The 55,400-nt window shown below is 71.6% G+C and carries 53 protein-coding genes and 5 pseudogenes; 32 read left to right on the top strand and 26 right to left on the bottom strand.

The genetic code is table 11. The features are described from left to right. Positions 1-51: 51 nt before the first annotated feature. Together ACFVUY_RS26705 and ACFVUY_RS26700 are read right to left on the bottom strand one after the other, a co-directional pair. On the bottom strand, positions 52-801 hold the full coding sequence (locus ACFVUY_RS26705) for an anti-sigma factor domain-containing protein (protein WP_387694628.1): 750 nt from the start codon (positions 799-801) through the stop codon (positions 52-54). Further along, entirely contained in the window at positions 798-1,382 is a 585-nt protein-coding gene (locus tag ACFVUY_RS26700; RefSeq protein ID WP_387694629.1) for a sigma-70 family RNA polymerase sigma factor, read from the bottom strand. Before ACFVUY_RS26700 ends, ACFVUY_RS26705 begins: the two co-directional genes overlap by 4 nt. A 341-nt stretch (positions 1,383-1,723) precedes the next feature. Between ACFVUY_RS26700 and ACFVUY_RS26695 the strand changes: the two genes are divergently transcribed. The 7 genes from ACFVUY_RS26695 (at position 1,724) to ACFVUY_RS26665 (ending at position 9,225) form a co-directional block, all read left to right on the top strand. Beyond that, positions 1,724-3,361, top strand: a complete 1,638-nt coding sequence (locus ACFVUY_RS26695; RefSeq protein ID WP_387733947.1) for a molybdopterin-dependent oxidoreductase — start codon at positions 1,724-1,726, stop codon at positions 3,359-3,361. A 113-nt stretch (positions 3,362-3,474) separates the two neighbouring features. Further along, positions 3,475-4,134, top strand: a complete 660-nt coding sequence (locus ACFVUY_RS26690) for a fasciclin domain-containing protein (RefSeq protein WP_387733945.1) — start codon at positions 3,475-3,477, stop codon at positions 4,132-4,134. A gap of 168 nt (positions 4,135-4,302) precedes the next feature. Then, positions 4,303-5,379 (top strand): tRNA (adenosine(37)-N6)-threonylcarbamoyltransferase complex transferase subunit TsaD, encoded by a 1,077-nt coding sequence (tsaD, locus tag ACFVUY_RS26685; RefSeq protein WP_387733943.1) that lies wholly within the window; start codon positions 4,303-4,305, stop codon positions 5,377-5,379. Between the two features lie 136 nt (positions 5,380-5,515). After that, positions 5,516-6,115, top strand: coding sequence for a class I SAM-dependent methyltransferase (locus ACFVUY_RS26680; protein WP_387694633.1), 600 nt, complete (start codon positions 5,516-5,518; stop codon positions 6,113-6,115). A 185-nt stretch (positions 6,116-6,300) separates the two neighbouring features. Continuing rightward, positions 6,301-6,942, top strand: coding sequence for a nucleotidyltransferase domain-containing protein (locus ACFVUY_RS26675; protein WP_387733941.1), 642 nt, complete (start codon positions 6,301-6,303; stop codon positions 6,940-6,942). Positions 6,943-7,175: 233 nt separating this feature from the next. Then, complete coding sequence (locus ACFVUY_RS26670) at positions 7,176-8,381, top strand: S8 family serine peptidase (protein ID WP_387733939.1); 1,206 nt, start codon at positions 7,176-7,178, stop codon at positions 8,379-8,381. A gap of 103 nt (positions 8,382-8,484) precedes the next feature. After that, complete coding sequence (locus ACFVUY_RS26665; protein ID WP_387733936.1) at positions 8,485-9,225, top strand: hypothetical protein; 741 nt, start codon at positions 8,485-8,487, stop codon at positions 9,223-9,225. 48 nt (positions 9,226-9,273) lie between these two features. Here the strand turns inward: ACFVUY_RS26665 and ACFVUY_RS26660 are convergent, their stop codons facing one another. Next, positions 9,274-10,035, bottom strand: coding sequence for a serine hydrolase (locus ACFVUY_RS26660; protein ID WP_387733934.1), 762 nt, complete (start codon positions 10,033-10,035; stop codon positions 9,274-9,276). Between ACFVUY_RS26660 and ACFVUY_RS26655 the strand changes: the two genes are divergently transcribed. Continuing rightward, on the top strand, positions 10,016-10,342 hold the full coding sequence (locus ACFVUY_RS26655) for a hypothetical protein (RefSeq protein WP_387733932.1): 327 nt from the start codon (positions 10,016-10,018) through the stop codon (positions 10,340-10,342). The two genes, ACFVUY_RS26660 and ACFVUY_RS26655, sit on opposite strands and share 20 nt — an antisense overlap. Positions 10,343-10,565: 223 nt before the next feature. Continuing rightward, entirely contained in the window at positions 10,566-11,384 is an 819-nt protein-coding gene (locus ACFVUY_RS26650; RefSeq protein ID WP_387733930.1) for a proline hydroxylase, read from the top strand. A 126-nt stretch (positions 11,385-11,510) separates the two neighbouring features. Here the strand turns inward: ACFVUY_RS26650 and ACFVUY_RS26645 are convergent, their stop codons facing one another. After that, positions 11,511-13,724, bottom strand: coding sequence for a glycoside hydrolase domain-containing protein (locus ACFVUY_RS26645; RefSeq protein ID WP_387733928.1), 2,214 nt, complete (start codon positions 13,722-13,724; stop codon positions 11,511-11,513). Positions 13,725-14,181: 457 nt separating this feature from the next. Continuing rightward, on the bottom strand, positions 14,182-14,901 hold the full coding sequence (locus ACFVUY_RS26640) for a TetR/AcrR family transcriptional regulator (protein WP_387733925.1): 720 nt from the start codon (positions 14,899-14,901) through the stop codon (positions 14,182-14,184). A 147-nt stretch (positions 14,902-15,048) separates the two neighbouring features. On the opposite strand from ACFVUY_RS26640, the gene ACFVUY_RS26635 reads away from it, so the two are divergent. The 3 genes from ACFVUY_RS26635 (at position 15,049) to ACFVUY_RS26625 (ending at position 18,059) form a co-directional block, all read left to right on the top strand. Further along, on the top strand, positions 15,049-15,969 hold the full coding sequence (locus tag ACFVUY_RS26635; protein WP_387733922.1) for an NAD-dependent epimerase/dehydratase family protein: 921 nt from the start codon (positions 15,049-15,051) through the stop codon (positions 15,967-15,969). A gap of 138 nt (positions 15,970-16,107) precedes the next feature. Then, the gene (locus tag ACFVUY_RS26630; protein WP_387733920.1) at positions 16,108-17,064 is read left to right on the top strand and encodes a hypothetical protein; all 957 of its coding nucleotides are present in this window, start codon (positions 16,108-16,110) and stop codon (positions 17,062-17,064) included. A 239-nt stretch (positions 17,065-17,303) separates the two neighbouring features. Then, on the top strand, positions 17,304-18,059 hold the full coding sequence (locus tag ACFVUY_RS26625) for a hypothetical protein (RefSeq protein ID WP_387733918.1): 756 nt from the start codon (positions 17,304-17,306) through the stop codon (positions 18,057-18,059). 47 nt (positions 18,060-18,106) lie between these two features. Here ACFVUY_RS26625 and ACFVUY_RS26620 read toward each other — a convergent pair. The 5 genes and pseudogenes from ACFVUY_RS26620 to ACFVUY_RS26600 form a co-directional block, all read right to left on the bottom strand. Beyond that, a pseudogene (locus ACFVUY_RS26620) lies at positions 18,107-18,923 on the bottom strand (IS5 family transposase). A gap of 143 nt (positions 18,924-19,066) precedes the next feature. Continuing rightward, positions 19,067-20,653 (bottom strand): carboxylesterase/lipase family protein, encoded by a 1,587-nt coding sequence (locus ACFVUY_RS26615; protein WP_387733916.1) that lies wholly within the window; start codon positions 20,651-20,653, stop codon positions 19,067-19,069. A 236-nt stretch (positions 20,654-20,889) separates the two neighbouring features. Beyond that, positions 20,890-21,207, bottom strand: coding sequence for a hypothetical protein (locus tag ACFVUY_RS26610; protein WP_387733913.1), 318 nt, complete (start codon positions 21,205-21,207; stop codon positions 20,890-20,892). A gap of 36 nt (positions 21,208-21,243) precedes the next feature. Further along, complete coding sequence (locus ACFVUY_RS26605; protein WP_387733911.1) at positions 21,244-21,573, bottom strand: hypothetical protein; 330 nt, start codon at positions 21,571-21,573, stop codon at positions 21,244-21,246. Positions 21,574-21,871: 298 nt separating this feature from the next. Continuing rightward, positions 21,872-22,921: a HEAT repeat domain-containing protein gene (locus ACFVUY_RS26600; RefSeq protein WP_387733909.1), complete on the bottom strand. Its 1,050-nt coding sequence runs from the start codon at positions 22,919-22,921 to the stop codon at positions 21,872-21,874. Between ACFVUY_RS26600 and ACFVUY_RS26595 the strand changes: the two genes are divergently transcribed. After that, positions 22,905-23,555, top strand: coding sequence for a TetR/AcrR family transcriptional regulator C-terminal domain-containing protein (locus ACFVUY_RS26595; RefSeq protein ID WP_387733907.1), 651 nt, complete (start codon positions 22,905-22,907; stop codon positions 23,553-23,555). The genes ACFVUY_RS26600 and ACFVUY_RS26595 overlap by 17 nt on opposite strands. Positions 23,556-23,592: 37 nt before the next feature. Here the strand turns inward: ACFVUY_RS26595 and ACFVUY_RS26590 are convergent, their stop codons facing one another. Continuing rightward, positions 23,593-24,558 (bottom strand): NAD(P)-dependent alcohol dehydrogenase, encoded by a 966-nt coding sequence (locus ACFVUY_RS26590; RefSeq protein WP_387733905.1) that lies wholly within the window; start codon positions 24,556-24,558, stop codon positions 23,593-23,595. A gap of 100 nt (positions 24,559-24,658) precedes the next feature. Here ACFVUY_RS26590 and ACFVUY_RS26585 point away from each other — a divergent pair, with 100 nt between their 5' ends. The 5 genes from ACFVUY_RS26585 to ACFVUY_RS26565 all read left to right on the top strand — a co-directional run bounded on the left by ACFVUY_RS26585 (position 24,659) and on the right by ACFVUY_RS26565 (position 28,655). Further along, entirely contained in the window at positions 24,659-25,339 is a 681-nt protein-coding gene (locus tag ACFVUY_RS26585; RefSeq protein ID WP_387733903.1) for a TetR/AcrR family transcriptional regulator, read from the top strand. A gap of 51 nt (positions 25,340-25,390) precedes the next feature. After that, positions 25,391-25,867, top strand: a complete 477-nt coding sequence (locus ACFVUY_RS26580; protein ID WP_387733901.1) for a hypothetical protein — start codon at positions 25,391-25,393, stop codon at positions 25,865-25,867. 199 nt (positions 25,868-26,066) lie between these two features. Further along, the gene (locus ACFVUY_RS26575) at positions 26,067-27,134 is read left to right on the top strand and encodes a protein kinase family protein (RefSeq protein WP_387733899.1); all 1,068 of its coding nucleotides are present in this window, start codon (positions 26,067-26,069) and stop codon (positions 27,132-27,134) included. 499 nt (positions 27,135-27,633) lie between these two features. Next, a complete protein-coding gene (locus ACFVUY_RS26570; RefSeq protein ID WP_387694652.1) occupies positions 27,634-28,434 on the top strand; it encodes a hypothetical protein in 801 nt (266 codons plus the stop codon). Continuing rightward, positions 28,431-28,655 (top strand): hypothetical protein, encoded by a 225-nt coding sequence (locus ACFVUY_RS26565; protein ID WP_380631129.1) that lies wholly within the window; start codon positions 28,431-28,433, stop codon positions 28,653-28,655. The genes ACFVUY_RS26570 and ACFVUY_RS26565 overlap by 4 nt, the downstream gene beginning before the upstream one ends. A gap of 161 nt (positions 28,656-28,816) precedes the next feature. On the opposite strand, the gene ACFVUY_RS26560 is transcribed toward ACFVUY_RS26565, so the two are convergent. From ACFVUY_RS26560 to ACFVUY_RS26535, 6 genes are all read right to left on the bottom strand, one after another. Further along, positions 28,817-29,659, bottom strand: a complete 843-nt coding sequence (locus tag ACFVUY_RS26560) for a hypothetical protein (RefSeq protein WP_387733897.1) — start codon at positions 29,657-29,659, stop codon at positions 28,817-28,819. A gap of 280 nt (positions 29,660-29,939) precedes the next feature. Then, complete coding sequence (locus ACFVUY_RS26555) at positions 29,940-30,842, bottom strand: S41 family peptidase (protein WP_387733895.1); 903 nt, start codon at positions 30,840-30,842, stop codon at positions 29,940-29,942. A gap of 276 nt (positions 30,843-31,118) precedes the next feature. After that, positions 31,119-31,616 carry a phosphoribosyltransferase gene (locus ACFVUY_RS26550; protein WP_359904705.1) on the bottom strand — a complete coding sequence of 166 codons (498 nt, stop codon included), beginning with the start codon at positions 31,614-31,616 and terminating at the stop codon, positions 31,119-31,121. A 163-nt stretch (positions 31,617-31,779) separates the two neighbouring features. Further along, the gene (locus ACFVUY_RS26545) at positions 31,780-34,236 is read right to left on the bottom strand and encodes an FtsX-like permease family protein (protein ID WP_387733893.1); all 2,457 of its coding nucleotides are present in this window, start codon (positions 34,234-34,236) and stop codon (positions 31,780-31,782) included. Next, on the bottom strand, positions 34,230-35,018 hold the full coding sequence (locus ACFVUY_RS26540; RefSeq protein ID WP_387733892.1) for an ABC transporter ATP-binding protein: 789 nt from the start codon (positions 35,016-35,018) through the stop codon (positions 34,230-34,232). Before ACFVUY_RS26540 ends, ACFVUY_RS26545 begins: the two co-directional genes overlap by 7 nt. 192 nt (positions 35,019-35,210) lie before the next feature. Continuing rightward, positions 35,211-36,143, bottom strand: a complete 933-nt coding sequence (locus tag ACFVUY_RS26535) for a LysR family transcriptional regulator (protein WP_387733890.1) — start codon at positions 36,141-36,143, stop codon at positions 35,211-35,213. 98 nt (positions 36,144-36,241) lie between these two features. Here ACFVUY_RS26535 and ACFVUY_RS26530 point away from each other — a divergent pair, with 98 nt between their 5' ends. After that, the gene (locus tag ACFVUY_RS26530; protein ID WP_387733887.1) at positions 36,242-36,733 is read left to right on the top strand and encodes a GNAT family N-acetyltransferase; all 492 of its coding nucleotides are present in this window, start codon (positions 36,242-36,244) and stop codon (positions 36,731-36,733) included. A gap of 44 nt (positions 36,734-36,777) precedes the next feature. Further along, positions 36,778-36,954, top strand: a complete 177-nt coding sequence (locus ACFVUY_RS26525; RefSeq protein WP_359904696.1) for a hypothetical protein — start codon at positions 36,778-36,780, stop codon at positions 36,952-36,954. 313 nt (positions 36,955-37,267) lie between these two features. On the opposite strand, the gene ACFVUY_RS26520 is transcribed toward ACFVUY_RS26525, so the two are convergent. Next, positions 37,268-37,729: a spore-associated protein A gene (locus ACFVUY_RS26520; RefSeq protein ID WP_387694662.1), complete on the bottom strand. Its 462-nt coding sequence runs from the start codon at positions 37,727-37,729 to the stop codon at positions 37,268-37,270. A 607-nt stretch (positions 37,730-38,336) separates the two neighbouring features. Here ACFVUY_RS26520 and ACFVUY_RS26515 point away from each other — a divergent pair. Further along, a pseudogene (locus ACFVUY_RS26515) lies at positions 38,337-39,209 on the top strand (IS5 family transposase). Between the two features lie 119 nt (positions 39,210-39,328). Here the strand turns inward: ACFVUY_RS26515 and tpg are convergent. Next, positions 39,329-39,811, bottom strand: coding sequence for a telomere-protecting terminal protein Tpg (tpg, locus tag ACFVUY_RS26510; RefSeq protein WP_387733885.1), 483 nt, complete (start codon positions 39,809-39,811; stop codon positions 39,329-39,331). A 414-nt stretch (positions 39,812-40,225) separates the two neighbouring features. On the opposite strand from tpg, the gene ACFVUY_RS26505 reads away from it, so the two are divergent. After that, the gene (locus ACFVUY_RS26505) at positions 40,226-40,771 is read left to right on the top strand and encodes an SMI1/KNR4 family protein (protein WP_387733883.1); all 546 of its coding nucleotides are present in this window, start codon (positions 40,226-40,228) and stop codon (positions 40,769-40,771) included. Positions 40,772-41,069: 298 nt separating this feature from the next. Here the strand turns inward: ACFVUY_RS26505 and ACFVUY_RS26500 are convergent. From ACFVUY_RS26500 to ACFVUY_RS26490, 3 genes and pseudogenes are all read right to left on the bottom strand, one after another. Then, a pseudogene (locus ACFVUY_RS26500) lies at positions 41,070-41,273 on the bottom strand (helix-turn-helix domain-containing protein); the annotation flags it as partial. A gap of 124 nt (positions 41,274-41,397) precedes the next feature. Further along, complete coding sequence (locus ACFVUY_RS26495; RefSeq protein ID WP_387733880.1) at positions 41,398-42,810, bottom strand: DJ-1/PfpI family protein; 1,413 nt, start codon at positions 42,808-42,810, stop codon at positions 41,398-41,400. Between the two features lie 174 nt (positions 42,811-42,984). After that, entirely contained in the window at positions 42,985-43,965 is a 981-nt protein-coding gene (locus tag ACFVUY_RS26490; RefSeq protein WP_387733877.1) for a GlxA family transcriptional regulator, read from the bottom strand. Positions 43,966-44,165: 200 nt separating this feature from the next. On the opposite strand from ACFVUY_RS26490, the gene ACFVUY_RS26485 reads away from it, so the two are divergent. From ACFVUY_RS26485 to ACFVUY_RS26475, 3 genes and pseudogenes are all read left to right on the top strand, one after another. After that, complete coding sequence (locus ACFVUY_RS26485; protein WP_387733875.1) at positions 44,166-44,570, top strand: DUF6896 domain-containing protein; 405 nt, start codon at positions 44,166-44,168, stop codon at positions 44,568-44,570. A 52-nt stretch (positions 44,571-44,622) separates the two neighbouring features. Beyond that, positions 44,623-44,717: pseudogene (locus ACFVUY_RS26480) on the top strand (IS5/IS1182 family transposase); the annotation flags it as partial. Positions 44,718-44,949: 232 nt separating this feature from the next. Further along, complete coding sequence (locus ACFVUY_RS26475) at positions 44,950-45,150, top strand: hypothetical protein (protein ID WP_387692105.1); 201 nt, start codon at positions 44,950-44,952, stop codon at positions 45,148-45,150. A gap of 148 nt (positions 45,151-45,298) precedes the next feature. Here ACFVUY_RS26475 and ACFVUY_RS26470 read toward each other — a convergent pair whose 3' ends face one another. Beyond that, the gene (locus ACFVUY_RS26470; protein ID WP_387734033.1) at positions 45,299-45,484 is read right to left on the bottom strand and encodes a hypothetical protein; all 186 of its coding nucleotides are present in this window, start codon (positions 45,482-45,484) and stop codon (positions 45,299-45,301) included. 44 nt (positions 45,485-45,528) lie between these two features. Between ACFVUY_RS26470 and ACFVUY_RS26465 the strand changes: the two are divergent. Continuing rightward, a pseudogene (locus ACFVUY_RS26465) lies at positions 45,529-45,663 on the top strand (type II toxin-antitoxin system RelE/ParE family toxin); the annotation flags it as partial. A 328-nt stretch (positions 45,664-45,991) separates the two neighbouring features. Here ACFVUY_RS26465 and ACFVUY_RS26460 read toward each other — a convergent pair. Further along, the gene (locus ACFVUY_RS26460; protein ID WP_387733873.1) at positions 45,992-46,705 is read right to left on the bottom strand and encodes a hypothetical protein; all 714 of its coding nucleotides are present in this window, start codon (positions 46,703-46,705) and stop codon (positions 45,992-45,994) included. Positions 46,706-47,570: 865 nt separating this feature from the next. Here ACFVUY_RS26460 and ACFVUY_RS26455 point away from each other — a divergent pair. Next, complete coding sequence (locus ACFVUY_RS26455; RefSeq protein WP_387733871.1) at positions 47,571-48,308, top strand: hypothetical protein; 738 nt, start codon at positions 47,571-47,573, stop codon at positions 48,306-48,308. Here the strand turns inward: ACFVUY_RS26455 and ACFVUY_RS26450 are convergent. Continuing rightward, positions 48,305-48,973: a response regulator gene (locus ACFVUY_RS26450; protein ID WP_387734029.1), complete on the bottom strand. Its 669-nt coding sequence runs from the start codon at positions 48,971-48,973 to the stop codon at positions 48,305-48,307. The genes ACFVUY_RS26455 and ACFVUY_RS26450 overlap by 4 nt on opposite strands. A 33-nt stretch (positions 48,974-49,006) precedes the next feature. Then, positions 49,007-50,017 carry a sensor histidine kinase gene (locus ACFVUY_RS26445; RefSeq protein WP_387733869.1) on the bottom strand — a complete coding sequence of 337 codons (1,011 nt, stop codon included), beginning with the start codon at positions 50,015-50,017 and terminating at the stop codon, positions 49,007-49,009. 321 nt (positions 50,018-50,338) lie between these two features. Here ACFVUY_RS26445 and ACFVUY_RS26440 point away from each other — a divergent pair, with 321 nt between their 5' ends. The 5 genes from ACFVUY_RS26440 (at position 50,339) to dacB (ending at position 55,097) form a co-directional block, all read left to right on the top strand. Further along, entirely contained in the window at positions 50,339-51,064 is a 726-nt protein-coding gene (locus ACFVUY_RS26440) for an ABC transporter ATP-binding protein (protein ID WP_387733867.1), read from the top strand. After that, the gene (locus ACFVUY_RS26435) at positions 51,061-52,107 is read left to right on the top strand and encodes an FtsX-like permease family protein (protein WP_387733865.1); all 1,047 of its coding nucleotides are present in this window, start codon (positions 51,061-51,063) and stop codon (positions 52,105-52,107) included. Before ACFVUY_RS26440 ends, ACFVUY_RS26435 begins: the two co-directional genes overlap by 4 nt. Continuing rightward, on the top strand, positions 51,989-52,402 hold the full coding sequence (locus tag ACFVUY_RS26430; protein WP_387733863.1) for a hypothetical protein: 414 nt from the start codon (positions 51,989-51,991) through the stop codon (positions 52,400-52,402). Before ACFVUY_RS26435 ends, ACFVUY_RS26430 begins: the two co-directional genes overlap by 119 nt. A 26-nt stretch (positions 52,403-52,428) precedes the next feature. Then, positions 52,429-53,223 carry a DUF4097 family beta strand repeat-containing protein gene (locus ACFVUY_RS26425; protein ID WP_387733861.1) on the top strand — a complete coding sequence of 265 codons (795 nt, stop codon included), beginning with the start codon at positions 52,429-52,431 and terminating at the stop codon, positions 53,221-53,223. A 227-nt stretch (positions 53,224-53,450) separates the two neighbouring features. Further along, on the top strand, positions 53,451-55,097 hold the full coding sequence (gene dacB, locus ACFVUY_RS26420) for a D-alanyl-D-alanine carboxypeptidase/D-alanyl-D-alanine-endopeptidase (RefSeq protein WP_387733859.1): 1,647 nt from the start codon (positions 53,451-53,453) through the stop codon (positions 55,095-55,097). Positions 55,098-55,400: the final 303 nt, after the last annotated feature.

Here is a 55,400-nt window from a genome sequence, read left to right as displayed (position 1 = left end):
GGCGAGGCACCCGGACCGGACAGTCCGGAGCCCGCGGGACCGCACGCCTTCTCAGGTGAGCGACAGGAGCATGACCGGTACCCCACTGGGGTGCGTCGAACCCCCGGCGGGCTCCACGGTGACGCCGACACCCGTCGCCCCGCCCAGTGGCCCGGACAGCACCAGCCCGCCGTCCCCACGGGACAGCAGCCCGGCCGATCGCATCGTTCCGGAGTCGTTGAACCACAGTTGGTACGTGGTGCCCTCGGCCGGGGTGGGCATGCCGGAAGCGAGGAAGGCGGCCTGACCGCGGTCGTGCGACCACACCACCGTCCCCACGCCGGTTCCGCCCGACGCGGTTCCGGTGGCCGTGCGGGCGTCGGGCGCCGTCAGCAGACCCGTCAGCCGGTCCGCCTGCTGCTGGACAGCGGCCGCCCGGGCACGCGCGTCGCCGGCCTGCCGGTACTGCTGGACGGCGAGGCCACCGGAGCCGACCGCGACGGCGAGGCAGGCGGCCAGCGCGAACTTCGTCCACCCGCCCGCCCTCCGGCCGGACCGGAGGCCCGCGCCGGGCACAGCGGCGGTCCGGGGCGCCTCCTGCCGCACGCCGGGCAGCGCGGCGATCACCCGGGCTTTGAGGGCCTCGGGCGGCACGACGGCCTGCGCGGCCCCGAGCCTGGCCAGGGTCGCGGCGAACTCGGCCACCTCCTGGGCGCAGGCCGGGCAGTCGGCCATGTGGCCTTCGAACTCCGCGCTTTCGGCGGGGGAGAGGGCGTGGACGGCGTAGGCGCCGGTCAGGGTGTGCAGGTCGGCGGCGGTCATGCTCCCACCCCCAGGCAGTCGCGCAGACGGATCAGTCCGTCGCGCACACGGGTCTTGATCGTGCCCAGCGGTGCGCCGACCACCTCGGCGACCTGGGGGTAGGTGTAACCGCGGTAGTACGCCAGTGTCAACGATTCCCGCTGCAGTTCGGTGAGCGTCCTCATGCAGCGCCTGACCTGCTCGCGCTCCAGTCTGCCCTCGACCTGTTCGGCGACTTCGTCGAACGCCGGGGTGTGGGAGGCTGCCGCGACGCGCTGGTCGCGGTCGGAGGCGGCCTGCGCCGAGCGGACCCGGTCCACCGCGCGCCGGTGCGCGATGGTCAGCACCCACGGCATCACCTCACCGCGCTCGGCCCGATAGCGGGCGGCGGTGCGCCACACCTCCAGCAACACCTCCTGGGCGACCTCCTCGGACTGCGCGGGATCGCGCAGAACCCTGCGCACCAGCCCCAGCACCGGACCGGCCACCACGTCGTACAGCCGGGAGAACGCGTCCTGGTCCCCGCGCGCGACGCGGGCGAGGAGTTCCGTCAGGTCCGGTACCGGCCGTCCGGGACCGGACAGGTGGACGACGGCGCTCATCCGTCCGTTCCTTCGCACTGGGCGGGCTTCGAGCCCGATCGGCGGACGGCAGACATCGAGGGCCTCCTCATGGTCCCGGCGGGACGGCGGTGCGGTCTCGGCCGGGCGGACGGTGCGGAACTCACATCCGCCCTTCGGAGCGGGCCCGCGCCCGGATTGGCCGCACCGCCTGCCGGTACGCCCGGTCACCGGCTCCGGAGGACACGCGGATCCTGCGGACCGGCCCTCGGAGCCGGGCCGTGCCTGCTGCGCCCACCGTCAATGCCGGCTGCCGCCCCACCCGTCCGGGTGAGTCCGGCGCGGCGACCCATCCGCGGCCCCGGGCGCCTCGAACCCTCGGCGTGAGCAAGAATCCATCCGACGCTTCCGGGCTCCTCCGCGGCCGCCCCGACCGCCTCCGCCGCGTCGGCGTCGCAGCGGCGACCGGGTTGGCGGCCGCCTCGGCCGCACTCGGTGCGGGAGACCTGGCCGCCGCCTTCACCGGGCCCGACACCGCGCCGGTCGTCGCGGTGGGCTCCGCGGCCGTCGACCTGTCGCCGACCCCGCTCAAGGAATACGCCGTCCGCACCTTCGGCGTGTACGACAAGACGGTGCTGCTCGGCGGAATCCACCTGACGGCGGCCCTGCTCGCCGCCGGTGCCGGATGGCTGTCCGCTCGCCGCCCGAAGACCGCAGCGGGCATCTTCGCGGCCTTCGGCGTGCTGGGTGCCCGGGCCGCGCTCTCCCGGCCGGGAGCGGGCACGGCGGACGTCGTACCGGCCCTCGTGGCAGGCGTCGTCGGCGCGGCCACCGTCCTCGCCCTCGCACGCATGACGAGGTCGGCCGCACAGCCGGTGAACACGGTCCTCACGATCCGACGTCCCACCGACGAGAGCGCCCGCCCGGAGCGGCGCACCGGGCCCGAAGGCACCACCCGCCGGGCCGTTCTCGCCGTCACCGGCGGGACGATCGCCGTCGGCGCGGTTGCGGTCACGGGAGGCAGGATCCTGACCGACCGCCTCTTCGACGTCGGCGCCGTCCGCGCGTCCGTTCGCATCCCGCCCGCCGTGGAACCGCTGCCGCCCCTGCCGCCCCCAGTCCGTCCGAAGGTCGCGGGCCTGTCCCCGTTCGTCACCTCGAACACGGATTTCTACCGGGTGGACACCGCGCTCGCGCTCCCCCGTATCGACCCGCGGCGCTGGGCCCTGCGCATCCGGGGCATGGTCGACCACCCGCTGTTGCTGACCTTCGACGACCTGCTGCACGAACCCCTGGAGGAAATGGACCACACGCTGTCCTGCGTCTCCAACGAGGTGGGCGGCCCCTACGTCGGCACCACCCGCTGGCTCGGCGCTTCCCTCCCCGCCCTGCTGCGCCGTGCCGGCGTGCACCGCGGCGCGGACCAGCTGGTCGGCCGCTCACAGGACGGCATGACCATCGGCACGCCGCTGGAGCCGGTGCTCGACGGACGGCGCGCGCTGCTGGCGGTCGCGATGAACGGCGAGGCCCTGCCCGTCGCCCACGGTTTCCCCTGCCGCAGCGTCGTCCCCGGCTTCTACGGCTACGCCTCCGCCACCAAATGGCTCGTCGACCTGGACGTCACCACCTTCGCCGCATTCGATCCGTACTGGGTGCGCCGGGGCTGGGACCGCACCGGTGCGGTGCGCACCGCCTCGCGCATCGACGTCCCGGCCCCGTTCGCCCGCGTACCCGCCGGGGACGTCACGGTCGCCGGTACCGCGTGGGCGACCCACCGCGGCATCGCCGCCGTCGAGGTCCGGATCGACGGCGGTGCCTGGCAGCAGGCGATGCTCGCCGCCGACGCCGGAACGGACCTGTGGCGGCAGTGGACCCACACCTGGCCCGGGGCCGCGCCCGGCACCCACCGGATCGAGGTCCGGGCGACCGATGCGACCGGCGCCGTCCAGACCGGGGACCGGGCCGCCCCCTACCCGTCCGGCGCCACCGGCTGGCACAGCACCGTCGTCACCGTCACCTGAGAGCCCCGGCCGACCCGCCCGGCCTCCACCGGGCCACCTTCACGTACCCGGCACTGTCCGGGGCGGTCCGCCCGAGGGGCCGACCGCTGCACCCGCACAAGGAGATCACTGCAATGAACGTCACCACCCGCCGCCGCAACACCGTCACCGCCGTCCTCGCCGCGACCGCGCTCGCCTTCGGCCTCGGGGCCTGCGGCAGCGGCTCCGGGTCGCCCTCCGCCTCCGTCTCCCCGTCGAAGGCCCCCGCCGCCGCGCCGGCGGCCGGTACCACCGCGTCGGCAGCCGGTGCCGCCATGAGCGACCGGCCGTTCGGCACCGCCTGTGCGGCCGTGCCCAAGGACGGTGCCGGCTCTTTCACGGGCATGGCCAAGGACCCGGTCGCCACCGCCGCCTCCAACAACCCGCTGCTGTCCACCCTGGTGACCGCCGTCAAGCAGGCGGGCCTCGTCGACACCCTCAACTCCGCGCAGAACCTCACCGTCTTCGCGCCCACCAACGACGCCTTCGACAAGATTCCCAAGGCCACCCTGGACGCCGCCCTCGCCGACAAGGAGACGCTGACCAGGATCCTCACCCACCACGTCGTCCCCCAGCGCCTCGCCCCCACCGCCCTCGCCGGAGGCCACAAGACCCTGGAAACCCACGACCTCACCGTCACCGGCGCCGCCCCCGACTTCACCGTCGACGGCGACGCCAAGGTCCTGTGCGGAAACGTCCAGACCGCCAACGCCACCGTCTACATCGTCGACACCGTCCTGATGCCCGCCTCCTGACGTACCGTTCGCGTCCCGCCGGCGGCCCGCCCGATCACGGGCCGCCGACGGACCCGGTGGACCTCCTGCGGGGCGGACCGGGGAAACCGGACCTGCCGGACCAGCACCCCCGGCCTTATTGCACAATGGTTGCAGTTGCACAGCGATCAGCAATAAGGGGTGCGCGTGATGCCGGACTCGCCGGTGGTGCTGGGGATCGAATCCTCGTGCGACGAGACCGGCGCCGGTCTCGTCCGCGACGGGGTCCTGCTCGGGCAGGCGGTCGCGTCGAGCATGGACGAGCACGCCCGCTACGGCGGGGTCGTGCCGGAGATCGCCGCCCGCGCCCACGTCCACGCGATGGCCCCCGTGGTCCGCGAGGCCCTCGACCGGGCCGGACTCACCCTCGCCGACGTCGGCGCCGTCGCCGTCACCGCCGGCCCCGGCCTGTCCGGCCCGCTCCAGGTCGGGGTCGCGGCGGCCAAGAGCTACGCCTTCTCGCTCGGCGTCCCCCTCTACGGCGTCCACCACCTCGCCGGACACGTCGCCGCCGCCGCCCTGGACGGCGAACCACTGCCGAACCCGTGCGTCGTGCTGATCGTCTCCGGCGGGCACACCTCCCTGCTGCTGGTGCGCGACCTCGCCCGCGACCCGATCGTCCACCTCGGCGACACCCTCGACGATGCCGCCGGCGAGTGCTTCGACAAGGTCGCCCGGATCCTCGGCCTGCCCTACCCCGGCGGGCCCGCCATCGACCGCGCCGCCCGCGACGGCGACCCGAACGCGGTACGCCTCCCCCGCCCGCTCAGCGGACCCAACGACCCCCCGTACGCGTTCTCCTTCTCCGGCCTCAAGACCGCCGCCGCCCGCTGGGTCGAGGCCCGACGGGCGGCCGGCACCGAGCCGCACGTCCCGGACGCGGCCGCGGCGCTCCAGGAGGCCATCGCCGACACCCTCACCCGCAAGGCCGTCCGGGCCTGCACCGACCACGGGATCGACACCCTCGTCGTGGTCGGCGGGGTCGCCGCCAACTCCCGCATCCGCGCCCTGACCGAACAGCGGTGCGCCGCGGCCGGGATCACCCTGCGGGTGCCGCCGCTGCGCCTGTGCACCGACAACGGCGCGATGATCGCGGCCATCGGCGACCTCCTGGTCCGTTCGGGCGCCGCCCCCTCCCCGATGAACCTCTCGATCGACCCGTCCGCCCCCTTGGAGTACGCGGCACTCTCCCCGCTCGCCCCGGCGGCCCCGGCCCGGGCCGCGTAACGGCCGTCCCGGTGCGGCGGCCGCACCGCGCCAGGGCCCACGGGTGGGCGTTCAGTGGCCATGACCGGTGCCGGCGGTCTCGCCTTAGGATGCGGGAATGGACAGGACCACGCTGCCGCACGGAGAGCTCATACCGATGACGACGAGGCGAACCCGCTGGCAGGAGGCGGGGCAGAGCGGGAACTTCGGCAAGCGATTCGCCGAACTCATCTCCGCGGGCGAGGACGTCGACGGTGAGGCCCGGCTCGCCGACACCCTCCTGCCGCGCGGTGCCCGAGTGCTCGACGCCGGCGCCGGCATGGGGCGGGTGGCCGCCGCGCTCCTGCAGCGGGGGCACGACGTGGTCGCGATCGAGCCCGACGAGGCCCTGGTCCGGCAGGCTCGGGAGACCTACCCCGGGCTGCCGATCGAGGAACGCGACATCCTCGACCTCGGCCCCGACGACGGCCCGTTCGACCTGGTCGTCTGCGTGGGCAACGTCATCGTCTTCCTCGCCGAGGGCACGGAACGCAGGGCACTGGGCGCGATGCGCGACGTGCTCGGCGAGAACGGCCGGATCCTGGTCGGCTTCCACCTCCAGGACCCGCCGCCGCACGCCCGGACCTACACGGTGGCGGAGTTCGAAGCGGACCTGACCGCCGCCGGACTGCGCGTCGACCTTCGGGCAGGCACCTACCAGCTGCACCCCGCGAACGACGCCTACGGCGTCTGGATCCTGAGCCGCGCCCAGAGTTGACCCCGCCTCCAGAGCCGGCGCTCTGTCGACGAACACCCTTCCGTGGAGCGGCGCGGCGCGGGGAGTTTTCGGAGCGCCGGCCCCTGGGCCCAGCGGCCCGCGTCAGCGACGTACGGCCCCAGGACCCGCCGGCCTCCTGCGTCGAACCCGGCCGGGGCCTTCGAGCCCGCTGATAGATTCCTGCGGTGAGCGAGCAACTGCCCGGCGGCGGCATCGAGCTGTCACCCGAGGAGATCGAAGCCCTCGACGCCAGGTGGTCGTCCTGCTGGACCCCGAGTGAGGTCGCGCAGCGCTTGGCCGGGATCGGCACACCCTGGTACGTCGCCGCGGGCTGGGCACTGGACCTGTTCCGCGGCAGGCGGACGCGCGCTCATGGAGACATCGAGATCGCGATTCCGGCCGCGGCCTTCCCCGAGGTCCGCTCCCGCTTCCCCGGGTACGTCTTCGACGCGGCAGGCAGTGGCCGGATCTGGGAGGACGCCGCACCGGAGGTGCTGGCCGCCGTGCACCAGACCTGGCTCCGCGATCCGGTCACCGGAAACTACCTGCTCGACGTGTTCCGCGAACCGCACGACGGCGACACGTGGATCTGCCGACGCGATGAGACGATCCGGCTTCCCTACCCCGACATCATCCTCCGCACCCGGGACGGCATCCCGTACCTGGCACCCGAACTGGTCCTGCTGTTCAAGGCCAAACATGTCCGCCGAAAGGACCAATCGGACTTCGACGCGACCGTCCCGCACATGACCCCGGCTCAGCGCGGGACCCTGACCGGGCTGCTCGCCCGCGTACACCCCGGGCATCCCTGGATCGCGGCCCTGTAGCCGGCCCTCCACCGGTGGGCTCGCGTGTCAACGGTCGCCGCACCGGTCGGCGGAGGCTTCGGCCCCGCCAACTGATCGCCCGCTGCCCGGCCTCGGCGCCCCGCCCCCGTACGGGTTGTCCACTCCCCGCCCCCGGCAGGTCGGCACGAGTGCGGCCACCGTACCGGCGATGATCCGGGTGCCCCGGGCCGCTGGGCCCGCGCCGGCGATCCCGACCGATCGGAGCCCGACCCGTGCACCTGTCCCTCCGCCGGGCGCCGGTGGCCCTGCTGCTGGCCCTCACGCCCGTCGTCGCCCCCGCACCCGCCGCCGCGCACACCGCCCAACCACCCACCGCCGCCGTGGCCGTGGCCCACTCCACCAGGGCCGTGCCCGGGCAGTACATCGTCACCCTCAAGCACGGCCGCGACCCCGGTGAGCTCCTGCGGGCCCTGGGCATCACCCCCAGGTTCACCTACACCGATGTCCTGAACGGCTTCACCGCCACCCTCGACCCGCTCCTGCTGCGGGCCGTGCGGACCAACCCCGCGGTAGCGGCGGTGGAGGAGAACGCCACGATCCACGTTCCCGCTCCCACCGACGACCTGGACCGCCCCGGTCCCGCCACCCGGGCACCGGCCGCCACCTGGGGCCTGGACCGCATCGACCAGCGGAAGCTGCCGCTGGACGGCCGGTTCACCACCCGGGGCCACGGCGCCGGCGCGACCGCCTACATCCTCGACACCGGCATCGACTACACCCACCCGGAATTCGAGGGCCGTGCCGTCCCCGGCTTCGACGCCGTCGGCGACGGCCGGAACGGGCTCGACTGCCAGGGCCACGGCACCCACGTCGCCGGCACCGTCGCCGGCCGTACCTACGGCGTCGCGCCGCAGGCCGACCTCGTCTCGGTCCGCATCGTGGACTGCACCGGCAACGGCGACACCGCCCAGATGATCGCGGGCCTCGACTGGGTCGCCCACCACGCCCAACGCCCCGCCGTCCTCAACGCCTCCGTCGGCGAGGAGCGCTCCCAGGCCCTCAACAACGCCACCACCGCACTCTCCGACCTGGACATCCTGCCCGTCGTCGCCGCCGGCAACGACGCCGTCGACGCCTGCACCGTCTCGCCCGCCTCCGCGGACTGGGTCGTCACCGTCGCCGCCACCAACCGGCAGGACCAGGAGAGCGGCTTCTCCAACTGGGGCCCCTGCGTCACCCTCCACGCCCCCGGCCAGGACATCCAATCCGCCAAGCTGGGCGGCGGCAGCACCACCCAGAGCGGCACCTCCATGGCCGCGCCCCACGTCACCGGCGCTGCTGCCCTCTACGTCGCGGAACACCCGGACGCGTATTCCACCGAGACCGCCGACTTCCTCGTACGCTCCGCCACCGGCGACGTCCTGACCGACGTGCACGAGGACACCCCCAACCTCCTCCTCTTCACCGACGGCCTGTAACCCCGCCCGGTCGGGCACCGTGGCACTCCGCCTGCGGCTTCGACTTCGGCTTCGGCCGACACCGCGTCCGCGCGGCGTCCCGGTCGTCCAGGCCCTCGCCCACGTGACCACCGGCCGCTCCCACGCGGCCGTCGACCTCCTGACCCGCCTGGGCGGGCAGGTGGAGCGCATCGGCCAACCGGTCACCGCCGCCTCACCCGTCGACCCCGTCCTCGAAGACCGCCTGTCCCGCGTCCCCGACAGCGAACTTCCCCGCCTGCTGCCGGGCCGCGGCTGCTGGTACGTCAACAACCTCGACCTGGAACGAGCCGACGCCGGCTTCCTGCGCGCCTGGCACACCACCGCACGACCGCCGATCGTCTACCACCACCGCGACGTCCGCGACCGCGTCATCGAGCAGATCCGCCTGCTCTCCCGACCGGCCGGCCACGTCGGCTCGATGCCCGAACACCTCGTCTACCGCGACATCCTCGGCGCCCTGCCCACCATGGACGCCAGGATCACCCTCGCCCTGACCGACCCGGGCTTTCCCGGCATGCGCGAAGCCCACCGCTGCCAGTGGCTGCTGCGCCACCCCGCCGTCTGCGTGCTCACCCACGAGGAGCTCGCCGGACCCGCCCACGGCGGCACCGCCGAAGCCCGCGACCGCGCCCTGCACCGACTCCTGACCGCCATCGGCCACCCCCACCCGGCCTCGGCCCTCGCCGCCGCCCTGCCCGGGCCCGCGAACGGCGAGCTCCCCGTCGGCATCTGGCGCAGCCACTTCAGCGCCGAGCACGAACGCCTCTTCCAGCAGCACCACGGCGACCTCCTGCCTCCCCGTGCCGACCCGACCGGAGGCTGATCCGCCGAGACATGGCCACCGTGCTTTCCGCCGGGGTCCGGACGTTGCTCAACTCCCGTTCAGCGAACCGGCAGCCGCCTGCGCCACCGACTGCACCAGGGAGATGCCGACGTCCTCGCTCCCGTTGCCGTCCGAGAGCACCGCGATCAGCAGTTCGTGTCCGTCGCACTCGACCATCCCGATGCTGTTGATCACCCACAGGTCGTCCGCATCCCGCGACAGCCAGCCGTTCTTCACCGCGTACGCGCCGCCGGTCGCCGCCGCGCTCACACCCCAGCGCTGGTCGCTCTCGACCTGCCCGAGCAGCTGCCGGATGTAGTCGCGCGAGGCGGACGAGAGGATCGAGTCGCCGGTGAAGACCTGGCGCAGCAGCTGCGCCTGGTCGGTGGCGGTGGTGGAGGTGAGACCCCAGTAGCCGTCCGTGCCGGCCACGGTGGAGGTCAGCCCGAACCGTTCGTCGGCGGCGTCCAGACCGGCCTCCTGGCCTATCGCGTTCCACAGGGCCGTGGCCGAGTCGTTGTCGCTGTTCTCGATCATCTCGGCGGCGAGGCTCTGCTGCGCGTCGCTCAGCCCGGCGCCCCGGTCCTGGGCCTGGAGCAGCAGCGTGGCCAGGATGTCGACCTTGACGATGCTGGCGGTGGCGAAGGCGTGCCCGGACGCACCGTAGGCGAGCGACTGCCCGGTGGCCAGGTCGGTGACCGAGACCGACACCGCGCCGTCGGCCTGCGCGGCGGCGCTGCGCAGAGCCGCGCCGGCGACCGGGGCGGGAGGGACCGTGGGACCAGCCTCGGTGCCCGCCGAGGGCGTCACGGGCACTGAGGGGGTCACCGGCGTCGAAGAGGTCGCCGGAGTTGAGGGGGTCACCGGCGCCGAAGAGGCCACCGGCGTCGAAGAGGTCACCGAGCGGGACGGAGCCGAGTCGGCCTGGACGGACATGGGCGGCCCGCCGTCCGTTCCGCCCGAATGTCCCTGCAGCACCGCGAAGATGAGCCCGGCGGCTGCGAGGACGCTCACGGGTGCCAGCACCCTTGTCGGGGGGACGCTTCGCTTCGACATGCTGGATGACGCTAGAGCGCGCCCCTTTGAACAGCCTGAGGACAGGATGGACGTTTACTGACACCTGCCCCTCGGGCTGTCACCCGACCGGACGAGCACGCTCGCCCACGATCCGTGGCGAAGGGATAGTGACCTTGTGCGACAGGCCGAGCGGGCGCGTGGCCCCACATGTGGCACCAGGCGACCAAGGCGCCGGACCCCGCTGCCCGAAGCCGTCCGCGCGGCCCCGGGGTGGATGCCGCCGCCCTTCCGTCCGGCCTCTCACCGAGGGGAACACCGCTGCCATGACACCGAGCCGGCACGAGGACGAGGACGACGACGAGGCGATGTTCGGAGCGGAGACGGCCGGGGACGGGGAGCTGCGGGAGGCTCTGCAGCGGCTGGCCGCCGGCACCTGCGCGATCGTCCGGGTGCCCGACCTGCTCCGCGGCGACCCGGGCGACCTGGGCGACCTCGTCGCCCGCATCGAGCAGGCCGACTTCGAGCCCTACGACGAGGAGCGGCTCGACCCGCCGATCCTGAAGTTCGGCCCCGCGGTGTACGACTACTACGGGCAGGGCCAGGTCCGGGACGCCTACTGGGAGAAGGCGGAGCAGGCCCGGAAGGCCGCCCGCGACCTCTACGGCGGAACCGACCCGGCGGTGACCCTCATGCGGCGGCTGGGCACCGAGCTCGGCATTCCGGTGCGCCCTGCGACCATCGGGGGGCGCCCGCTGCACGTGGGCATCCTCCGGGAGTTTCCCACCGGCTCGAAGATCCATTACGACGAGGTGGTGCGGGAGTTCCCCGGCCGCCTCGACGACCAGCCCCTCGTGCAACTCGCCTTCAACCTGCACCTCACCGTCGCCGGGCACGGCGGCGCGCTGACCGTCTGGCGGCACCGCTGGATCCCCGCCGACGACACCCGCAGGGACGGCTACGGCTGGGCCCCCGAGGTCGTCGCCGACGCGCCGTCGGCCACGGTGCGGGCCGAGCCCGGCGAAGGCGTCTTCTTCGACTGCCGCAACTTCCACCAGGTGCGGGACTTCGAGGGCGGCCGCCGGATCACCGTCTCCCTCTTCCTGGGATTCACCATGAACGGCGAACTGATCGTCTGGTCCTGACCGCCGCCCCGGCCCCGGTGCGCCCCCTCGCCGACGTGTTGCCGGACGGGTCGGCCGACGCCCCCGCCCCCGGGACGTACCGGGGGCGGGGGCGCCGGGGTGGTGAGGCGGTGGGATGTGTCCGGGTCAGCTCCGGGTGGCCACCAGCTGGCTGGAGCCGTCCGGCAGGCCCGCGATGGCGGCGCGCTGGGCCGGGAAGGTGCTCGCGCCGTACGCGCCCTGGACCGCGGCGAAGCCGGACCAGGCGCCGCTGGTGAAGCGGGTCTCGTGGTAGAGGTTGCCGTCGTTGCCGATCACCGCCACCTGGGACGAACCGTCCGGCAGACCGGCGATGCCGACCGCCCGCGCGGCCATGGTGGGCGTGCCGCTGCCGGGCAGGGCGGCGAAGCCGGACCAGTTGCCGTCGGCGAAGCGGGCCTCGTGGTAGATGTTCACGTCGCCGCCGATCACCAGGACCTGCGAGGAGCCGTCCGGCAGCCCCGTGATGGACACCCGCGAGGCCGCCATCCGCGAGCTGTTCACACCCGGGAGCGGGGCGAAGCCGCTCCAACTGCCGTTGGAGAAGCGGGTCTCGTGGTAGACGTTCCCGTCGTTGCCGATCGCCAGGACCTGGGCGGACCCGTCGGGCAGGCCGGCGATGGCGATGTCCGATGCCCCCATCGTCGGGGTGCCGACCCCGGGGAGCGCCCCGTAGCCGGACCAGTTGCCGTCGGCCGAGCGGATCCGGTGGTAGACGTTGCCGTCGCTGCCGACGGTCACCACCTGCGAGGAGCCGTCCGGCATGCCCGCGATGCCGGTCCGGCGGGCCTGGGTGGCCGGCGTGCCGTCGTCGGGCACCCCGGCGAAGCCGCTCCAACTGCCGTTCGCGGCACGGACGCCGTGGTAGAGCCGGCCGTCCAGGCCGATGCCCAGCTCCTGCGAGGAGCCGCCCGGCAGCCCGGTGATCGCGGCCTCCGAGCCGCGGAACACGCCCGCGCCGCCCGTCAGCGGGCTGAAGCCGGGCCAGGCGCCCGAGCTCTGGCGCACGCCGAGGAAGAACGCGGAGGACTGGGACGGCGGGGCGGCGGTGAGCTGGATGTCCAGGTAGTCCTGGTCGATCGCGATCGGGTAGCCGCCCCAGTTCTCCGGGTTCTGCGGCGAGGCGTACTGGTGGGCCCGCTGGTGGTTGTTCCAGTAGCCGGCCGGAATCGACGGGTCGGCGGTGTCCTCCCTGCCGTTCCAGTTGGCGCTGAAGACGGCGTCGGGCATGGTGTAGGCGCTGTTGCCGGCGTTGGCGGCCAGGTCCTTCATGCCGGACGAGGAGCTGCTGTAGACGCCGGAGTTGTAGCCCCAGGCGTGCAGTTCGTTGGTCCAGGCGGTGAGGAAGGCGAGCACCGCGGCCGAGTACTGCGGGGTGGTGTACGCCTCCATGTCGTAGTAGAGGATCGTGCCGGGGCCGAAGCCGAGGGCCTGGGCCTGGCTCACCGCGTCGTCGGCGGCGTTGGCGCCCTCGGTGGCGGGGTAGCTGATCTTCGGGGCCTGCACGCCGACGTACATCGGCATGAAGGCCCAGCCCGCGGCCTGCTGCTGCTGGACCCAGGAGGCCGTCAGGTTCGGCTGGGCGCAGGCCCGCCTGACGCCGCCGATGTAGACGCCGACCGCCCGGTACGGGGAGGAGGCCATCCACGCGTTCATCGCGGCGCCGGAGGGCGCCGTACAGGCGTCGAAGCCCTTGCCGGTGTAGTTCGTCGCCGACGCGGGAACCGACGCCGCCGCGGCCGAAGCAGCCGGTGCGGCGGCTGCGGCCATGGCCTGGCCGGACGGCGCGGCAGCGGTGGACTTCGGGGCGGCGGTGCCGGCGGACTTCGGGGCGGCGGTAGTCCCGGGCCCGGCGGGCGCCGGCTGCGGCCGGTGCGTCGGCGCGGGGGTGAGCCCGGCGCCGGTGATGATCCGCCGCACCAGCGGCTGGTCCGTGTCGTACGTCCCGGTCACCGCGACGACGCCGTCGGTCGCCCGGACCGTCTGCGCGACCGGGTTGGAGCCCTCCCGGTCCGGTGCGGCGCCCTCGGCGGGCTCGACCAGCAGGGCCTCAGTGCGGCCGGTCAACCGCGGCGGGCAGACCTGCTGCTCGCCCGGGTGACCGAGGTACACCGCGTGCTGGTCGAAGCGGACGCAGGCCTGCGGGTCCACGGCCAGATCCACCACCGGCCAGGCCGAAGGCACCTGGAAGACGCGGCCCTGGTACGTCACCGACTTGGTGTCCGGGCTCGCGGCGGGAGCCGCTACGGCGGAGCCTGCGACGGCGGGCGCCGCCATCAGCACGGCCGCAACGACGGCCGCTGCGCTCCGGAGCGCTGTCATTGGGGACTTCACCCAGTTCTCTCCTGACGTGACGAAAGACCGCACGCCGAGGAGTCGGCCGCGCGGCGTCGGCCACGATATCCACGCCCTCGACGGGTGCCGCCACAGGCCCCTCCCGTCAACCGACCGTCCGTCAGCCCCCGCTCCCGGACATTCCGCCTGATTCAGTCGATCCGTCCGGGCGGCCGCCCGGATCTGTTCGCCGCTCCGACCGGGGGCGAGCCTGCCGCTGACGCCCAGTGCGCCACCGGCGGCACAACGGACCCCGCACTGCCGGACCGGATAATTCGCATACGAGAATTCGGATGCGCGGAAGGCATCCGACGTATGCACTCGATCAGATGACGTCGTCGGCGAATCCGTGTCCCGCCGCCACCGCCACCGCCACCGCCACCGCCACCGGCGTACGGTCAACCGGCGGCGCAGTGCGCAGCGAAACGAACTCGGTAGTGGGGTGTCACGCAGGAGGAGGCGACAGGACATGGAGCCCGATCGCCTCGGCTGCGATGGTCATGGCGGCGTCGAAGTACGCGGGGTAGTCCGTGATCACCTCGTTCAGGTGACCGAACAGCTCGAAGCTGATCGTGCCGATCAAGGAGATCCAGAGGGTGAGCGACCGTTCCACCAGGTCCGCGTACGGTTCGGCCGGCGCCCCGCCCGCGCTGTCGAGCACCTGCCGGGTGACGAGTCTCGGCCCGGGGAGCGGCTGCGCGGGGGGTCGCAGGAGCCCCGAGGCGTGTGCCTCGACGACGAGACCGGCCATCAGGCGGGTGACCCGGGTGGCGGGGTCGACCGTGTCGGTGGGGGCCTGGTAGCCGGGGACGGGCGAGCCGTAGACCAGGGCGAACTCGTGCGGGTGGGCCAGGGCCCACTGGCGGACCGCCCGGCATGCGGCAAGCCACCGGGCGCCCGGATCGGCGGGAGCGGCGGACGCCGCCCCTGACTCCGCGGCCGCTCCGACCGCGTTGAACGCGTCGATGATCAGCGCGGTGAGCAGTGCGTCCCGGCTGGGGAAGTAGCGGTACAGCGCCGAGGAGGCCAGGCCCAGGTCACGCGCCACCGCGCGGAGCGACAACGCGGCCGCCCCGGTCTCGGCGAGCTGGCGAGTGGCGGCTTCCTTGATCGCACGAGTGAGCTCGGCGCGGGCCAGCTGCCGCGCGGTCTGCGATGCCGTCATGCCACCCATCCTGTCATTCAAGAGCAGTGCACACAAGAGAGAGCACTGCTCTTGACTTCTCCCCGCCACTGCGAGAACACTCCTCGGCGAAGAGAGCACTGCTCGATAAAGAGAGCACTGCTCTCTCAATTCTCCAGGAGGACCCGCATGGCACGGCACATCGTCATCGGCAAGGGCCCCGTCGGCGCCACCACGGCGCGACTGCTCGACGAACAGGGTCACGAGGTCGTCGTCCTGAGTCGCTCCGGCGGCAACGGGAGTACGGCGCTCGACGTCACTGACACGGCATCACTCCGACAAGCCACCAAGGGCGCCGAGGTGATCTACAACTGCGCGAGCCCGCTGTACCACCGGTGGCCCACCGACTGGCCGCCGATCTCGAACGCCCTCCTCGACGCGGCGGAGTCCGCCGGCTCGGTGCTGGTGACGATGGGCAACCTGTACGGCTACGGCCCCGTCGACGCCCCCATCACGGAGGACCTGCCGCTCGCAGGCACCGGCACCAAGGCCCGGGTCCGCATCGGCATGTGGCGCGACGCGTTGGCCCGGCACCAGGCCGGCCGGATCCACGTCGCGGAGGCGCGGGCCTCGGACTTCTTCGGGCCCGGCGTCACCGAGGCCGGCCACCTCGCCCAGCGGATGATGCCCGCGCTCCTGGCCGGCCGTGCGGTCAGGCTGATCGGCAACCCGGACGCACCGCACAGCTTCACCTATGTCCCCGACATCGCCCGTTCGCTCGTACGGCTCGGCACCGACGAGCGGGCGTGGGGGCGCGCCTGGCACGTTCCCACCGCCCAGCCGCTGTCGACCCGGGAGGCGGTCCGGCACCTGTGCCGGCTGGCGGGTCTGCCGCCGGCCAGGGTCGGCCGGATCCCTTGGTGGCCACTCCACCTGGCCGGCCTGGTCAACCCCATGCTCGGGGAACTGCGGGAGGTGCAGTACCAGTTCGACCGGCCGTTCGTGCTCGACTCCCAGGCGTACACCACGACCTTCGGCGAGGTGCCGACCCCGATCGACGAGGCGCTGGGGGCAACCGTCGAGTGGTGGCGGGCGCGGCTCAGCCGGTAGCACCACGTGCGCGGCATCGGCTGTCGGGCTGTGCAGACCCTGCGGCGAAGCCAGGAGCGGGCCGAAGCCGCGCCCAGTGAATCAACTCCGAGCGCAGCGTGGCGCAGAGCGACGCGGCGCAGTCCACTCTCCGAGGACATGATGACGATCCGCCTCTGGCACCGCCCGCTGGTACTGCTCGCCGCCGCCATGGCGGCCCTCGCCCTGGCATCCGCCGTCGGCCTCGCGGTCGACGACCGGATCCTGGTCGGGGAGCCGATCTGGCTGAAGCCCTTCAAGTTCTCCCTCTCCATCGCGATCTATTCGGTGACCCTCGCGTGGATGCTGTCCCTGGGCCGCACGGCCCCCCGCTGGGTCTGGTGGCTCGGAACGACGATCGCCGCCGCCAACGTCCTCGAGATGGCGGTCGTCGTCGGCCAGGTGCTCCGCGGCAGGCAGAGCCACTTCAACGTCGCCACACCGCTGGACGCCGGCCTCTGGTTCGCGATGGCCGCCTCGATCGTCACGTTGTGGCTGGCCAACCTCGGCATCGCGGCCAGGTTGTTCCGCGAGCGGACCGGGGACCGCGCGGCCACCTGGTCCGTCCGGCTCGGCCTGCTCCTCGCACTGGTGGGCATGGCACTCGGCTTCCTCATGACCAGCCCGACCCCTGCCCAACTCGGCGCCATGCGCAGCGGCGCCGCCGTGGGCATCGTGGGGGCACACAGCGTCGGCGTCACCGACGACTCACCCGGCATCGCCATCACCGACTGGAGCAGCACCGGCGGCGACCTGCGCATACCCCACTTCGTCGGCATGCACGCGCTGCAGGCCATCCCGCTCGTCGCCTGGCTGCTGATCGCACTGTCCCACCGGTTCCCGCGGTTGGCCGACGAGCGGACGCGCCTACGCCTGGTCCTGGTGGCGACCGGGACCTACGCGGGCGTGCTGGCGATCCTGACCTGGCAAGCGCTGCGCGGCCAGTCGCTCGTCCACCCCGACGGTGCGACCCTGACAGCCGTGGCCCTGCTGGCCGTTGGCACCGTGGCGTCCGCTGTCGCGGTCGCCCGGCACCACCCTGTGCCACACCGGCGCCGCACAGCAGCGCCGGCATGACCGACCTCGGCCGGCAGTCCCCGCGCGCGAGGCCGCCGCCTTCGAGGAGTTCGGCGCCGCCGAGGGCGACAAGGGCCCGCACCACCTGCGGGCGCTGCTCGGCCGCCCCGGGACCGACGTGAGCGCGGGCGAACTCGCCGCCGTGGCGAGCGGCCAAAACGCCCCAGGCTCACCCGCAGGACGATCCCGCCGCTGAAAAGATCATGCCGGCCACATGATCGGCGGTAGTGTCTGGCCCCGTGTCCGAGACCTTCGCCCCCCAGAACGACATCGTGAACGCCATCGTGGAGAGTGCCGGCCGCGCCACTCTGCCCTTCCAGGAGGCGAACGTCGACCGGAACCGCGGGACGGCGTTCTGGTACAACCACCTGATCGAAAGCACACCTGAAGGGGACACCGTCAGGCAGTACCTGGTGACCGCCGAAGCACTCACGCGGTACGACCTCGCGCAGTGGACGCTGCGCGCCGAACTCTGCGAGCCGGCAATGAGCGCAGAGCAGCTCGTCATGACCGACTTCGCCGCCGGCTGGACCCGCCTCGACGGCCTCGCGGTGGCGGTGATGCCGACAGACGGGCTTGACGCCCACGCCGAGCGCAAGGGCTGGCGGTGGACCACCAACGAGATCACCGAGGGCCTGGCAGCCTCCGAGCAGGACATCGCAGCGATCGGGGACAGTCCGATACCGGCCTACCTCCTGGGCCATGACGTCGGTGCGGAACGGGGCGAGCGGCTGCAGGCCGTCATCGTCGGCGCGATTGCGCGGGACGCGGACGGAATCATCCGCTGGAGCGCTCCGCTGCCGGAAGGATGCGCCGGGGGGCCGGCGTTCATCGGCCGCTCGCTCGGTGACGACCGGTTTCAGCTGGTGTGCGTCGGCCTTGCCCTGCCCGGCGAGGGCGCGAACGAGATCGCCACCTTTGACCGGATCCGGACCGCAGTCAGCGGCCTCGCCCCGGCTGCGCCCCGGCGCTGGTGGCAGCGGCGCCGACGGTGACGCAGCGCGACAACATGCTGATGATCCGGATGACCTTGGAGGGTGTCTCACGTGGCGATCTTGGAAAGCTTCTTGTAGCAGGTCATGACTGCGGCAAGACCGAGGAGGGCGAGGAAGTGGCTGCCCTTCCGTTCGCAACGAACCGTGAGCCGACGGTATCCGAAGAGCCAGGAGATCGACCTCCTAATCTTCCACCGGTGCCTTCCGAGGCGTTCGGAGGAGTCCACGCCTGGCCTGGCGATCCGTGGAGTGATGCACCGGTCGCGTAGCCATGCCAGGTTGGCTGCGGAGTGGTACGCCTTGTCAGCGCGGATCTTGTCGGGGTGTCGACGACGGGGGCCGCGGCGTGAGCGAACGGCCGGGATCCCGAGAACGAGCGGGCGAAGCGCCTGGACGTCGTTGACGTTTGCGGCGGACACCCCGACAACCACGGGCAGTCCCTGGGCGTCGGTGAGAACATGCAGTTTGCTGCCCGCCTTGCCTCGGTCGACCGGGTTCGGCCCCGTCAGCGGACCCCCTTTTTGGCGCGCACTGAGACGGCATCGACGATCACGGAGCTCCGGTCGACTCTGCCACGCGCTCCGATCTCGTCCAGGATCACGCGGTGCAGGCGGCGCCACAGTCCGGATGCGGTCCAGGCGGAGAACCTTCGGTGAGCCGTCGCCGGCGACACTCCGAACGTCGGAGGCAGATGCCGCCACGCGCACCCGCTGGTCAGCACGTACACGACCGCCGTGAACACCGCACGCTGGTCAATGGGGCCGTGCCACCGCCCTGTAGGCGCGGGTGGAACGACGGCAGCACTGGCTTGACCAATGCCCATAGATCATCCGGTACGAGCCGCTGTGACAGATCCCCACCCATGAACGATCACGATGCCGCTCTCGGGCGGCCGCGCGACCGTCGGGCTACCCGCCACCTCTACCCGACAATGGGTCCGTGACTCCTTTCCCGTCGAACCGCGCCCGTTGAACGCTGACGAGCGCGCGGTAAGGCGTGCGAGGCTGTCACGAGCTTGGATCTTGTGGGCTGCCGGCGCAGCCGGAATCCGCCTGTGATCGAGGCTCGGTTGTCGCCCGGCTGGGGTGCAGCACGTTGAACCGGATGTCCTTCCACAGGGCACGGACGAGGCACGTGTCGTCGGCGGCCAGGTGGTCGACGGGGACCATCCAGTACTTGACCGGCGTGGCGGCGGTGGTGACGGGCGGCCAGCCCGGGTGACCGGTGGTTGCGAAGTCGGCCCAGGATTGGAGCATGCGGTCGGACAGGGCGCGGTCGTGGTTGTCGGGGATGCCGCCGATGAGGAAGTGGGCGCCGGGGGCGTCCAGGTTTCCGAACGCGAAGGGGATGTCCGCGGTGTGCCAGGGCCTGGCCTTCCCGCGTTTGCGGGCGAAGCGGGCCAGGTAGGCACGGCCGCCGGCGCGCACGTGGTGCTCGGCGAGGCGGGTGGTGTACTCGCCGAACTGCGCGTCGCCGAAGACCGCGAGGTACCGGTCAAGCGGCGGGGCGTCGGGCATCAACGCACGGTAGCCGTCGAATAGATGAGGTGGGAGTTGCAGTGCCTCGGCGAAATCCGCCAGTTCAGCCTCGGTCGTGACCTCACGGATGGCTCCCACTGCATGGAGGAACCAGTGCTCCTCCAGTGCGTGGCACGCCAGCAGGTCCACCTCTCGTGCCGCGCCGGCGGCAAACGCCTGGAGCGGGTTCTGGGGCAGCACCTCGCCGTCGACAACGGGTTGGAAGATCACGGGGGCAAAGGCGTGAACTTCGGTGATCGGCTCCGCCATGCACAGCGCGGCAGCCTTGTCAGAGGCGGCCACCAGCGCCTCGGGCGACAGGGACAGCAGCCCCTCCGTCGTCGGGGCCACCCCGGCCTGAGCCGCGACCTGCTCAGTGACCGCTGCTGCGAGCTCGACCGTGTAGAAGACGTTGGGCACGCTGTGGGCGATGACGCGGTGGAACAGCCCGCGTGTCTGTTTCATGCCCATCAGGCAGGCCGCTGAGCTCCCTCCGGAGGAGTGCCCGGCCACGGTGACGTTCCCGGGGTCGCCGCCGAAGGCTGCGATGTTCTGCCTGACCCAGCGCAGGCCGGCAATCTGGTCCAGCAGTCCGCGGTTGTCAGGGAATCCGGGCACATGGCCGAAGCCCTCGAAGCCCACCCGGAAGTTGCAGCTGACCACGACCAAACCCGCGCGGGCCAGGGCCGTACCGTCGAAGTCGGGCTGGGCGGAGGAGCCGAAGGTGTTGGCGCCGCCGTGGATCCAGAAGAACACCGGTCGCGCATTGCTGCCCGGACCCTCAGGGACCCACACGTTGAGGGTGAGAACGTCCTCATCTCCAGGACGCCAGACCGGGGATCCGGGCAGCTCCGCCGACTGGGGTGCGATCGGCCCGAAGTCCGTGCAGTCCCGAATCCCGGTCCAGGCCGGTACCGACTGCGGCTCCCGGAACCGGCGGACGCCGAAGGGGGCAGCCGCGTACGGGATACCAAGCACCGCCGTGATGCCGTCACCAATGTCGCGACCCCGTACAGAACCGCTTGCCGTCCGGTACACCCGGTACACGGCTTCAACATCGCATGGTTGCTCATTCATTGCACGCAGTCTTGCTGACTGACGGGCGTCCACGCGACGACGTTTTGGAGACAGTCGCCGACCTATGTGTCGGTCCGAGGCCTCTTGCCACGACCATGTGATCCGCCACAGGCACCCCGTTCGTCCTGACCGATCACGGCAGTCGGGACCGCCACGTGAGACATCGTCTTAGAGCAACACCGACCTGAACGAGAGTTCGAATGCTCCACCACCGAACGGTGGGAGACCGGTAGTGGTCACGGCGTCGAACTGGACCGGGCTGCCAGGAAAAGATCGGTCTGAGGCGGGACAACCATTTCGAACGGGCATGGCCCAGCGCCGTTCGAGCAACTCACATCGAAGTATCGACAGGCATGGAAGGCGCCGTCACCGGTGACGATTCCCAACTGAACATGAGCGGGCGTTTCCATCGCTTTGGTGAAGTCGATCGCCTGAGTCTCGCCCTCGTCGATCATGTTGCCGTCGAAGACCACCGCGCCATTCATCGTCACCCGCACATGACGTTCACCGGTGGTCAACTTGAAGATTGAATTGAAGTGAATTGCGTCCGGCATGGCCGCCACTCCCCAGGTGCCCTCCTGCGCATCCCCCTAGAAGAAGTCATGGTCGTTAAAACCATGGCCACAGCTGGAGCGGGAGCACACGGCAGAGGGCCCGGAGCTGGAAATCTCGAAGGTGGGGCAATCGCATCTGAAGCAGCGGTTACTCCCGCTATCGCCATCAATGTTCTCCGGTAGTTGCCGGCGAGCCTTCGCCTGCACCTCCCGAAGACGCGCCTCAACCTTGTCCAGCTCATCGAGGACTTCATCGCGAGCCTTTTTCTGAGCATCGGTCAGCTCGTACTCGGCAGGCACTGACATCACACCCTTCCAGCCAGGCGTCGTGAAATTAAACCGCCACAACACCCACAGTTCCACCATCGCACCACTGGATCGAGGATGCATCTCCCGCCGATTTCCCTTCGACGAGTCCCAGGAAGGTCGTGAACCCCGGGGCTGCGTCGAACTCAAGGACGACCCCGCGGAGGGCCTGCACATCAAGGGAGTCAAGCACTGGTAGGCGCGAGTCCGGACAGCCGATGGGCCCCGCGAGCCTCGATCGGCGGCCACGCGATCGGCCAGTGGCCGCCGGCCCGGCGCACCGTCATCGCGGCGCCCGTGGGCCGGCGCCGCGTCTGCGGTGTCGCCGCCCGGCTCACCGGTGGTTGCGGTGTCGCCGTCAGGCCGTCCGGTCGATGACGGCCCGGGCGGCGCGCTGCAGTTCCTCGTCGTCCTCGACGCTTGAGAAGAGATCTCCGCTTCGGCGGGCGAGTGCGAGTTCGGCGCCGATCCGTGGACGGGCGGGTGCGGCGGCGGGCCCCATCCGCTGGAGGCAGGCCATGACGCGGGTGGCGGTCGAGTCGTTCTCCTCCCACGCCTCCAGCAACACGGGCAGGACCGTCTCGGCCTCGGCCGGGCCGCCGATGTCGTGGATCGCGGCGGCGGCGTGCACCCGCGTCCAGGCGTGGCCGGCTTCGAGCATCTGCCGCAGGCGGGGCAGTGCTGCGGCGGCCGGCCCTCCGATCCGGCCGAGGACGTCGGCGGCGTCGTGGTTCTTGCCGGTGTCGAGCAGGGCGGTCAGCCGCGGCACGGCATCGGCGGGGTCGCTCTCGATGTCCCACAGGGCCTTCACGGCTGCGAAGCGCAGGTCCGGGTCCTCGGCGTCGCCGAGCCGGTTGAGGGCGGCCATCAGCGCGGCGGCGGATCCCCAGGGCCAGGAGAAGTCCGCGTCGGCCAGGCGTGGTATCAGCCTCGCCAGCAGTTCCCCGGCGGCCTGCGGGAGGCAGCCGGCGACCTGCACGGCACGCCAGTCGTCGGTGCCGGTGTCGAGCGCCGTCAGCAGGCCGGGCAGGGCCCGCTCGTCGCCGAGGCCGGCCAGCGTCGTGACCGCCTGCTGGTGGGCCCGGCGCAGCAGCGGGTGCCGTGCGGCCCAGACGTTCGGGCCGTGGGTGGTTCGGTGCGCTTCCACGAGGGCGGCGAGGGCTTCGCGGGCGGGTTCGGCGAGGGCGGCGGGGAGCTTGCCGAGGGTGTCGGCCGCTTCGGCGGTGGTGTACGGGTCGTCGGGGAGCAGGCAGTCGGCGAGCAGGAGGACGAGGCCGGTGTGGTCGCCGTGCCAGGAGCTGATCAGGTCCCGGGTCATGGCGATGGCGTCGTAGCGGGTGGCCGCGTCGGGGCTGCGGAGTTGGGCGGCGAGCATCGCCGACGCGGAAGGGGTGGCCGCGCTCACCATGCGGCGGCTGGCCGCCGAACTCGGCACCTCGGCCATGTCCCTGTACCGGCACGTGCAGAACCGGGACCAGCTCCTCGCGCTGATGGTCGACGCGGCCTACGCGCAGGCGCCGCTGCCGACCCCGGCCCCGCCGCACTGGCGGTCCCGCCTGGACCTCTTGGCCCGGGCCCAGTGGCGGCTCTACCAGGAGCACCCCTGGCTGGCGGCCACGATGAACCTCGCCCGGCCGCTGCTCGCACCGAATGGCATGCGCCACATCGAATGGGCCCTGGCGGCGTTGGAGGGCCTCGGCCTCGACGCCGACACCCGCATGCACGCGGCGGTCTCGCTCTTCGGATTCGTCCGGGGCTGCGCGGTCGACCTCGCGGCGGAGCAGGAGGCGGGTCACGCCAGCGGTGTCACCGGCGATCAGTGGATGCAGGTCCAGGAGGCCCGGATGGCCGCACTGCTGTCGGACGGCACGTTCCCGGCGTTCACCACCGCCCGCACCGACCCCGGCCTGGGCCTGTCCGCCGAATCCCTGTTCGCCTTCGGCCTCGACCGCCACCTCGACGGCCTGGCGGCCCTCGTCGCCGCCGCGGGCGACCGGTCGGACCTCGGCGGGACGAGCAGCGCGGTCGTCGATCTCCAGTGAGACCGGCGGCACCTCGCCGGGACAGGACAACAGGGTCCTACGCGACCCTGACCACGTACTTGCCCCGGACGCCGCCCGCCTCCAGCGCCCGGTGCGCCGCAGCCGTCTCCTCCAGGGAGAAGACCGTGTCCACCGCGGGGTTCAGCTTGCCCTCGACCACATGGCGGGCGAGGTCGTCGAAGTCCGCCCGCTTGGGGTCGCCGCTGAAGAAGCGCACCCGGCCGTGTCCGTGGACCGTACTGGCCGCGAGGTAGCCGAACGTCGCAGCGGGCCGTTTCGGGTCGAAGGCGATGGTGACCATGCGTCCGCCGGAATCCAGTAGGCGCCGGAAGGCCCGCAGGTCGGTCCCCGCGGTGTCCAGGACCACGTCGAAGCGGCCCAGTTCCGCCGGCCGCACGGTCCGGTGGTCGACGGCCTCGTGCGCGCCGAGCCCGCGGACGAAGTCCAGGCTGGCCGCGCGGGCGAGGGCCGTGACCTCGGCGCCGTACGCCCGTCCGAGCTGGACGGCGGCGCTGCCGACACCGCCCGCCGCGCCCCGGACGAGGAGTCGTTCGCCGGGGCGCAGCCCGGCTTTGTCCCGCAGCGCGGTGATGGCCGTGGTGGCCACCGGCAGCGCGGCGGCGTCCACCGGGTCGAGGCCGTCGGGGAGCCGGCCGACCCGCTCGGCGGGCACGGCCACGTACTCGGCGGCGCTGCCGAACCCGGAGGTGCGGCCCAAGACCCCCCATACCCGCTCGCCGGCCGCGAACCGGGTGACTCCGGCCCCCAGCGCGGCGACCTCGCCGGTGAAGTCCAAGCCGACGCGCTTGGGGAACTTCCTGCCGCTCAGGAGGCGGAGCCGGCCGGAACGGACCGCCAGTTCGCCGCCGTTGACGCTGAACGCGCGTACCTTCACGAGGACCTCGCCGCGGGCCGGCTCGGGGCGTGGCACGCGGCACGCGTAGAGCACATCGGGGCCGCCGTAGCGGTCGTAGAGCACTGCCTTCATCATGCGGTCGTTCATCGTTCCGCCTTTGCCGCAAGGAGCCGTACGGGATCTGGCACCGACCGTAAGCTCTCAAGTGGACGCAATCGTCCGTTTGGACCGGAAGCGAGAGACAGTGATGGCGGAATCCTCTCGGATCACAGCCCGGGCCGGGGTGCGGGCGGACGCCCGGCGCAACCGGGAGCGCGTCCTCGTCGCCGCCCGTGCGGTCTTCGCGGAGCACGGGATCGACGCCCCGATGGCGACCGTGGCCCGTCGGGCCGGGGTCGGCGTGGCGACGCTGTACCGGCACTTCCCGACCCGGGACGCTCTGGTGCGGGGCGCGTTCGCACAGCAGATGGAGACCTGCGCGCGGGCTCTCACCGAGGCACTGGCCGTCCCCGACCCTTGGCAGGGCTTCCAGCAGCTGATCGAGACGGTCTGCGCTCTGCAACGGGAGGAACGCGGGTTCCCGGCCGCGTTCGTCACGGCGTTCCCGGAAAGCACGTCGGAACACGCGCGGTCCCGGCACCAAGCCGAGCGGGACTTCACGACCCTGGTACGCAGAGCACAGGCGTCGGGCGCGCTGCGGGCCGACTTTCACCCTTCCGACCTCGTCGTGGTCCTGTTGGCACACTGCGGCCTGGTGACCGCCCTGCCGGATGACGGTGCGGCCTCCCGGCGCCTGGTGGCCTATCTGCTCCAGTCGTTCCGCACCGACACGGCCGACGAACCGCTGCCCCCGCCGGCCGCGTTGACACTGCGCAGCCTCCCGATCGCAACGGACACTTCCCGGGGGCAGCGGCCCTCCGGAGCCTGACGCGAAGCGGAACCTGCCGCAGGGCACGGCCGTCGTGCAAGGATCGTCGACATGCGGAGCTTCCGGACCGAGGCCGCAGGCCTTGTCTCAGTCGAACGTTCGCAGTTCGGGTTGTGGGAGGAGGACGAGTTCGCCGAGGACGGCAACTGGCTGGAACTGCCACTGGCTGCCGGGACTCCCGGAGTCACACTGACCGACGGGGCGGTCAAGGTCCGCAGTTCGATCCGGGAGCACTATGCGGAGGTGACCCTTGAGCTGACCGACCATCCCGTGCGCCCGGAGGGGTTCAGCCTCCTCACCAGGGTTCCGTACAGGTCGCGGACGGGCCGCATCGACGTGTGGACCCTCTTCTCGGGTCCTGCCGATGTGGCGTTGGAGTTCGAACTCGCAGGAAAGCCGCGCGATTTCATGCTCAGCGTGTTCTGGGCACGTGCAGCTGATTCGGACGATCGGATGAGCGCGGACCTGCCCCGTGGGGTGGAACGGTTCCGTTTCGCGTTCGCGCCGGTGGTGGCGGCGGCGGAATGACCGGCAACCGTCCCGCCGCCGGCCGTGATCCTTCGGGGCCACGACAGGGTCGAGACTCCGCATTTGTCGTTGGGGAACACCGTCGTCCCTGGCATGTGGAGTGACCGGATACAGCGGTGTCACCTCACCCGATCCGGATGGCGGCGACCCTGTTGAGCGATCACCGACGCCCTGCTTCAGGGGCACAGAGGAGCCGTGGATGCGCCACTCCGAATGTCAGCACGACGCACGTCTGGCCGCCTACGGGACCATTGCCACCCGCCTGTCCCTTGTGAGTGACCGGCGTCTCGGCGAGATCGTGGCGTCCGCTCCTCCGGTCGGATCCGGTATCGGCGGCAGGTCGGCGGAGCTGGCCATCGACGGGACGCGGGTCTTCGTCAAGAGAGTGCCGTTGACGGACGTCGAGACCCGGCCGGAGAACGTCCGGTCCACGGCGAACCTCTTCGGGCTGCCGATGTTCTACCAGTACGGAGTGGGCTCGGCCGGGTTCGGTGCCTGGCGGGAGCTGGCCGTCCACATCATGACCACCAACTGGGTCCTCGGGAAGGAGTACGAGGGCTTTCCCCTGATGTACCACTGGCGTGTCCTGCCCGACTCTCCTCCCGAGGGCTTCGTGGACGAGTTCGGGGGCATCGACGGAGCGGTCGCCCACTGGGAAGGCTCGCAGGCGGTACGCGAGCGCCTGGAAGCCATCGGCCGATCCTCCCGCAGCCTGGTGCTGTTCCTGGAACACATGCCGCAGACACTCAGCACGTTGTTGCGTGAGCACGGGGCGACCGCGGTGGCCGGCGGCGGCTCTCCCGCGTGGGTGGAGGATGCTTTGGCGCGGGGCACGGCATTCATGAGCTCTCACGGACTCGTGCACTTCGACGCCCACTTCGACAACCTGCTGACCGACGGCCGGCTGATCTGCTTCGCGGACTTCGGGCTGGCGCTGAGCTCGGGTTTCGAGCTGTCAGCAGCCGAGCAGCAGTTCCTCTCGGACCACCTCGGGTATGACCGCGACTGCACTGCGAGCCATCTGATCCACCACCTCGTCGACCGCGTCCGGGGCGGTATCGAAGCAGACGTGTTCCTTCAGAAGTGGATCGCGGGTCGGAGGCCCGAGGCTGTTCCGCCCGAGATCGCCGCGATCGTCGAGCGGCATGCCAGGGCCAGCGTCGTCCTGGACGGCTTCCACCGCCGGCTGCTGTCGGAAAGCAAGCAGACTCCGTACCCCGGTGCCGAGCTCAACCGCGTCGCAGACGCCGGCGAGACAGCGCGCTGACATTCGAAGGAGCGGGCCCCGGCCGCGACTTGTCAGGGAGGCGACCTGCGGGCCCGCAGCCACGGGCCAACGGCATCCCCGGGGCTCCAGCACCTGGACACTCCGCCCCGGTCGGGAAGGTCAGTCGATCCATACCGTTCTTCGTGGGCGGTCCGGGTCCTTCGCAAGAGACGTGCGCGTCACCGGATGCTCGGCTGGTCGGTCACCGGTCGCCGCCGGTGTGGTCGGCCTCCGGCGTGCCCAAGGTCCGTGTCGCACATCACATCGAGATCCTCAAGATTTTTTGCCGGAACGGCCTCCGCTCGGGCTTGTAGGTAGAAGAGCTTGATGTTTCGACACCGACCTGGAGACGCGCATGGCCATCATCCCCTCGACTCAGGGCGTTAGCTGCCACCCGCCGACCGCCCCCGGGGCCTGCCTTCGAGGACAGGCGGCGGGCGTGCCTTCCGCGCTTCCCGGCCTCAGCCCCGTTTGTGCTGCCCGGAGGCCGAGGCGGTCGGTGGAGGTGTCGCTCGGGACGGTCGGGGAACGACCCTTCCTGGAGGAGGAGGTGGATCCTTATCGGCTCGTGGGAGCCATGATTGTCGGGCTTCTGCAAAGGGAAGCTGCCGTTGAGGACCGGAGCCCTCTGGATGTCGGGCTGACAGCGCTGTTGGGCGGCTTGCTGTTGAAGGTCGCCGCCTATACGGGTGCGCTCGCCTGCGAGCCGCCGAAGCGAGAGGCCCTGGTGGCCGCGCTCGCAGCCCGCGGCGCCGCCATCAGGGGCAACACCGGCAAGGTGAATGAATTCAGCCGGACCTGGCTGGGACTGTCCGACCCGGATCGGTGGCACGCAGCCGTGGAGGCGGCCCTGCTCGGGGACTGGGTGGAGGAACTGGGCAGGGGCTGGAGCGAGGACCCCGAGATCGTCACGCTGTTGCGGCGCTGCTCTCGCGAGGAGCACCGCAATTTCCTGCCGCTGTGGGAACGGAAGGCTCAGGGACGGCGGTTGATGCTCCTCGGCCAGCACATCGGTGCGGACCTCACCGTCGCGGACCTGCTGGTCGACCGCCGCACCCCGGAGGCCGAGGCGCTGAGCGCGGAACTGGCCGACAGCCGGCTCCTCGCGGTCCTTCGGGGCCTGGCCCCTGACGAGGTCGCCACCACCCGGGCCTGGGCCGCCGGCGAGGAGACCTGGGCCCTGGCGGCCCTCGCGGTCGGCCTGCCCGCTGAGTTCGGCGAGCGGGTGCGTCGCAAGCTCAAGCGCCTCGGAACCCGTCACACCGAGCGTGCCCTCGCCGCGGGGACAGTGACGCGATGAGCCGACGGCCGGTTTCCCCCGAGACGGAGCGCGGCCTGCTGGTGCGCGTGCCGGCCGCGCCGACCTGCACCGCCGTGGCCGGTACCGGCTCGGTCGGCGGTGCCCTGCTGTCCGGCACCGTGCCACCCGATTCCCCGCTGGTGTGGCCGCTCATCGTCCTGGCCCTCGGCTCCATGGCCTACGACCTCGGCGTCCGAGCCCTCCGGGGCCGGGACCGCTGACGGTGCGCCCAGGCCCCGGGAAGGAACGTCACCCCAGGGGCCTGGGACATCAGCCCTCGGCCCGCCACAGCTTCGATCTCACCGATCCAAGCTTCGGCTTCAGCGCGTTGACGCCGCCGCGGCAGTTCCTGTCGCGTCGGTGATCATGCGCGCTTCCCGCCTCAGTAGCCCCTGACGAGGAGCTTGGCTCTGGTCTGGGGCCATGTGGTCTCCACGTAGTGGTCCTCGGCGGCGCGCCAACGCCCGATCCACGCCTCGGGGTTCTCGCCACGTGCTCGCACCCGCTGCAGGCAGACACCTCGCGGGGTGTCGACGTAGGCGGTGAAGTGGTAGTAGTGGGCCAGCTCCGGGCGGGCGGAGTAGACCCCTTCGACGATCACCACGGTTCCGGAAGCGATCTCGCGCCAGGCCCCGAGTTGTCCGCTGGCCCAGTCGTAGCTCTGATAGCGGGCGGCCCGGTCGTCCCGCAGCGGGATCAGGACCTGGTCCCGGAGGCGTTCCCAGTCGAAGTAGCGGTGGTAGCCCTGCTCCGCGTCGAGCAGCTCCCGCTCGCGGGCGGGCATCGGACGGTAGAAGTCGTCGACATGGACGATGACGGCGCCGTCGAGGTGTCCGGCCACCGCGGCAGCCAACGTCGTCTTGCCTGATCCTCCGGTGCCGTCGATGGCGACGATCCTGGTGGTCCCTCGGGTCCGGGACAGCCCCAGGAGGCCGTCGGCCACGTCCTTCGCTCGCTCCGCCACGTCCACGAGTTGCTGATGCGTCCGCAGCTCGATGGTCCGCGCGGCACTCGACAGCACGATCTCCTGTGCTTCCCCGAGGCCGACTCCCAGCAGTTCCCGGGTGACGGCGATCGAGTCCATGACCCCGGCCCCGAGGTCCCGCAGCAGCCGCTGGACATGTTCCATGCCCTCGTCCTGCTCCAGCAACGGCTCGCACTGCTCGACCAGGTAGGCCAGTCGTGCGGCACGCTCTGGAGAAAGGCCCTGGATGTTTTCGAGCATGAGAACTCCTTGTGGGCGGCGTGCGGGGCGGGGACAAGCTACTTCCTGCGCGCCTCGGGTGACCACTTCTTTGCCGGCCGCCTCCGCCGACTGCCCGTACCCCGTGGGGCGGTCGTTCTAGGCCCTCTCTTTCGGATCACGTCGGACCAGTGGGCGTCGTTGGAGTGCGTGCATCGGCGGTGCGGAGGAGGGAGTCCATGCGGAGCATCGGCGACCGACGACAAGCCGGCGAGGTGCGTGCTCCGGCGGCGACCGCCTGGCGTGATCCGAAAGAGAGGGCCTAGGTGCGACGGCAGGACTCCTGCCGCCCGAGCCAGCCGGTCGCGGCGATGAGTGACGGATCCCCCTCCTTGCGGGTGTCCACGGCCTCGTCCGGCTCGATCGGCCCCGCGTGGATCCGGCCCGTGCGATCCGCCTCGGCGGCGCCCGTGAGCAGGACGACCGCACCGTCCGACAGCCGGTGCGCGGCGTTGCCGGTGGGCACCCCGTAGGTGCGCGCGCCGAAACTGCGGGTGTCCGGGCGGCCGATGAACGCGATGACGACGGCCTCGCCCGCGCTGCCCGTGCCCGGGCCGGTGAGGACGGCGACGGGCACGCCCCGCGCCGGGTCCCCGCCGGCCCCGGAGGGCTCCGCCTGCGGAGTCCCGTCCAGGAACGGCACGCCCCCGCGCACCGACCAGACGCTGCGGGTGCCGTCCGCCGTGACGAAGGCCCCCACCGGACCGTCCCCGAGCAGCGGAGCCGCCACTGCCAGCGGCGCCCACATCCCGCCGCCGCTCTCCCGGCGAAGGTCCACCACCCAGCCGCAGGCGGTCGCCCCGGCGACGGCGGCGCGGCCGCGGGCGACGTACTCGGCGTAGGTGCGCTCCGACCCGTTCACTGCCGGAAGGTTCAACCTGGCGATGCCGCCCGGAAGTTGTTCGACCGTCGGGGCGTCGACCGTCGCGGGGTCGGCATCCACGGCCGCCGCCTCACCGGGCGGGTAGAACCGGCTGTGGCCGTCCCCGAGCGCCGCCACCGCGCCGCCGACCGCCCCGTGGGTGTCGGCCGTCGTCCGCGCCCCGGCCGCCCGCGCGAACGCCTCGTTCCGCAGTTTCGGCCAGTCCACCGTCGCGGTGTTCAACGACTCCCGCTGCAACAGGTCCAGCGCCTCCGACAGGTAGCCGTGCGCCTGCGTCGACATGCCTCCGGATCCCCCGGAATCCCCCGAACCTCCTGAAGCGCACCCGGCGACCAGCGCCAACGCGCCCGCCACCACCCCGGCGATCCGCACCGCCCGCATCCGCACCGCCCTCATCCGCGCCCCTCTCCCGGTTCGTGCAGCCCCCCATTCCTACCCCACGAACCGGGCCGCGGCGGCGGCCGGGAGCCCTGCCCCCGACCGCCGCCGCCCGGGATCCGCTGTTGCTCCCGGCCGATCCCCGCCGGCGTCCCGGCCTGCGGCGCGTACCACCTCCGGTCAGGCGTCGAGCACCTGGCCGTCGCGCCTGACGACCGGTCCTTCCGTCGACCACGGGAACTCGATCCAGTCGTCGGTCCGCTTCCACACGTACTCGCACTTCACCAGGGAGTGCGACTTCTCGTAGATGACGGCGGACCGGACCTCGGCGACATGGTCGAGGCAGAAGTCGTGCACGAGCCGCAGTGTCTTGCCGGTGTCGGCGACATCGTCGGTGATCAGGACCTTCTTGTCAGTGAAGTCGATCGCGGCGGGAACGGGCGCCAACATGACGGGCATCTCCAGAGTGGTGCCCACGCCCGTGTAGAACTCGACGTTCACCAGGTGGATGTTCTTGCAGTCCAGCGCGTACGCCAGACCGCCCGCTACGAACACCCCGCCGCGGGCGATGCTCAGGACGAGGTCGGGTTCGTATCCGTCGTCGGCGATCGTCTGCGCGAGTTCGCGCACCGCCTGCCCGAAGGTCTGGTAATCCAAGGTCTCGCGCACATCAGTCACGGCGACCAGTGTCCCCGGCCGTCGGCCGGGCGGCGAGTACCGGCACGCTCAGGAGCGGAAGTGTGGTGTTTCACACCTCGGTCGCACACTCCGGGCCGGAAGCGGGCCGGGACCGGGCCGGACGGGCCGTGCCCCACTCCCGGGCGCCCCACTCCCGGATCCCCTACTCCCGGATGCCTGCGGCCTCGATCGCCCGCTGGCGGGTCGCACGCAAGGCCGCTCCCCACGCGGTGATCACGGTGACGAGGGCGCAGAGCGCGACGGTCCCCAGGACCTGCGTCCACGGGATCACCGTCGGCGCCGAGGTGACGAGTTCGCTCAGCGAAACGTGCTGGGTCACCGCGGCGAGCCCGGTCGCCACGGCCGCGAGCAGCGTGCCGACAACCACCGCCACGGCCGACTCGGCCACGGCCACCTTCGCGATCTGGCCGCGCACCGCGCCGGCCAGCCCGAGCAGGGCGAACTCCCGCTGCCGCCCGGCCATCGCCATGATCAGGGTGTTGGCGACGGCGATCAGCGCGTAGGCCAGCGCGATCCCCAGGATGATCACCGCGGCGTTGTCCGTCTGCTCGGCGGCGCGTGCACGCTGGGCCTCCAGGTAGGCGTCATGGGTCATGACGTGCGCGCCGGAGCCGGCCAGCGTCTGGTTCACCGCCGCCGTCTGCTGTTCGTCGAGCGGCCGGCCCGGGCCCGTCCGGGAGTCGAGGTAGGCCCGGTTCGGCGTCACCGCGCCGGTCAGCGACGCGGACAGGTAGGTGTCGTCGCCGTTCAGGCCGCGTGCGACGACCGCCGCGACGACGGTCGTCACCCGCGCGCCGGTCGGCAGCAGCGTGACCACCTGGTCCCCCACCGAGAGACCGTCGGACCGGGCCGCGTGCTCGTCGATGACCAGGAAGTTCTCGGGCAGCGAGGCGAGGGAGCCGGAGAGCACGGACGGCGTGACGGTCGTGCCCAGCGCGGACGCGGGCACGGCGTTCGTGCTCAGCGAGTCGATCTGGTCGCCCTTCGCGGTGCCGATCCGGATGTTCATCGAGGTGACCGGGGTGGCCCGGACCCCGGGCACGGCCGCCAGCTTCTCCAGCGTCCGCGCGTCTATCCCCGGGCCGCCGGGCACCACCACGCCGGCCGCGTGGATCTCCTGCTGCTGGCGGGCGAGCACCACCGCGTCACCGGACTTCTGCACCGTCAGCAGGGTGGCGACCAGTCCGACGGCCACCACGACCGGCGCCACCGTGGCGGCCGTACGCCGCCGGGAGGTGAGGATGTTCTCGCGCACCAGCAGCGGGCCGGCCTTGGCCGAGCCGCGCAGCGGGCCGATCAGCGCCCGGGTGACCGGCCGCAGCAGGATCGGCGCCAGCAGGGTGACCGCGCCGACGTACAGGACCGGAACCGCCTCGTACTTGCGGGCGCCGGCCGCCAGGTACGGTTCGCTCCGGGCGATGACGATCCCGAAGGCGACCGCGCCGATCAGCATCCCGATCCCGAGCAGCCAGCGGATCGGCGTCATCCCGCGGCGCTCCACCGCGCTCTCGCGCAGCACCTCGATCGGCCGGATCAGCGAGACCCGGACCAGGGTAGCGGCCGAGCCGGCCAGCGCCGCGGCCACGCCGATGACGAAGGAGACCAGCAGCGGCAGGGGGTTGAAGGGGATCGTGAACCAGGACGGGGCCACGTCGTGGTCGAGCATCCAGGAGCGCAGCGGCACGGTGCACAGCGGGGCGAGGGCGCAACCGACGACCGCCGCCGCCAGGCCGATCAGCAGCGCCTCACCGAGCACCATGCGCCGCACCTGCCGGGGCGCGGCGCCCACCAGCCGCATCAGCGCCAGTTCACGGCGGCGCTGCTCGGTGGCGAAGGCGAAGGTCGCGATGACGACGAACACCGCGACGAACACCGCCAGTCCGGTCGTACTGCCCGCCATCGCCTGGGCGTTGGCCAGCGACTGGGCGCCGCCGGTGGGGTCGGCGTCGAGCCGGGTCAGGTCGTCGCCACCGAGGACCACGGCCCGGCCGCCCACGAGGGCGGACAGCTGCTGCGCGTTCTGGTCGGTGACCAGGGCGTTGACGCCGGGCGACAGGCGCTGGGCCTCGGCATCGCTGAAGAAGACGGCGCTCTCGAACCAGAGCGCGTCGGTGACCCCGACCACCCGGTAGCGGCCGGCACTGTCGGAAGTGTCGGCCTGGACCTGGCGCCCAATCAGCGACTGGTCTCCGCCGCCGGCGACGATCTCGTCCGGGGCCTGCGGCGCGCGCCCGGCCAGCAGGTGGTAGCCCGCGAAGGCGGCCGAGGACCAGGGATGGCCGGTCGTCCCCCCGGAGCCGGGGTTCAGCCGTACCGGGAAGCTTCGGTCGGGTGTGGCCTTGCCCGAGGCGGTCACCTTCGTCACGACCTCGGCCGGCAACACCGCCGGGGCCTTCATCGCGCGCCCCTCGAAGCCCTGCGGCGCGACCACGACCCGGGCTTCCTTGAACCGCTGCGGCCCCGGGTGCGGCGTGCCGAAGGTGGCCGCCAGGGTCAGCGTCATCGTGCCGATCATCGTCGTGCCGAGCGCGAGGGCGAGGAAGGCGCCCACGAAGACCGTCAAGCGGTGGCGCAGGGTGGCTGCGGCGAGCCTCAGCACGGGTTCGCCCCGCTCCCGCCGGGCTCCAGCGCCGCCATCCGCAGCGCCACGGTCTCGGCCGTCGTCTCGAACAGCTCGCCGGTCACCCTGCCATCGGCGAGGAAGACCACCCGCTGCGCGTAGGAGGCCGCCACCGGGTCGTGCGTGACCATGATGACCGTCTGCCCGTGCTCCTCGACGACGCCGCGCAGCAGCGCCAGGACATCCCGCGCGGTACGCGAGTCCAGGGCGCCGGTCGGCTCGTCCGCGAAGATCACCTCGGGCCTGGTCACCAGTGCACGCGCGATGGCGACCCGCTGCTGCTGACCGCCCGACAGCTCGGCGGGCCGGTGCCCGCCGCGCTCGGCCAGGCCGACCTCGGCCAGCCCCCGGTCGACCGCCACCGGGTCGATCTCCCGACCGGCCAACCGCAGGGGAAGCTCGATGTTCTGACGAGCCGTCAGCGAAGGGATCAGGTTGAAGGACTGGAAGATGAAGCCCATGTGCTCGCGGCGCAGCTCGGTCAGGGCGCGCTCGGAGAGCTCGTGCAACGGCGCGCCGTCGAGCAGGACCTGGCCCGCGTCGACCCGGTCGAGGCCCGCCGCGCACTGCAGCAGCGTCGACTTGCCCGAACCCGAAGGGCCCATGATGGCGGTGAAGGTGCCCGCCTCGAAGCCGACGTCCACCCCGTCGAGCGCCCGCACCCGGTTGTCGCCGCGGCCGTACGCCTTGTGTACGGCGGTCAGGCAGACGGTGTCGCCCGCCCGCCCCGCGCCGACGAAGGCCGGGCTCGAAGCCCGCACCGGTAGAGCCTTGTTCCGGAACACTCGCTCGCCTTTTCCATCGGGGCATCGGTCGGGGCATCGGTCACCCGCCGCACCGACGCTAGGACCGTTCGCGGTGTCCACACCTCCGGACTGCCCCTGATCTCGCCCCTGAGGAACCCCCGAGGAACCCCCGACCCCGAGCAGGTGGCGACCGAAGGGCTCGACCGCTCAACGGGCCGACGCGGCACCGTCGTTCGACCGTTCGCCCCGGCCCGCCACCACGGATTCGGACACCGCGGTGAAGGCCCGCACGAGGGGACGGTCGTCTCCCCTGCGGGTGGCCAGGAGGACCCGGCTCACGGCGGGCGGCCCGTCGAGTTCGAGGCGCCGTGCGCCCGCGGGGAGCAGCGTGGTGACGCTGTGGGGGGCGATGGTGACGCCGAGGCCGGCGGCGACGAGCATGATGATGGTGTGCCAGTTGGAGCACTCCTGGGCGACCCGGACGTCGTTGCCGGTGTCCCGGATCGGCTGGGTGTTCACGTCGAAGGCGTGGGCCCCCGCCGAGCGCGGGAACAGGATCAGGGGGTCGGCGGCCAGCGCCGCCGCGTTCACCCGGCCGTTCCCGGCGGCGGGGTGGTCGGTGGGGACGACCGCGACGAGACGTTCCGTCGTCAGAAGCGCGAGGTCGATGTCGTCGCGTTCCTCGGCGTCCCGGACGATCCCGATGTCGGCGGTGCCGCGTTCCAGGGCCGTCAGGACGTCGACGGTGAAGCCGTCGTGCAGCCTGACCTGGACGTCCGGGCGGCGGCGGGAGAAGACGCGGAGGCGTTCGCTGACGATCGCGGTGGCGGAGGTGATGAAGGCGATGTCCAGCCGCCCGGCCTCGCCACGGCCGACGCGGCCGGCCTCGTCGAGGTCGGCGGCCAGCCGGCCCAGCAGGTCCCCGGCGCGCGGCCGGAACGTCGCTCCCGCGTCCGTGAGGCGGACGCTCCGGGAGGTCCGCCGGAACAGTTCGACGCCGACGATCTTCTCCAGCTGCCTGATCTGCTGGGACAGGGCCGGCTGGGCGATGTGCAGCCGCTGGGCGGCGCGGCCGAAGTGCAGTTCCTCGGCCAGCGCCAGGAAGTACCGCAGATGGCGGAGCTCGATTCGCTGATCCATATCTCCAGCCTATGGATGGCGGCCGATGTGTGTATTGGACACCTGGGTGGGCGGAGCCGGAGGCTGACATGGTGTCGTTCAGGGAAGGGAACCGCCACATGCCGTACGCCTCCGCCCCGACCGTGGTCTCCTCGATCGCGTCGCCGAGCGACGCCGACGCGTTCCGCGCGCTGAACGAGGAGTGGATCTCGCGGCTGTTCACCCTGGAGGAGGAGGACCGGGCCGTACTCGGGGACCCGTTCGGCCGCATCGTGGGACCGGGCGGCGACGTGCTCCTGGCCCGCGAGCCGGAAAGCGGCACGGTGCTGGGGTGCGTGGCACTGCTGGCCTACCCGGACGCCGTGTTCGAGCTGGCGAAGATGGCCGTGACCCCCACCGCGCGGGGACGCGGCATCGGCCGCCGGCTCGTGGCCGCGGCGATCGACCGGGCCCAAGCGCTCGGCGGCGCCCGGCTGTTCCTCGGCACCAACAGCACACTGGCCGCCGCCGTCCACCTCTACGAGGACGCCGGATTCGTCAGAATCACCCGCGACCGCCTCCCGGTGGCCGACTACTACGCCCGCGCCGACATCCTCATGGAACTGGCCTGAGGCACCGACGGTGCGGGCGGAGAACACGAACGGAGGAGGTCGGCATGGACGGTGGTCACCACGGTGGTGACGGCAACGACTCGTGGCTCAGCAGTGTCGTCGGCGGCGGCGACGGGCCCTTCGGCGGCGGCGGCAACGGCGGCGGGCCGCTGGGGACCCTTCTGGTGATCCTCCTGGTCTTCGGCGTGCCGATCCTGGTGGTGCTCCTGCTGGCCGACTGACGGGCGGCGGGCGGGCGGCGGTGGCGGGCGGCCAGGCGGCCCGGACACCTGCCCCGGCCACCGCACGGAGCACGGAGCACCCGGATCAACGTCCCGGCCAGGCAGGTCCCGCGCATGCAGGCGGTCGCCGACCTGGGCGCCCCGGAGGTCGAGTTCAGCGCCTCCCGGTCGGGTCGCCTCGACGAGGCCGGCCGGATCGAACACGGCTACCCGCAGGACCTGGGGCCCAACCGCGACCCGAGGGGGGTGCGGCCGCTGCCGCCCGCCGTCCTGGTCGTCGCACCGGGACGGCGGGCGGCTTCGCAAACGGGGGTCAGGCCCCGCAGTTGGTGTGCCGCCGGAGTACTTCCAGGTCGTTGAACACGCCGCCCCAGGTGACACACGCGCCCTTCGCGTATATGTAGACGGGCCCGGCGTACTTCGTGTAGTTCCCGGAGTCGGTGACCCGGGAACCGGGGGTGTCGTCACGTTCTATGTACACCGTGATGGACCGCGTCGTGGTCTGGTTGTCCTTTATCCCGACGACGCAATTCTTGCCGGTGGCGGCCGAGTAGGTCAGGTAGACCGTCACCTCCTCGGTCGGCGACTGGATGCCGAACCAGCTCTTGACGTTGTACCCGCTCCCACATGCGCCATTGTAGGCGACGGTGGCGGCGCTGGCAGTGCCGGGGACCGCCACGACGGTGGCCGCGGAGATCGCCAGCAGGCCGGCGGCCGTGGCCATTCGGCGCCCCGGTCGGGTGATTCGGATTGATCGCATCCTTTTGATGTTCATTTCCCCCTCTTTTCCGACTTCTTACGGTGAGGCTAGCGCGGCACGCCAGGCTCCAGAAGAGGAACATTCGGCCACGTTCGACCGTGACCATGAAATCGATACCGGGAAATCGGAGGATCGGAATTCAGTTCGGCACATCTCGCCCGGCCGACGGCACCGCCGACGGCCGGGGCCGGCCCTGCGGTGCGCGGGGTCCGGAGCGCGGAGTGCGGCGCGGGCGCGGATCTCCTGGTGCTGGTGGTGCTCACGCCTTCCGGGCCTTCCGCGACTTGCGCGGTTTGCCCCACCTCCCGTACGGCCGGTTCCGGCTCCGTGCCGGCATCGTCGAGTCGAACCCGGCCTTGCTGGTCACTGTTCGCGGTTCGGATACGAGCGTGGTCGCGGCCGATCGCCACGGAACGTCCGAGGCCCGGCCGACCAGGGGCACGGTCTCGTCGCAGTGCGGAGCGAACTGCGCAACAGTGATGGCGGGCATCAGGTGGTTCGGGTGAAGGGCAACCAGGTCCTGTCCTGCGAATCGTCAACCGGCGCGTCGGCTGTCGCCGGTGCGGCCAGCAGGGCCGTGCCGACACGACGACGGCGACCGCGGTGCGCGTACGGCGGACGAATCGAACGGACAGGGGGCCTTCCCTCTCCCTGCTTCGGACCGACATGGCCCGAGCATCGCCGCCCGGTCAGCGGAGTGCTCTGGCGGCTGCGGACCGGGGCTCCGTGGCGTGATCTCCCGGAGCGGTACTGTCCGTGGCAGACCGTCTATGAGAGGTTCGCCCGCTGGGAGGTGGACGGCACCTGGGCCAAGCTGCTGGAGCATGTTCAGGTTCGCGATGACGCGGTGGGGCGGGTGAAGTGGACCGTCGCGGTCGACTCCACGGTCAACCGGGCCCACCAGCACGCCGCGGGCGCCCGCAAAAAGGGGATACAGACGGGGACGAACTGGAAGATCCGGGCCGCTCGCAGGCGCGCCAGGCCCTCGGCCGGTCCCGGGGAGGGCTGACCACGAAGGTCCACCTCGCCGTCGACGGCCGGGGCCTGCCGCTGTCGATCGTGCTCACCCCGGGAAACGTCAACGACGCCACCGCATTCGCCGACGTCCTCGACGGCATCCGCGTCCCGCGCGCCGTCACGGGCCGCCCACGCACGACACCGGATCGCGTGCTGGGCGACAAGGCCTATTCCAGCAGGGCGATCCGCCACCTGCTGCGGCGCCGGGGCGTCGCAGCCACGATCCCCGAACGCCGCGACCAGGTCGCCAACCGCCAGCGCCGAGGGCGCCCCGGCGGCCGGCCACCCGCCTTCGACAAGGCCGTCTACCGTGACCGCAACGTGGTCGAACGATGCTTCGCCCGCCTCAAGCAGTTCCGCTCCATCGCGACCAGGTTCGACAAGCTCGCCGACCGCTACCGCGCCGGAGTCGTCCTGGCCTCCCTGATCCTCTGGCTCCGCGAACCAGCCAGATGATCATTTGTCAGACAGGCCCTAGCGCGTCACGGCTCACGCGCGGCGCAGACGTGAGCGCCGGCCCCGCCAACTCCAGCGCTCACTCGCCAACTGAAGCGCTCAGTCACATTTCGGCGACACGGGGCCGCCGGCGGGGTAGTCCTACAGCTCGACGTCCATCCACGCGACGTCGTTGAGCTCGACGTCGAGGCCGCGGGCGCGGTGCTCGTTGTCCTTGAAGTAGTGCTCGCGCAGGCCTTCGGCGAGGATCCGCTCCTGCTCGGCCTGGCTGGCTCCGGCGTCCCGGGCCTCGTAGAGCCGCTGGGCGACGGCGTCGGGCATCTTCTGCGTGATCATGCGCTCGCGCGGGTCGTCGGTCGAGCCGCCGGCCGCCGAGTAGCCGAAGGTCGCCTGGATGTGCAGCATGAAGCCGTTCTTCTCGGCGTCGCGGCGCACCCGCTGCTTGACCCGCGGCTGCCAGCCGGCGCGGACCTTCTGCTCGATGGCTTTCGCTGCGGCTGGCTTCGGGGCGCCCTGGCCCTTGAGCCAGCGCTGCACGGTGCGCTGGGAGACGCCGAGGTCCTGGGCGAGCTTCCTGGTGGAGGGGCATCGGTCCTTCCAGCCGCCCCTGGCCGGGGCTGGCATCGTGTCATGGCGGCCGTGTCGGCAGCGGCCCGCCCGGCAGGTGCCGACGGGCCGTGCCTGGAGCAAGAGGGTCCTTGGCGCCCTTGAGCAGGAAGCGCAATGTGGGGGAGATCGACGAGGGCCTGGAGCGCGCGGAGCGCACCAAGCCGATCCCACAGTCCGTCCCGGCCCGGTGACGACGCCTCGGCGCCAGCAAACCCCAGGAAGGCTGTTCAGCCGCACGACCGGTCAAGATCATGTGGCAAACGCTCAAGATCGTTTGGCACAGGACAGGGAACTCACCCAGCGCCCCTTCGAGACCGCCGTGGTGTACGCCGCGCACGGCGACGGCATCTTCCGGTTAGGGCGGCACTGGGCAGGACGCCGGGCTACGGTGACTGATCGAACCCTGCCACCCACGGAGGAGATGCCGCCATGGTCCACCCGACCATCACCCGCCTCTCGGTTCTGCTGGGGGAGCCGAGCACCTCGGGCGACACCGTCGACTGGGAGGAGCTGGCCCGGACCACGGGCCTGCACCTACCCGCTGACTACCGTGACTTCGTCGCGCTCTACGGCGGCGGCGAGCTGGACGAATACCTCGGCGTCAGCACGCCGCCGGTGGACGGCTCCCCGTACGGCGACCTCGTCGACGGGCTGGACTTCGACCCCAGAGAGGAGCCGGCGGCCCTCACCGGCACCGCGCCGGAGAACCTGGAGGAGGGGAGGCTTCTCCCTTTCGCGAGCAGCGTCAATAGCGACGTGGCCTTCTGGCTCTGCGACACCCGGGACCCGGACCGCTGGGACGTCGTCGTCTTCAAGCGCCAGCCCCTCTACGGGGAGGAACGCTGGGTCCGCTTCGCAGCGGGCTTCGGCGACTTCCTGGTCGGCACCCTCGACGGCACGCTGCCGAACCCCTTCAGCGACAGCGGCTTCGCCAGGCCCCCGCATGCCTACCGCAACTGGCGGCAGCCACTGTGACCCGCACGGCGTTCACGCGAGGCTGCCGGCGGCCTGGCCCCCTGGCTCGGCTGTCGAGCTTCTGCCTGCGCACGCCGCTGCGGCCAGGGGTCTGAGCGGGGCTATTGGTTGTCAACGGCCATCTCGCTCGCCCCACTGGCTGCCTCGGGTCCGCTCAGCGGCGGGGGTGGTGGTGGATCTGCCGCCGCGGCGGAGGAAGTCGTTGATGGCGGTGTAGGTGAGTGGCGTGTCGTGGTCATCCACCATCCGCGCCCAGCTGTGCGCGGTCGACCGGCCGGCCCCGGCCAGGGCTCGGATGCGGCGTCTGCCGCAGCAACTCGCGGACCGCCGGCTCCACGGCGTCCACCGCCGAGCCCTTCAACGGACGCTGGTAGACCGGTGGCCGGTCCGAGGCCAGGGCCCGCGCCACGGTGCCCCGGGAGATCCCCAGCTGTCGGGCTACCGCCCGCGCCGACAACCACTCGGCCCGATGCAGCCGACGGATCTCAGCCCAGTCCTCCACCCCGATCACCTCTTCCCTCCTGACTCCCGTACCAGTGAAGTCAGGATGATCAAGAGATCACGCAGTGACCCGCTTTTGATCCGCCGTCCGTGGCCCTCGTTTCACCCGTTGCCGACACTGGGGACTACGCCGCCGGACGCCGTGGGAGGCGCCGCCGTCGCATCGCCCGGCGTGTCGCCGTCGGTGCCAGCCCCACTCCCACGCTCAGGACGACCGTCGCTGCGGCCAGCAGGGTGGACCGCCAGGGCCAGGGCGCGCCCGTCAGTTCCAGATGGGCCGAGGGGTACTCGGAGAACTTCGCGGTGGCCAGCGCCGTACGGCGGTCGCTGTGCTCGGCGAGGTCCCGCAGGACGGGATCGAAGCCGAACTCCCCGGACCGCCGTCCCCCGCCGGGCAGTTCGGCGGTGAGCCCGTTGCGGCGGGCCCAGCCGCTCAGCACGGTGCCGAGGCCGGAGGCGTCCCTGACGCCGGGCACCACGAAGCGGTCCGCGCCGTGGGCGTCCCCCGTCGCCGGCCGGGTGACGAGGACCAGACCGTGGCGGGTGGTGACGGTGTCGCCGGCGCCGATCACTACCGTCCGGGTGGCGAAGGAGACTCCGCCGTACCCTTCGACGGCCGCGGCCGCGTCGATCTCCTCGACCCCGTCGACCAGGCCGATGGCCGTGGTGGGTCGCAGCCACGGGAACGCGGCGTTGAGGGCGTACGGCAGGTCGCCGAGGGTGAGGTGGTTGGCCGGTATCGCGGTCGGTCCGTCCGGAGTCCAGCCGGGGTAGGACAGCCCGGTGCCGATACGGGTCGCTTCCGTCTCGCCCGCCAGCTCCTCGACCACCCGCAGGGCGCCCACGGTGCCGGAGGTGACGCCCGCGGTGGTGGTCACCCGCCCGTCCTCGACGTAGCGCTGCCCGCGCTTCCAGTTGACCTTCGGATAACTGCGTTCCAGGGAGCCGATGTTGGACCAGAACGACGTGGCGTCGCGGCCGTCGAGCAGACCGGAGGCGGCCAGCAGCTCGGAGCCCGCGCACACCCCGAGGATCCGGGCGCCCTTGCGGTGGCGTTCGACGATCCACCGGCGCAGGCCCTCCTCGCCCGCGCCGGTGGGGTCGGTCACCGCGGGCACGACCACCACGTCGGGTTCCGGCAGGGTGCCGTCCGCCACCTCGGCCAGCGTGTGGTCGGGCAGCAAGTGGGCGCCGCCGGACAGCGGGCTGACACGGCGTTCGGCGGCCACCGTGTAGACGAACATCTCCCGCGACTCGGCGAACACCTGGTAGGGCGCGAGTACGTCGGTGGCCACCGAGCCCGCGCTGCCGACCGCGACCGCCACCGTGATCCGGCCGGGTGGCACCGGCCGGGCGGCCGGCCACGCCCTGGCACCGGTTCCGCGGGGGGCGGCGGCGAAGCTGTCGGCCATCGACGCGCTCACCCCCGCGAAGGCGATCCCCGCGAAGGACGCCGCAGACAGCGCCGTGGCCAGCAGTACCCAGCCGATACGGCGCAGGGCCCGGTGCCCCTTGCGCGCCTCGGAACCAGAACCCACCTCGGAACTCACTTCGGACAACACATACCTCGACAATCCGGGCACCGATCGGCAGCGTGGTGCCGCCGGCCCTCGTGGAAACGACTTCATGGAAACGGGGAAACCCGTGGAAACGCGAAAGCGGAAGAGGCCGGGGGAGGGAGGGCGACGGCCCTCACGCAGGGGCCGGGTCCGTCAGGCGGTCGGCCGCAGCGGTGCGCGCAGCCGCGAGGGAGGGGCTCCGAAGGCGTCGGCGATCACCCGGCGCAGCTGCCGCGCGTCGCGGAAGCCGCAGCGGGCCGCGACCGCCTCCACCGTCAGATCGGTACCGGACAGCAGGGAGCGGGCCCGCTCCAGCCGCAGTTGCCGCTGATAGGCGAACGGGGTGATGCCGGTGACCGCGGTGAAGGCCCGCGTCAGACCGCGCGGGGACAGCCCGGCGAGGCCGGCGAGTTCCCGCAGGGTGAAGGCGGCGTCCAGGTGCTGGGCCAGGTGGTCCTGCACCCGGTGCACCGCGGGCTGGACGTGGTCGCGGTGCCGCAGGAACGGACTGATCTGCGTCGCGTCCCCGTCCCGCCGCAGGTACAGCACCAGTTCGCGGGCGACCCGCGCGGCCAGTTCCGGGCCGCGGTCCCGCTCGACCAGGGACAGCGCGAGGTCGATCCCCGACGAGATCCCCGCACTGGTGCTGATCCGCCCGTCGTGCACGTAGAGCGCGGCCTCGCGGACCCGGGCCCGCGGGTACCGCTCGCGCATCGCCGAGGTGAGCGACCAGTGGGTCGTGCACGCCCTGCCGTCCAGCAGTCCCGCTTCCCCCAGGACGGCGGCACCGCTGCACACCGACGCCACCCGGGCACCCGCGTCGTGGGCCTCGCGGACCCAGCGCACCACGGCGGGCTCGACCAGCCGGTCGGATCCGGTCAACCGGGGCCCTGGTACGAGCACCAGATCGCCGGCCGTCGGCCGGGTCGTCGGCAGCGGTGCCAGACCGGCCAGCCGCAGGCCCTGGGCGGACCGCAGACCGTCTGCCTCGCCGACGTACTCCAGCCGGTAGCCGCCGCCGAAATGCGCCGCGGCGTCGAACACCTGCACAGGACCACCGAGGTCCAGCAGGTTCACCTCGGGCAGCACCAGGACCAGGACTCGCCCGGTGCACCCGTTCGTCTCGTCGCTCACCCCGCCACGGTAGGCCGGCCCGGGTCGCCCGCACGAGGTCTCCCGGGGGCTGGTATCGGACGGATTCGGCACTCGGAGGCACCGGCGCGACCCCAGATGCGATTGCAGTATTAACTGATCGTTTCAGAATGCTGTCCTGCGGAGATGCTGGCGGCCCATGGAACAATCCCCTCAGCCACGATCTCAGGGGGTGACGCCGTATGGAACGGGTTGGGGCTGCACGGGACCTCGTGCTTGGTTACGTCCACGCCCTGAACGCGATTGGCGGGGCCATGAGGGCGGCGATTCCATCGCTTGAGCGGCTCGCAGATGTCCTGGGCCTGGTCCGTTCACGCCGGATCATCAGCCGGAGTGGGCACATCGGCACCTTCTCCTACACGGTTCATGGGGCAGGGTGCCGCTTCGTGCACGACGACGGCGCTGAGGTCGATGTGGACTTCGCAGCAGACGGGAGCGAGGTTGTCGACCTCTGGCGGCTGCGCCGGTATGGGCTGAGCTTGCCAGAGCCTCTTGACGTCACGGATGAGGACCTGCGGGCCGCAGTGCGGTCGCTGCATCCGCTTCTGATCGAGGTGCGGCCGGGGTGGTTCAGCGTAGCCAGCTGATCACTTCAGGACGAGGTTCGCAGGCGGCGCAGGCATATGAGGCTGCAGGCCCGGACTGGGCAAGGTGCGCTGGGTAGTCGAGCAACCGCCTGGCTGCACCAGTTCAAACGGCTCCGCACCCGCTACGAGCGACGCGCCGATCTCCACCCAGTTGATAGAGAAGTAGACGTGCCTCCCGGACGCCGAAGGCCATCCACGGGTGGCTTTCGCGCGAGGCCCGGCCGCTCGACGACAAGCTGCGGGCAGGACCGTTTGCGCCCGCCGGATTCCCCCGAACCGGCCCCGGCCGGCGATCGGCTCTGGCATGCTCACCCGAATGCAGTAGGCTCCGGGTCACCGGGGCCTCACACAGAGTCAAATTCCGGGTCGGGGTGGGGCAGTGCAGTACACGATCAGCGCGACGGCGTTCCTCGCGATCATCATCTTTCTCCGGCTCCGGCGCCGTACCGAGGCCCGTAGCCGCGCCGACGAGGCGCTCACCGTCTTCACCGCCGTCACTTTCGGTGTCCTGATCGCAGCCACCTCCTGGGGCCGCGCCATCCTCCAGCTCGTCGGCGTCGCCGTCGAAGCCACCCACTGACCCCGCCTCCGGCCGGCGGACGGCGGGCCCCGCTCGAGCACCGGGGACAGCCACTCCAGCATCCGGTCGGCGATCCCCGGGGCACCGGCTCGCAGAACCCCTCCACCGGCAGTTCGACACACTTACGTTCGCGCTGCTGGCGGCGTGCTCATCGGCGTCCGGGGTCAGGGTGTCCTCGATCGCGGGGCTGGTGGGTGTTCTCGGACTCGCGCAGCCAGTTGTAGTCCTGGCGCAGGCCGGCCTCCCACCCGGCGGCGGCCTCACCGAACAGGCCGGCGAGGAAGTCCAGCTCGTCGGTGCGCTCGCGGACGGCGGCAACGAAGGTGTCGTCCACCCGGGTCACGACCTCCTGGTTGTGGCGCTCCTGCTCGCCGACTCCCCCGCCCGCCGGGCACCGCGGAGTACGGCTCGCCCGACCTGCGGCGGATGCACGTCGGCCTCTACCGCGTCATGTACGAGATCACCGAGGCCGCCGTCACCATCGTTGTGATCCACCTCGGCCGCACCGGCTGACCGACCGCGCAGGCCCAGGCCGGGCCCGTCGAATCCCCGACGGGCCCGGCCTTCGCCGTCGCGGAGAAGAACCGTCGGCAGCGGATGGAGAACCCTCCGTTCCGGACACCTCGTCGCCGAGGTGCGCGCCCTCCTGCAGGCCTGCGACCGCTCGGCAAGGCGAGCGCAGGGACGGTCCTGGAGTTCGGGGCCCAGGGGTAGCGGGCGTCACCGGTGACATCCAAGGGGGTGGCGTCACCGGTGACGCCACCCCCTTGGATGTCAGCCGGGTGTCGGTGGTTGGTGTGGGGAGCCCGGCTGGGGCTGGTCTGGTGTGCGGCTCAGGTGTTCAGGTGGGGCGCTGGTCGATGATGATGCGGAGTCGGGGCCGGTCGGGTTCGGGGGTTTCGGTGGTAGCGGTGACCGGCTGGGTTTTGCGGACCTCGTGGGCGATGGCGGTGTAATAGGCCAGGGCCAGGGCGCGGTCTTCGATACGGGCCAGGTCGCTGCCGGCGAGCCAGTAGGCGCTGTAGAGGGCCTTGATGACGGCCATGAGGCTGGGGCCGGGCAGCAGGACGACGACCATGTCGGTCTTCTCCTGGGTGATGCCGGCGGGGAACTGGAAGTGCGGGCTGGCGGCCGCGGCGCGGGAGCCGATGAACTGCCAGGCGTGGGGGTGGCAGACCAGTTCGGCGGAGCCCACGCACGCCGCGCTGGTCAGGGTGTGGAAGAGGTCGGCCTCCAGGCGGCTTGTGCCGATCAGGGTGTCCGGCGCGGGCGCCGTGGTGGAGGCCGGGCGGGCGGTGGTGGCCTCGGTGGCGGGCAGCAGGTCGCCGACGGCCGCGGTGAGTTCGGCGACCATGCCGGCCTCGGACGTGGGGCCGACCGGCTCGTTGCTCGGCTCGTCGGCGGTCTGGTCGGGCACAGTGGTCTCCTTCATGGGCAACGTCGGCTGGGCGGTGCGGTCGGTGGAGGTCGGCTGGCCGGCCGCAGTGACGGCCTGCCCGTCGGTGGCGGTCGCGGCCGGCTCCTGGCCGCTCCAGGCACTGTCGCGTCCGGGCAACGGGCCAGGGCCGGCGGGAACGGCGGGTGTACTGCTCCCGTGGAAGAACGGCGGCGGATCCGGGTCCCGGCCGGGGTCGGCGGCCTGCTGCGCCGACCGCCCGGCGCGGGCGTCGTCCAGTTGCCGGCGTAGGTCCCGAATCTCCTGGCGGGCCTCGAGCAGCTCCTTGCGGTCGCGGCCCACAGCGCGGCGCAGCTCGTCGCGGACGTCCTGCAGCTCCCCGGTGACGGTGGCTGTGAGCTCGGTGCGCAGTGCGGTGTGGTCGGCGCGCAGGGCCGCGTTGTCGGTGCGCAGCTCCTTGAGGCCTTCGCGCAGGATCTGCCGACTTCGGTCCGTAGGAGCTCGACCTGCCGGGTGGTGCCCATCATCTGCCTCCCCCTTTTCGATGTGGCACGGCGCTGACCGTGCCGGGTCAAGAGTGGCGGCCGGCCGACGGGGTGGTGGGTGCTCGGGCGAAGGTGACCCGATCCAAGGCATCACTGTCCGGAACCAGATCGTCACACTGTTCGACGGGCGTGACGGAGCGCCATGGTTTTGCGGGTGATCGTTTAGAACTCCCTGGTCAGCGCGGTGGCGGTGAACCGCAGTTTGCGAGGGCGGAGCACGAGACCTTGCGAGGGCCCGCCTCCCCGCACACCGGGGAGGCGGGCCCTCTTTGCATGCCCCGGACCAAGGAGGGGCCGATGCCGGTGCAGGTCCGGGCGCAGATCAACCAGTCGAGAGTTCGCCCGAGGTCGGCCCGGCCGGATGGATGCCTCGGCCGTGCATGCGGTCGAACCATGTCGGATCGATTGCCGGATGGAGTACGGTGGCGCGCAGGCGGCGCCTGGTGAACCGTTGGCCGGCGTTGGGTTGGGGGGGCAACGTGTCGTTCACTGTGGCAGCTTCTGCGGTGCTCCTCGTGCTGGCCTGGTTGTGCCTGGGCGGATTACGGGGCCTCAGGCGCCTTCTGGGTCGGCCCTGGCGGGCCTACCGTTCCTGGAACCATCGCCGCTACCTTGCCGGCCTTCCCGCTCCTTCGGTTGTTCCGGAGCATGTGCCCGCACGGGCACGTGAGCTGTTCTCCGTCATCTGCGCACGCACCGGTCCCCAGCGGCACGTTTTTCTCGGGGACTACTTCGCCGCCCGCGGCTGGAACGAGGCGGACGTTCGCCTGGTCACACGCGAGCTGCTCAACCGGGGGCTGGTGATCGGTCACCCGAGCTCCCGTCAGTACTACGCGCCCACGCCCCTGGGCGCCGACTTGTACGGAAGGGACCTCATGAGCGACCCGCAAGGCATCAACATCCACGCCACCCACGGTTCTACGGTCTTCGGGGTCAACGTCCACAGTGAAGGCGCGACCGTCCAGGTGGGCGCCGGAAACCACGCGGCCCCCCGACCGTTCGACTTTCCCACCCTGGTGGCAGCGCTCCGTGAGGACGCGGCCACTGCCCAGGAAATCGAGGCGCTCGCCGCCCGCGGCCACGCGGACGACCTCGAGGAGGCCGTCGCGACCAACGACCCGGCGCGTATCGACCGGGTGATCGGCCGTGTCAACGCCTTGCTCGTCGCAGCCACCTCCGCCTTCGCCATGACGCGAGGACTCCTGCCGCCGCTCTAGTTGTATTCGAACCAGGTCAGGATGGCCTTCACCCGGCGGTTGTCCTCGCCGGAGGGCATGCCGAGTTTCAGGAAGACGTTCCCCACGTGTTTGGCCACGGCAGCGCCCGAGAGGAACAGCTCTGCCGCGATCTCCGCGTTGGAGCGGCCTTCGGCCATGAGAGCGAGCACCTCCTGTTCGCGGGCCGTGAGCCGGGCGAGCGGGCCCCGCGGCGGGTCGGCGCGGGTGACGTGGCGGACCACCTCGGGGTCGATCACCACTCCGCCGCCGGAGACCGTCTCGACGGCCCGCAGGAAGTCCGCCACTCTGCCCACCTTCTCCTTGAGCAGGTAGCCGACGGCCCCGTCGGCGCCCGGGCCGTTCAGGAGTTCGCGAACGTACGGGCCCGTGACGTAGGCGGAGAGGACCAGTACCGGCAGGTCCTGGTGCCGCGACCGAATGTCGATCGCGGCCCGGAGTCCGTCGTCGGTGTTCCCGGGCGGCATGCGGACATCCGTGATCACCAGGTCGGGGGCGGCTCCGGCGGCGATGAGGTCGTCGACGGCGGCGACCAGTTCGTCGGCGTCCTCGCATTCACGGATCACGTCGTGGGCACTGGAAACCAGGATCTCCCGGATTCCGGCGCGTATCAGCAGACTGTCGTCCGCCAGGATGATTCTCACAATCGATTTCCCATCGCTTTTCCCTGTCGAATTCCGTCACCACGGGGGGTGGGCCGGGGCGGATGCCACGACCTCCGTTCCGCCGCCCGGCGGGCTGATGATTTCGAGGTTCCCACCGACGCTTCGCATCCGCTCACGCAGCCCGGAGAGCCCGGATCCGGTGCTGATCCGCGCGCCGCCGGCGCCGTCGTCGCCCACCCGGACGCGGACGCCGCTCTCGGTGCACCGCATCTCGATCCGTGCGTTCCCGACGCCCGCGTGCTTGGCGATGTTCGTCAGGGCCTCGGAGACCGTGAAGTACACGGCCGTGGCGATCGGCGAGGAGAGCCAGGCGTCCGTACCGGTGCTGGTCAGTTCGACCCGCAACGGTGATCTGGCCACCAGTTCCCGGACGGCGGCGACGAGACCGAGATCGCTCAGTTCGCTGGGGTGGATGTCGCGCACCGTCTCCCTCAGCCGTTCGAGCGCGCGCTCCGCCTGGGCCTGGGCCTGGCCGGCCAGCTGGACGATCCGTTCCTGGTCGGTGGCCGTCGCTGCGGCTTCCAGGATTCCCAGGCGCATGACGAGGGCGACGAGTTCCTGCTGGGCGCCGTCGTGCAGGTCACGCTCGATGCGCCGGCGCTCGTTCTCGAAGGCCGCCGTCAGCGAGGCCCGGCTGGCGCGGAGTTCGTCCAGTTTCGCGAGCAGGTCGGGGTTCCGGCTCCCCGAGAAGGCCCGCAGGAGCAGGTCGCGGAGCAGGGAGATGCCGGCCAGCGCGCCCACGGTGACCGCGCCGAGGGCGATTCCGGCGGGCACCGCCACGAGGGTTTCCCACAGGGCGGCCGGGGTGAACGGGCCGACTTTCGCGGCGATGCCGAAACCCCAGAAGACGGGGGAGAAAACCAGCGCCAGAGCGCCGACGAATCCGAAGAAGCCCACCAACAGCGAGAGCGCGGACAGGAGCGCGGCGGTGACGAACACGGGGAGGTCGGTCTTCCACACCGACCGTGCCCGCAGCCGACCGGCCACCCATTGCGGCCAGCTGCGGTCTGCGGGTCGCAGCGGCATCGTCCGGACTCCGCACCACTGCGCCCTGGAGCGGTCCAGTTCGGCCACCACCGGAACCGAGACCGGCGCAGCGAGAACGGAAATCAGGAGAATCGGAAAGGCGGCCGCTGCGACGAATTCGGTCAGCAGCCTCCGGGCAACACGAATCTGCGCCATGATCAACATTTTCGCACAGTTCGGATCGGTCGGGCGGTAGATCCAAGTCTACCGCCAAGAGCAGAGCAGGCACCCGTGCACTCCACTGCCCGGCCTTGCTTTCCTTGAGTCATGGCATTTTCCACTACCTCTCCCGTGCCGTGCATTCGTTTGCGCGGCCTTCGGATGGAATTCCCCATTCCCGGCCGCCGGGGCGAGACGGCGCGCGTCCTGAACGACATCGATCTGGAGATTCCCGAAGGCCGGCTGACCGCCGTCGTCGGCCCCTCCGGTTCGGGCAAGTCGACGCTCCTGCTCTGCACGGCCGGGCTGGAGCGGGCGACCGCGGGGTCCGTCGAGATCCTCGGGACGGACGTCCGCTCGCTCAGCCCCCGCAAGCAGGCCGCGTTCCGCAGCGAGAACATCGGCTTCGTCTTCCAGGAGTACAACCTCGTCAGCTCGTTGACGGTCGAGGACAACATCGCCCTGCCGGCGCGGCTCGCCGGCCGCCGGGTGCCCAGGGCGCGGGTCGAGGACGCCATGGCGCGGCTCGGCATCGCCAAGCACGCGCGGCGACGCCCCGACCGCCTCTCCGGCGGCGAGCGCCAGCGCGTCGCGGTGGCCCGGGTGGTGGCGAACCAGCCGCGGATCGTCTTCGCCGACGAGCCGACGGGTGCGCTCGACCTCAAGTCGGGTCATGTGGTGCTCGACTGGCTGCAGGCGCTTCCCGCGCAGGGGAGCACGGTGCTCATGGTCACCCACGACCCCCATGCGGCCGCGCGGGCCGATCAGGTCGTGGTGATGGGGTCCGGGCGGGTGCACGCCGTCATCCCCGGTGGCGACTCCCGCGCGGTGGGCGACGCCGTCCTCGCGGCGCAGTCGGCGGACGAGGCCGGCGGGGAGGAGTCGTGATCCGGCTCGTGCTGTCGGACATCCGCCTGCAGGCGTCGATGTGGTGGTGGACGCTCCTGTGCGCCACGGTCGGCGCGGCGTGCTCGGCGGGCTCGGCCATCGCGATGTTCACCGCCGTCTCGGCGGCGCGGGCGGCGGGTAACGCGCGGATGGTCTCCGCGTCGATCGCCCTCGGCGGCAACATCGTCTTCTTCACCGTGCTCGCCGCCGTGGGCATCGTCGCCTCCGCGGTCGGTCTGACGCTGACGACCCAGCGGCGCGAGCACGCCCTGTGGGTGATCCTCGGGATTCCGCGCCACCGGGTCAGGACCATCCTGCGGACGGAGCTGGTGGTGCTGGGCGCGATGGCCGGCGCGCTGGCCGCACCGCTCGCCCTGCTGGTCGCGGGTGTCACCCTCGCGCAGTGGAAGGGGACGGGTCTCGAACTGCACGGGGCCTCGGTCGGGTTCCGGTTCTGGTACGTCGGCGTGAGTGTGCTGTTCGGACTGGTTCCGTGCCTGCTCGGGGGCTGGGGCGTCACCCGGCGGGCCGCCAGGACGCCGGAGATGCGCGCCTTCCGGGACTTCTCCGATCCCCCGGCGCGGCCGGGCGTGGCCCGCGGTGGCCTCGCCGTGTGCCTGCTCGCCGGTGTGGTCGGGATGTGGGTCCCCGGCCTGGGCCTCGAACTCAAGGGCGGGCTCGCCCAGCGGACGGCCTTCGCGTTCGCCGGGAACCTCTTCCTCGTCTGCCTGCTGCTGCTGATGGGGCCGTGGGTGCTCACCCCGCTGATGAAGCTCTGGACTGCGCTGGTGCCCTCGCGCGGCGTCGCCTGGCACCTTGCCGTGCAGTCGTGCCGGGCCCGCGCGACGAGGAGCGTCACCACGGTGCTGCCCTTTCGCGCTCTCCCTGTCGTTCGTCGGCCTCTTCATGGTGATGGGGGAGGTCATGCCCGGAGGCAGCGCCGGGCTGGACAACATCCTGGTCGTGCTGGGCTGGGTCTTCGCCGTGTCCTGGGTCGGGGGCCTCGCCGTGATCGCCCTCGTCGGACGGGAGCGCGCCCGTGACTCCGCCGTCGTGACGGTGGCCGGTGCGCGGCCGGGCGTGGTCACCCGGTCGATGGTCTACGAGGGGGCGATCTACGCGGGGACGGCGATCGTCTTCGGCGCGCTGTTCGTCGCCGTGTCGAGTCTCACCATCGCCCTGGGAGCCCGGACCGACGTCGTCCGGGTCCTGGCGGGCCTCCCCTGGGCCACGCTCGGGGCGCTCGCCGCCGGGACGTTGGTCACCACCTGCCTCGCGCTGGTCCTGCAGGCGGCCCGGGTGTCGCGCACGGTCGCGGTCCGGGCACTGCGCTCGTGAACCGAGGTGCGGGAATCCACACCACCATGTTCGTTGACGAAGGAAGAAATTCGATGGAACCGACCACGCGCACGCTTCTCGCCCTCGGCGGAGCCGTGCTCCTCGGCCTCGCCGCCACGGCGTGCACCCCGGACGGCGCATCGGCCGACGCGACCGTGGAATCGAGGTCCTTCGACTTCGCCGGTCGCAGCCTGACCGTCAAGTCCGGTTCCGCCGACCTCGCGCTGGTGGCCGCCGACGTCGAGGGCGTTCAGGTGGAACGACGGGTCAGCGGCAGGAAGGTCGGCGGGGAGGTGGGGTCCGGCTGGCAGCTCGAAGGGGGCACGCTCACAATCTCGCTGGACTGCACGGGGATCTCGGTGAACTGCGGCGCGAAGTACACCGTGAAGGTGCCGCGCGCCGTCGCCGTCACCGCCGAGAGCGGCAAGGGTCGCATCGAGGCCACCGGCTTCACCGCGGACTTCTCGGCCAGGACCGCCGGCGGCGACGTCCGGTTGTCGGACCTCCACGGAGCCGAGCTGGCCCTGGAAGGCGGCGACGGAAGCATCGAGGGCGACGGGATCTCCGCCCGGTCCGTCAGCGTCACGTCGCGGAACGGCAACGTCGACCTGGGCCTGGCCGACGTGCCCGACTCGGTCGACGTGCAGAGCAGGGACGGCGACGTCGTGCTGGGCCTGCCGGAATCGACGTACGCGGTCCGCACGGCCGCGAAGAAGGGCGACGTCACCGTGAACGTCGCGAAGGACGACGCGAGCGGCCATTCCGTGGCCGTCCGGACCCGCAACGGCAGCATCGCCATCGGCAAGGGCGGGAAGTCCTAGGCCCTCTCTTTCGGATCACGCCAGGCGGTCGCCGCCGGAGCACGCACCTCGCCGGCTTGTCGTCGGTCGCCGATGCTCCGCATGGACTCCCTCCTCCGCACCGCCGATGCACGCACTCCAACGACGCCCACCGGTCCGACGTGATCCGAAAGAGAGGGCCTAGCCGCTGCGCGGCAACCAGGCCGGAAGCGTTTGATCGAGCACGAAAGTCGAACAGGAAAGAACGAATGTCGAGCAACTCCCTCTCCGGAATCAGGACACCTCGGGTACGGCGGCGCGCAGCCCTGGCGCTCGCCGCTTCGATGACGGCTGCCGTGGCGATGACGGCGTGTTCCCACAACTCCACGGACAACTCGGCCTCTCCGGCGCCGGGTGCCGCACGGGTAAGCGCCGACCTGCAGAAGCTCATGAGTACCGCGCCGTGGTCGTCGGGCCAGTGGGGCCTGCAGGTCGCCGATCTGCAGACGGGGAAGGTCGTCCAATCCGAGGGCGCCGATTCCCAGTTCATGACCGGTTCGACGGCCAAGACCTTCGCGGTCAGTGCTGCGCTCGATGTCCTGGGCGACGACCATCGCTTCCGTACGCCCGTGGTGCATTCGGGTACGGTCGGCGCGGACGGACGGCTCTCCGGCGATCTCATCCTGGTCGGGAGCGGCGATCTGGCACTCGGTGGGCGGACCACCGCGGCAGGCGGACTGGACGTCCCCGACTTCGACCACTATGACGCCAACGCCGTACCCGGCATGGCGACCATCACCGAAGAGGATCCGCTGGCGGGTGTCAACGAACTGGCTCGACAGGTTGCGGCCAGTGGAGTCCGCCATGTCGACGGCGACGTGGTGATCGACAACCGGCTCTGGGACCCGGTGTCGATCGGCGGGGTTCCGGTCACTCCGACCGTCGTCAACGACAACCTGATCGACGTGCTCATCACGCCGGGCGCACCCGGCGCACCGGCCAAGGTCGACTGGCGCCCGAAGACGGCCGCCTTCGGCGTCGACGCGCAGGTGACCACCACGCCCGCCGGAAGCAAGCCGGCGGTGACGACCGAAAGCGTGAGTCCCGGTCACATTCGGGTGCAAGGTTCCGTGCCCGCGGACGCGAAGGCTCTCTTCGTGACGACCTACCAGGTTCCCGACCCGGCGGCGTTCGCCCGCACCGTCCTCATCGAGGCACTCGCCAGGAACGGCGTCAGCGTATCCGCCCCCTCGCTGGGAGCGAACCCCGACAACAGGCTTCCTCCGTCGGCGGAAGTGAGCTCGCTGCCCGTCTCGGCGACCTACTCTTCTCCGCCCTTCAAGGAGTACGCAAAGCTGATCAACAAGGTCAGCCACAATCTCGGGGCGAACCTTCTGCCGCCGCTGATGGCAGCACACAACGGGCAACGAACCTACGCGGACGGCATGAAGATCGAGAAGGAGTTCCTCGCCCGCTCAGGTGTGGATCCGAGTTCGGTGAGCCTCGTCGATGCCCAGGGCCTCCCCGGCGACAAGGCGACGCCGACTGCCCAGGTGGCGCTACTGCGGCACCTGGCAGGACAGGACGACTTCGACGTCTTCTACGACTCCATGCCGAGCATGGGCGTCGACGGTTCGCTTGCCGACGTCATCGAGCGCACCGATCCCGCCGCAGGACACATCCGCGCGAAGACCGGCACCCTGGTCAGTTCCTACCAGGACAAACTGGCTCTCGGCACGAAGGCACTCGCAGGCTATGTCGATGCGAAGGACGGCCACCGCTACGCCTTCGCGATCTACGTGAACAACATTCCGGTGCCCAGTGACTCCGTGAGCGATGCCATCGACCTCGCGCTCAAGGCCAACAAGCAACTGGGAGCGATGGCCGCCACCATCTACAAGTCGCCCAAGGCGTGATGGGCAGCCCGAGCAGGTGATCGATTCAGCGGCCGGAGACGGACGCTGAAAGCCGGCCGCTTCCATGCCACGCGACTCGAATCAGGATCGGATGTGGGCCTCGACCGCGCATGACGGTCCGCCGTCGCAGGCGAATCCGAGGGATCGCCGCAACATGTGGCCAGTTGGTCGGGCCGCGAGCAGTGCAGCCGGGGGGGGGGGGGGGGGGGGGCCCCCCCCCCCCCCCCCCGGGGGGGGGGGGGGGGGGGGGGGGGGCCGCCGCCGCCCCGACCGGGGGGGGGGGGGGCGAGAGCGCGGGGCGCC

Source organism: Kitasatospora sp. NPDC058063, from assembly GCF_042885395.1.
Lineage (GTDB): Bacteria > Actinomycetota > Actinomycetes > Streptomycetales > Streptomycetaceae > Kitasatospora > Kitasatospora lactacystinica.
The sequence above is the reverse complement of the archived record's forward strand: the minus strand, read 5'-3'. Positions and strand labels throughout refer to the sequence as shown.

Bases quoted from the DNA above. Each gene is read 5' to 3' on its own strand.
- tsaD (WP_387733943.1), top strand. From the start codon at position 4,303: ATGCCGGACTCGCCGGTGGTGCTGGGGATCGAATCCTCGTGCGACGAG.
- ACFVUY_RS26440 (WP_387733867.1), top strand. From the start codon at position 50,339: ATGGAATTCCCCATTCCCGGCCGCCGGGGCGAGACGGCGCGCGTCCTG.
- ACFVUY_RS26650 (WP_387733930.1), top strand. From the start codon at position 10,566: ATGACACCGAGCCGGCACGAGGACGAGGACGACGACGAGGCGATGTTC.
- dacB (WP_387733859.1), top strand. From the start codon at position 53,451: ATGTCGAGCAACTCCCTCTCCGGAATCAGGACACCTCGGGTACGGCGG.
- ACFVUY_RS26605 (WP_387733911.1), bottom strand. From the start codon at position 21,573: ATGGTGGAACTGTGGGTGTTGTGGCGGTTTAATTTCACGACGCCTGGC.
- ACFVUY_RS26555 (WP_387733895.1), bottom strand. From the start codon at position 30,842: ATGTCGACGCAGGCGCACGGCTACCTGTCGGAGGCGCTGGACCTGTTG.
- ACFVUY_RS26645 (WP_387733928.1), bottom strand. From the start codon at position 13,724: ATGACAGCGCTCCGGAGCGCAGCGGCCGTCGTTGCGGCCGTGCTGATG.
- ACFVUY_RS26565 (WP_380631129.1), top strand. From the start codon at position 28,431: ATGAGCCGACGGCCGGTTTCCCCCGAGACGGAGCGCGGCCTGCTGGTG.
- ACFVUY_RS26590 (WP_387733905.1), bottom strand. From the start codon at position 24,558: ATGAACGACCGCATGATGAAGGCAGTGCTCTACGACCGCTACGGCGGC.
- ACFVUY_RS26445 (WP_387733869.1), bottom strand. From the start codon at position 50,017: ATGCCGCTGCGACCCGCAGACCGCAGCTGGCCGCAATGGGTGGCCGGT.
- ACFVUY_RS26425 (WP_387733861.1), top strand. From the start codon at position 52,429: ATGTTCGTTGACGAAGGAAGAAATTCGATGGAACCGACCACGCGCACG.
- ACFVUY_RS26580 (WP_387733901.1), top strand. From the start codon at position 25,391: ATGCGGAGCTTCCGGACCGAGGCCGCAGGCCTTGTCTCAGTCGAACGT.
- ACFVUY_RS26615 (WP_387733916.1), bottom strand. From the start codon at position 20,653: ATGAATGAGCAACCATGCGATGTTGAAGCCGTGTACCGGGTGTACCGG.
- ACFVUY_RS26530 (WP_387733887.1), top strand. From the start codon at position 36,242: ATGCCGTACGCCTCCGCCCCGACCGTGGTCTCCTCGATCGCGTCGCCG.
- ACFVUY_RS26535 (WP_387733890.1), bottom strand. From the start codon at position 36,143: ATGGATCAGCGAATCGAGCTCCGCCATCTGCGGTACTTCCTGGCGCTG.
- ACFVUY_RS26485 (WP_387733875.1), top strand. From the start codon at position 44,166: ATGGAACGGGTTGGGGCTGCACGGGACCTCGTGCTTGGTTACGTCCAC.
- ACFVUY_RS26705 (WP_387694628.1), bottom strand. From the start codon at position 801: ATGACCGCCGCCGACCTGCACACCCTGACCGGCGCCTACGCCGTCCAC.
- ACFVUY_RS26505 (WP_387733883.1), top strand. From the start codon at position 40,226: ATGGTCCACCCGACCATCACCCGCCTCTCGGTTCTGCTGGGGGAGCCG.
- ACFVUY_RS26635 (WP_387733922.1), top strand. From the start codon at position 15,049: ATGGCACGGCACATCGTCATCGGCAAGGGCCCCGTCGGCGCCACCACG.
- ACFVUY_RS26680 (WP_387694633.1), top strand. From the start codon at position 5,516: ATGACGACGAGGCGAACCCGCTGGCAGGAGGCGGGGCAGAGCGGGAAC.
- tpg (WP_387733885.1), bottom strand. From the start codon at position 39,811: ATGCCAGCCCCGGCCAGGGGCGGCTGGAAGGACCGATGCCCCTCCACC.
- ACFVUY_RS26690 (WP_387733945.1), top strand. From the start codon at position 3,475: ATGAACGTCACCACCCGCCGCCGCAACACCGTCACCGCCGTCCTCGCC.
- ACFVUY_RS26640 (WP_387733925.1), bottom strand. From the start codon at position 14,901: ATGACGGCATCGCAGACCGCGCGGCAGCTGGCCCGCGCCGAGCTCACT.
- ACFVUY_RS26585 (WP_387733903.1), top strand. From the start codon at position 24,659: ATGGCGGAATCCTCTCGGATCACAGCCCGGGCCGGGGTGCGGGCGGAC.
- ACFVUY_RS26575 (WP_387733899.1), top strand. From the start codon at position 26,067: ATGCGCCACTCCGAATGTCAGCACGACGCACGTCTGGCCGCCTACGGG.
- ACFVUY_RS26700 (WP_387694629.1), bottom strand. From the start codon at position 1,382: ATGAGCGCCGTCGTCCACCTGTCCGGTCCCGGACGGCCGGTACCGGAC.
- ACFVUY_RS26520 (WP_387694662.1), bottom strand. From the start codon at position 37,729: ATGAACATCAAAAGGATGCGATCAATCCGAATCACCCGACCGGGGCGC.
- ACFVUY_RS26560 (WP_387733897.1), bottom strand. From the start codon at position 29,659: ATGCTCGAAAACATCCAGGGCCTTTCTCCAGAGCGTGCCGCACGACTG.
- ACFVUY_RS26525 (WP_359904696.1), top strand. From the start codon at position 36,778: ATGGACGGTGGTCACCACGGTGGTGACGGCAACGACTCGTGGCTCAGC.
- ACFVUY_RS26600 (WP_387733909.1), bottom strand. From the start codon at position 22,921: ATGGTGAGCGCGGCCACCCCTTCCGCGTCGGCGATGCTCGCCGCCCAA.
- ACFVUY_RS26630 (WP_387733920.1), top strand. From the start codon at position 16,108: ATGATGACGATCCGCCTCTGGCACCGCCCGCTGGTACTGCTCGCCGCC.
- ACFVUY_RS26430 (WP_387733863.1), top strand. From the start codon at position 51,989: ATGCCCGGAGGCAGCGCCGGGCTGGACAACATCCTGGTCGTGCTGGGC.
- ACFVUY_RS26610 (WP_387733913.1), bottom strand. From the start codon at position 21,207: ATGCCGGACGCAATTCACTTCAATTCAATCTTCAAGTTGACCACCGGT.